General features: G+C 68.3%; 52 protein-coding genes and 1 tRNA gene (2 of these 53 only partly in view). 27 read left to right on the plus strand and 26 right to left on the minus strand.

What is annotated here, in order from left to right; translation table 11 throughout:
- The 3 genes in view from H6900_05240 to H6900_05250 are tightly spaced (each overlapping or abutting the next) and all read right to left on the minus strand, a layout consistent with a single transcriptional unit that may run on beyond the window.
- On the minus strand, positions 1–411 hold the beginning of the coding sequence (locus tag H6900_05240) for an SDR family oxidoreductase (protein MCC0072675.1). The gene continues 480 nt to the left of window position 1, outside the view; 411 of the gene's 891 nt are visible here — the first part of the coding sequence; its start codon is at positions 409–411; the stop codon falls past the left edge of the window.
- Positions 411–1220 (minus strand): enoyl-CoA hydratase/isomerase family protein, encoded by an 810-nt coding sequence (locus H6900_05245; protein MCC0072676.1) that lies wholly within the window; start codon positions 1218–1220, stop codon positions 411–413. Before H6900_05245 ends, H6900_05240 begins: the two co-directional genes overlap by 1 nt.
- Positions 1217–2929 (minus strand): AMP-binding protein, encoded by a 1713-nt coding sequence (locus H6900_05250; protein ID MCC0072677.1) that lies wholly within the window; start codon positions 2927–2929, stop codon positions 1217–1219. Before H6900_05250 ends, H6900_05245 begins: the two co-directional genes overlap by 4 nt.
- Before the next feature lie 109 nt (positions 2930–3038).
- Here H6900_05250 and H6900_05255 point away from each other — a divergent pair, with 109 nt between their 5' ends.
- The 8 genes from H6900_05255 (at position 3039) to H6900_05290 (ending at position 13391) form a co-directional block, all read left to right on the plus strand.
- Positions 3039–3527: a MarR family transcriptional regulator gene (locus H6900_05255; protein MCC0072678.1), complete on the plus strand. Its 489-nt coding sequence runs from the start codon at positions 3039–3041 to the stop codon at positions 3525–3527.
- 85 nt (positions 3528–3612) lie between these two features.
- The gene (locus H6900_05260) at positions 3613–4650 is read left to right on the plus strand and encodes a TRAP transporter substrate-binding protein (protein ID MCC0072679.1); all 1038 of its coding nucleotides are present in this window, start codon (positions 3613–3615) and stop codon (positions 4648–4650) included.
- A 59-nt stretch (positions 4651–4709) separates the two neighbouring features.
- Entirely contained in the window at positions 4710–5237 is a 528-nt protein-coding gene (locus tag H6900_05265; protein MCC0072680.1) for a TRAP transporter small permease, read from the plus strand.
- Positions 5224–6516, plus strand: coding sequence for a TRAP transporter large permease (locus H6900_05270; GenBank protein MCC0072681.1), 1293 nt, complete (start codon positions 5224–5226; stop codon positions 6514–6516). Before H6900_05265 ends, H6900_05270 begins: the two co-directional genes overlap by 14 nt.
- A gap of 398 nt (positions 6517–6914) precedes the next feature.
- Complete coding sequence (locus H6900_05275) at positions 6915–10367, plus strand: indolepyruvate ferredoxin oxidoreductase family protein (GenBank protein MCC0072682.1); 3453 nt, start codon at positions 6915–6917, stop codon at positions 10365–10367.
- 182 nt (positions 10368–10549) lie between these two features.
- Positions 10550–11560, plus strand: a complete 1011-nt coding sequence (locus H6900_05280; GenBank protein ID MCC0072683.1) for a TRAP transporter substrate-binding protein — start codon at positions 10550–10552, stop codon at positions 11558–11560.
- A gap of 68 nt (positions 11561–11628) precedes the next feature.
- Positions 11629–12138 (plus strand): TRAP transporter small permease, encoded by a 510-nt coding sequence (locus H6900_05285; protein ID MCC0072684.1) that lies wholly within the window; start codon positions 11629–11631, stop codon positions 12136–12138.
- On the plus strand, positions 12135–13391 hold the full coding sequence (locus tag H6900_05290) for a TRAP transporter large permease (GenBank protein MCC0072685.1): 1257 nt from the start codon (positions 12135–12137) through the stop codon (positions 13389–13391). The genes H6900_05285 and H6900_05290 overlap by 4 nt, the downstream gene beginning before the upstream one ends.
- A gap of 42 nt (positions 13392–13433) precedes the next feature.
- On the opposite strand, the gene H6900_05295 is transcribed toward H6900_05290, so the two are convergent.
- Positions 13434–14435: an NADPH:quinone oxidoreductase family protein gene (locus H6900_05295; GenBank protein MCC0072686.1), complete on the minus strand. Its 1002-nt coding sequence runs from the start codon at positions 14433–14435 to the stop codon at positions 13434–13436.
- Positions 14436–14542: 107 nt separating this feature from the next.
- Here H6900_05295 and H6900_05300 point away from each other — a divergent pair, with 107 nt between their 5' ends.
- The gene (locus tag H6900_05300; GenBank protein MCC0072687.1) at positions 14543–15442 is read left to right on the plus strand and encodes an amidohydrolase family protein; all 900 of its coding nucleotides are present in this window, start codon (positions 14543–14545) and stop codon (positions 15440–15442) included.
- Positions 15443–15462: 20 nt separating this feature from the next.
- Here H6900_05300 and H6900_05305 read toward each other — a convergent pair whose 3' ends face one another.
- Both H6900_05305 and H6900_05310 read right to left on the minus strand, forming a co-directional pair.
- Positions 15463–16161, minus strand: a complete 699-nt coding sequence (locus tag H6900_05305; protein MCC0072688.1) for a GntR family transcriptional regulator — start codon at positions 16159–16161, stop codon at positions 15463–15465.
- Positions 16162–16231: 70 nt separating this feature from the next.
- Positions 16232–16459, minus strand: coding sequence for an acetyl-CoA carboxylase biotin carboxyl carrier protein subunit (locus tag H6900_05310; GenBank protein MCC0072689.1), 228 nt, complete (start codon positions 16457–16459; stop codon positions 16232–16234).
- Positions 16460–16572: 113 nt separating this feature from the next.
- Between H6900_05310 and H6900_05315 the strand changes: the two genes are divergently transcribed.
- The 3 genes from H6900_05315 to H6900_05325 are packed head-to-tail and all read left to right on the plus strand — an operon-like array spanning position 16573 to position 21102.
- Positions 16573–18129: a propionyl-CoA carboxylase gene (locus H6900_05315; GenBank protein ID MCC0072690.1), complete on the plus strand. Its 1557-nt coding sequence runs from the start codon at positions 16573–16575 to the stop codon at positions 18127–18129.
- A 7-nt stretch (positions 18130–18136) separates the two neighbouring features.
- A complete protein-coding gene (locus H6900_05320) occupies positions 18137–19528 on the plus strand; it encodes an ATP-grasp domain-containing protein (protein ID MCC0072691.1) in 1392 nt (463 codons plus the stop codon).
- Entirely contained in the window at positions 19525–21102 is a 1578-nt protein-coding gene (locus H6900_05325; protein MCC0072692.1) for an AMP-binding protein, read from the plus strand. The genes H6900_05320 and H6900_05325 overlap by 4 nt, the downstream gene beginning before the upstream one ends.
- Before the next feature lie 13 nt (positions 21103–21115).
- Here the strand turns inward: H6900_05325 and H6900_05330 are convergent, their stop codons facing one another.
- Genes H6900_05330 through H6900_05345 form a run of 4 tightly spaced genes read right to left on the minus strand, consistent with a single transcriptional unit; the run spans position 21116 to position 25213 of the window.
- Entirely contained in the window at positions 21116–22684 is a 1569-nt protein-coding gene (locus H6900_05330) for an ABC transporter permease subunit (protein ID MCC0072693.1), read from the minus strand.
- A complete protein-coding gene (locus H6900_05335) occupies positions 22674–23456 on the minus strand; it encodes an ABC transporter ATP-binding protein (GenBank protein MCC0072694.1) in 783 nt (260 codons plus the stop codon). The genes H6900_05330 and H6900_05335 overlap by 11 nt, the downstream gene beginning before the upstream one ends.
- 2 nt (positions 23457–23458) lie before the next feature.
- Entirely contained in the window at positions 23459–24430 is a 972-nt protein-coding gene (locus tag H6900_05340; GenBank protein MCC0072695.1) for an ABC transporter substrate-binding protein, read from the minus strand.
- A gap of 45 nt (positions 24431–24475) precedes the next feature.
- The gene (locus H6900_05345; GenBank protein ID MCC0072696.1) at positions 24476–25213 is read right to left on the minus strand and encodes a 5-formyltetrahydrofolate cyclo-ligase; all 738 of its coding nucleotides are present in this window, start codon (positions 25211–25213) and stop codon (positions 24476–24478) included.
- An 87-nt stretch (positions 25214–25300) separates the two neighbouring features.
- Here H6900_05345 and H6900_05350 point away from each other — a divergent pair, with 87 nt between their 5' ends.
- Positions 25301–26149, plus strand: a complete 849-nt coding sequence (locus H6900_05350; protein MCC0072697.1) for a MurR/RpiR family transcriptional regulator — start codon at positions 25301–25303, stop codon at positions 26147–26149.
- 607 nt (positions 26150–26756) lie between these two features.
- Here the strand turns inward: H6900_05350 and H6900_05355 are convergent.
- Positions 26757–26831: transfer RNA gene (locus tag H6900_05355), tRNA-Phe, on the minus strand.
- Between the two features lie 143 nt (positions 26832–26974).
- Here H6900_05355 and H6900_05360 point away from each other — a divergent pair.
- A complete protein-coding gene (locus tag H6900_05360; GenBank protein MCC0072698.1) occupies positions 26975–27892 on the plus strand; it encodes a DMT family transporter in 918 nt (305 codons plus the stop codon).
- A 16-nt stretch (positions 27893–27908) separates the two neighbouring features.
- Here the strand turns inward: H6900_05360 and H6900_05365 are convergent, their stop codons facing one another.
- The 3 genes from H6900_05365 to serB all read right to left on the minus strand — a co-directional run bounded on the left by H6900_05365 (position 27909) and on the right by serB (position 31436).
- Positions 27909–28868 carry a nitronate monooxygenase gene (locus H6900_05365; protein MCC0072699.1) on the minus strand — a complete coding sequence of 320 codons (960 nt, stop codon included), beginning with the start codon at positions 28866–28868 and terminating at the stop codon, positions 27909–27911.
- Positions 28865–30448: a DUF853 family protein gene (locus tag H6900_05370; GenBank protein ID MCC0072700.1), complete on the minus strand. Its 1584-nt coding sequence runs from the start codon at positions 30446–30448 to the stop codon at positions 28865–28867. The genes H6900_05365 and H6900_05370 overlap by 4 nt, the downstream gene beginning before the upstream one ends.
- Before the next feature lie 109 nt (positions 30449–30557).
- Positions 30558–31436, minus strand: a complete 879-nt coding sequence (gene serB, locus H6900_05375; protein MCC0072701.1) for a phosphoserine phosphatase SerB — start codon at positions 31434–31436, stop codon at positions 30558–30560.
- A gap of 153 nt (positions 31437–31589) precedes the next feature.
- Between serB and H6900_05380 the strand changes: the two genes are divergently transcribed.
- Both H6900_05380 and H6900_05385 read left to right on the plus strand, forming a co-directional pair.
- Positions 31590–32747, plus strand: coding sequence for a phosphoserine transaminase (locus H6900_05380; protein ID MCC0072702.1), 1158 nt, complete (start codon positions 31590–31592; stop codon positions 32745–32747).
- Positions 32748–32840: 93 nt separating this feature from the next.
- A complete protein-coding gene (locus tag H6900_05385; GenBank protein ID MCC0072703.1) occupies positions 32841–34448 on the plus strand; it encodes a phosphoglycerate dehydrogenase in 1608 nt (535 codons plus the stop codon).
- 490 nt (positions 34449–34938) lie between these two features.
- Here H6900_05385 and H6900_05390 read toward each other — a convergent pair whose 3' ends face one another.
- The 5 genes from H6900_05390 to H6900_05410 form a co-directional block, all read right to left on the minus strand.
- Positions 34939–35886: a formylglycine-generating enzyme family protein gene (locus H6900_05390; GenBank protein MCC0072704.1), complete on the minus strand. Its 948-nt coding sequence runs from the start codon at positions 35884–35886 to the stop codon at positions 34939–34941.
- A gap of 70 nt (positions 35887–35956) precedes the next feature.
- Entirely contained in the window at positions 35957–36331 is a 375-nt protein-coding gene (locus H6900_05395) for a curlin (protein MCC0072705.1), read from the minus strand.
- 50 nt (positions 36332–36381) lie between these two features.
- Complete coding sequence (locus H6900_05400) at positions 36382–36789, minus strand: hypothetical protein (GenBank protein MCC0072706.1); 408 nt, start codon at positions 36787–36789, stop codon at positions 36382–36384.
- A 307-nt stretch (positions 36790–37096) separates the two neighbouring features.
- A complete protein-coding gene (locus H6900_05405; GenBank protein MCC0072707.1) occupies positions 37097–37546 on the minus strand; it encodes a curlin in 450 nt (149 codons plus the stop codon).
- Between the two features lie 618 nt (positions 37547–38164).
- Entirely contained in the window at positions 38165–39055 is an 891-nt protein-coding gene (locus H6900_05410) for a LysR family transcriptional regulator (protein ID MCC0072708.1), read from the minus strand.
- Positions 39056–39160: 105 nt separating this feature from the next.
- Here H6900_05410 and H6900_05415 point away from each other — a divergent pair, with 105 nt between their 5' ends.
- On the plus strand, positions 39161–40441 hold the full coding sequence (locus tag H6900_05415; GenBank protein MCC0072709.1) for a gallate dioxygenase: 1281 nt from the start codon (positions 39161–39163) through the stop codon (positions 40439–40441).
- Positions 40442–40453: 12 nt separating this feature from the next.
- Here the strand turns inward: H6900_05415 and H6900_05420 are convergent, their stop codons facing one another.
- Together H6900_05420 and H6900_05425 are read right to left on the minus strand one after the other, a co-directional pair.
- Positions 40454–41788, minus strand: a complete 1335-nt coding sequence (locus H6900_05420) for a sensor histidine kinase N-terminal domain-containing protein (protein ID MCC0072710.1) — start codon at positions 41786–41788, stop codon at positions 40454–40456.
- The gene (locus tag H6900_05425) at positions 41785–42444 is read right to left on the minus strand and encodes a response regulator transcription factor (protein ID MCC0072711.1); all 660 of its coding nucleotides are present in this window, start codon (positions 42442–42444) and stop codon (positions 41785–41787) included. The genes H6900_05420 and H6900_05425 overlap by 4 nt, the downstream gene beginning before the upstream one ends.
- A 145-nt stretch (positions 42445–42589) precedes the next feature.
- Between H6900_05425 and H6900_05430 the strand changes: the two genes are divergently transcribed.
- From H6900_05430 to H6900_05470, 9 genes are all read left to right on the plus strand, one after another.
- Positions 42590–42856, plus strand: a complete 267-nt coding sequence (locus tag H6900_05430) for a PepSY domain-containing protein (GenBank protein MCC0072712.1) — start codon at positions 42590–42592, stop codon at positions 42854–42856.
- Between the two features lie 239 nt (positions 42857–43095).
- Complete coding sequence (locus tag H6900_05435; protein ID MCC0072713.1) at positions 43096–43443, plus strand: hypothetical protein; 348 nt, start codon at positions 43096–43098, stop codon at positions 43441–43443.
- 81 nt (positions 43444–43524) lie between these two features.
- The gene (locus H6900_05440) at positions 43525–43995 is read left to right on the plus strand and encodes a DUF2271 domain-containing protein (protein ID MCC0072714.1); all 471 of its coding nucleotides are present in this window, start codon (positions 43525–43527) and stop codon (positions 43993–43995) included.
- 16 nt (positions 43996–44011) lie between these two features.
- The gene (locus H6900_05445) at positions 44012–46204 is read left to right on the plus strand and encodes a PepSY domain-containing protein (GenBank protein ID MCC0072715.1); all 2193 of its coding nucleotides are present in this window, start codon (positions 44012–44014) and stop codon (positions 46202–46204) included.
- The gene (locus H6900_05450; GenBank protein MCC0072716.1) at positions 46185–47141 is read left to right on the plus strand and encodes an FAD:protein FMN transferase; all 957 of its coding nucleotides are present in this window, start codon (positions 46185–46187) and stop codon (positions 47139–47141) included. The genes H6900_05445 and H6900_05450 overlap by 20 nt, the downstream gene beginning before the upstream one ends.
- Before the next feature lie 85 nt (positions 47142–47226).
- Positions 47227–48069, plus strand: coding sequence for a UDP-2,3-diacylglucosamine diphosphatase (locus tag H6900_05455; protein ID MCC0072717.1), 843 nt, complete (start codon positions 47227–47229; stop codon positions 48067–48069).
- The gene (locus H6900_05460) at positions 48066–49169 is read left to right on the plus strand and encodes a glycosyltransferase (protein ID MCC0072718.1); all 1104 of its coding nucleotides are present in this window, start codon (positions 48066–48068) and stop codon (positions 49167–49169) included. The genes H6900_05455 and H6900_05460 overlap by 4 nt, the downstream gene beginning before the upstream one ends.
- Positions 49166–49702, plus strand: a complete 537-nt coding sequence (locus H6900_05465) for a VTT domain-containing protein (GenBank protein ID MCC0072719.1) — start codon at positions 49166–49168, stop codon at positions 49700–49702. Before H6900_05460 ends, H6900_05465 begins: the two co-directional genes overlap by 4 nt.
- On the plus strand, positions 49699–50424 hold the full coding sequence (locus H6900_05470; protein ID MCC0072720.1) for a glycosyltransferase: 726 nt from the start codon (positions 49699–49701) through the stop codon (positions 50422–50424). The genes H6900_05465 and H6900_05470 overlap by 4 nt, the downstream gene beginning before the upstream one ends.
- A 21-nt stretch (positions 50425–50445) precedes the next feature.
- Here the strand turns inward: H6900_05470 and H6900_05475 are convergent, their stop codons facing one another.
- Genes H6900_05475 through H6900_05495 form a run of 5 tightly spaced genes read right to left on the minus strand, consistent with a single transcriptional unit; the run spans position 50446 to position 55149 of the window.
- Positions 50446–50847, minus strand: a complete 402-nt coding sequence (locus H6900_05475; GenBank protein ID MCC0072721.1) for an acyl-CoA thioesterase — start codon at positions 50845–50847, stop codon at positions 50446–50448.
- Between the two features lie 4 nt (positions 50848–50851).
- Positions 50852–52909 (minus strand): glycine--tRNA ligase subunit beta, encoded by a 2058-nt coding sequence (locus H6900_05480; protein MCC0072722.1) that lies wholly within the window; start codon positions 52907–52909, stop codon positions 50852–50854.
- 8 nt (positions 52910–52917) lie between these two features.
- On the minus strand, positions 52918–53712 hold the full coding sequence (locus H6900_05485) for an FkbM family methyltransferase (GenBank protein ID MCC0072723.1): 795 nt from the start codon (positions 53710–53712) through the stop codon (positions 52918–52920).
- A gap of 4 nt (positions 53713–53716) precedes the next feature.
- Positions 53717–54232 carry a histidine kinase gene (locus H6900_05490; protein ID MCC0072724.1) on the minus strand — a complete coding sequence of 172 codons (516 nt, stop codon included), beginning with the start codon at positions 54230–54232 and terminating at the stop codon, positions 53717–53719.
- Positions 54220–55149 (minus strand): glycine--tRNA ligase subunit alpha, encoded by a 930-nt coding sequence (locus tag H6900_05495; protein MCC0072725.1) that lies wholly within the window; start codon positions 55147–55149, stop codon positions 54220–54222. The genes H6900_05490 and H6900_05495 overlap by 13 nt, the downstream gene beginning before the upstream one ends.
- Positions 55150–55387: 238 nt before the next feature.
- Between H6900_05495 and H6900_05500 the strand changes: the two genes are divergently transcribed.
- On the plus strand, positions 55388–56669 hold the 5' portion of the coding sequence (locus H6900_05500) for a trypsin-like peptidase domain-containing protein (GenBank protein MCC0072726.1). 566 nt of this gene lie beyond the right edge of the window; only the first 1282 of its 1848 coding nucleotides appear in the window; its start codon is at positions 55388–55390; the stop codon falls past the right edge of the window.

Below are 56669 nucleotides of genomic sequence, written 5' to 3' on the forward strand. Positions count from 1 at the left end.
GATCAGGCTGCCGCCCCCGCCCTGGGCGCGAAACTGCCGCGCGGCGGCGCGGGCACACTGGAAGCTTCCGCGCAGATGCGTTCCGACCACCAGGTCAAAGGCCGCATCCTCGGTCTTCCACAGCACGGAATCGCGCAGGACCCCGGCGCAGGCGAACAGCGCGTCCAGCCGGCCGAACGATTCGATCGCGGCGCCGACACAGGCCTCGGCCGAGCCGTCCACGCCGATCGCGGCGGCGACGGCGACCGCCCGGCCGCCCTGCGCGCGGATCTCGGCGACCGCCGCCTGGGCGAGGTCGCCGTCGATATCGTTCACCACGACCGCGGCGCCGGCGCGTGCCAACGCCAGCGCGCTGGCCCGCCCGATGCCCAGACCCGCGCCCGTCACCACCGCCACCTTTCCCGCCAGCATCAGCACCCCCGGTAGACCGCGGGGCGCTTTTCCATGAACGCGCGCGGCCCCTCGCGGGCGTCTTCGGTGGACATGACGACCCGCTTGGCGCGGTCCTCCATCTCGTAGCCCTCGGCCAGGGTGACGCCGCTGGCGGCGATCACGGTGCGCTTGATCTGCTGCACGGCGACCGGGGCATTGGCGGCGACCTTGCGCGCCATGGCCATGGCGGTCTCCATCAGCGCGCCGGGTTCGACGATGCGCCCGATCAGGCCCGCGTTCAGCGCCGTCGGGGCGTCGATGGCGGTGCCGGTCAGCATCATCTCCATCGCCAGCGCATAGGGGATCTGTCGCGGCAGGCGGACCAGCGCGCCGGCAAAGGGGATCACGCCGCGCACGGCCTCGGGCAGGGCAAACGTCGCGTGCGGCACCGCGATCCGGATATCGGTGCCCAGAAGCGTCTCCATGCCGCCAGCCATGCAGGCGCCGTTCACCGCGGCGATCACCGGCTTGGGCAGATCGAAGCCCCGCTGCGCGATGCGCGCGTTCACGCCGTCGTCGGCCAGAAAGCGGCGGTCCCATTCGTCCTGCGGCTGGCGCGCGCCCGACAGCAGCGGCAGCGACAGCGCCAGGTCGCCCCCGGCGCAGAACGCCTTGTCGCCGGCGCCGGTCAGCACGACGGCGCGGATCGCGTCATCGGCGGCGATCTCGTCCATGGCATCGGCCAGCCGGCAGGCAAGCTCGGGGCTGAGGGCATTGCGGGCCTCGGGGCGGTTCAGGGTCAGGACCGCGACCGCCCCGTCGCGGGTGAACAGCAGCGGAGGGCTCATGCGCGGACCGCCTTGACCCGGCCGTCGCGCAGGGCGGCGACGGCGGCCTCGCGCAGGGCGAATTTCTGGACCTTTCCGTTCGCCGTCATCGGCAGCTCCTTCACGATTTCCACATATTTCGGCATCTTGTGGCGGGCCATACGGGACCGGCAATGCGCCTGCAACGCGGCTGGAGTGGCCTGCGCGCCCTCGATCAGCACCACGACCGCGTAGCTTTCCTCGCCAAGGTCGGGGTCGGGCACGCCGACGACCTGCGCCTGGCTGACGTTGGGGTGGCTCAGCAGGCAATCCTCGATCTCGACGGGATAGACGTTCTCGCCGCCCCGGATGATCATGTCCTTCAACCGCCCCACGATGCGCAGATGGCCGGTTGCGTCCAGCACCGCCAGATCGCCCGAGTGCAGCCAGCCCTCGGCGTCGATCGTCTCGGCGGTCTTTTCGGGCATGTCGAAATAGCCCTTCATCACCAGATAGCCGCGGATGCACAACTCGCCCGAGGCGCCGAACGCGAGGGTCTGGCCGCTCTCGACATCGGCGATGCGGATTTCGGTGTGGGGCAAGGGCACGCCGGCGGTCGAAACGCGGGTTTCCAGCGGGTCGCTGTCACGCGTCTGGGTGATGATCGGGCTGCATTCGGTCATGCCCATGATGATCAGCGGCTCACCGCCCGTCGCCTCGCGCAGCTTCAGCATCAGGCTGGGCGGGATCGAGGTTCCCCCGGTGATGATACGCCGCAGTCTGCGCGACGCTTGCGGCCCATAGTCGGGATGTTCGAGCATCCGCACCATCATTGTCGGCACCGCGTTGATCAGCGAGGGGGCGAACTCGGCCCACAGCGCCAACATGCGTGCCGGGTCGAAACTGTCCATCGTCACCAGCGTGCCACCGCACGCCGCCATCGCCATCACGTTGCAAACGCAGCCGGCGGTGTGAAACAGCGGCATCGCCGACAGCAGGATGTCCTGGGGCAGATAGCCCCCGCGATCGGCCATCAGCCGGGCATTGTTGACGGTCGAATGATGGGTCAGCATCGCGCCTTTGGGCTTGCCCGTGGTGCCGCTGGTATACTGGATCTGCGCCACGTCGAGCGCGCGCACCGCCGCCTGGCGTGCCGCCCGCGCCGAATCGTCCAGCCCGCGCCCGGTGGCCAGAATGTCGTCGAATCGCCGCGCAAAGGGCGCGCCCGCACCGATCACCGCCAGCCGGCGCAGGGCGGGAAAGGGGCCGCCAGACGGGCGCATCCCCTCGGACACGCTGGCGAGGTCCGGTAAGAGCGCGCGCAGGTCGCCGGCAATGTCGCTGCCCCGGAAGCCTGGGGCGAAGACCAGCGCCGCGACTTGCCCCTGGTCCAGCAGATAGGCCAGCTCGGCCGGTTTCAGCGCCGGATTCACCGTGACCAGAACCGCGCCCACCTTGGCCAGCGCATATTCCAGCAGCACCCAGGCCGGGCAATTCTGCGCCATGACGGCCACGCGGTCGCCGGCGCCGATTCCCCAGTCGATCAAGCCGCGGGCCAGCGCGTCGGCGTCGGACTTGAGTTCAGCATAGGTCCAGCGGGTCGAGACCGCGCCGCCTTGTTCATCCACCACCACCGCCAGCCGGTGGGGCAGGGCCTGCGCCTGGCGATCCAGCAGATCGCCCAGCGTGATGTCCCACAATTCGGGGCCGTCCGTGTCGGCGGGCCAATAGGCCAAGGTCGGATCGCTCATGTGTTTCGCTCCCATGCTGGACAACGACGGACTGGACAGGCATCAAACAGAGTGTTATCGAATTGTTCGACATCAATCAATAAGACGTTGACCAGTTCGAGGACGACATATGCAAGGCGCCGCCGCCCCCGTGACCGAAGACACCGACGCCGATCTGCCGCTGGCCTTGCAGCCGGCGCTGGCGGACAGCATCAACTTCCGTCTGCGGATGGCGCAGATCCTGGCCTACAAATCCTTTGAGGCGACGACGCCGGATCATGGCGGCGCGGCGCGGTATCTGGGACTGTTGTCGATCATCTGCCAGAACCCGGGCCAACCGCAGCACCGCCTGGCCGAGGCCGTGGGCCTGCAACGTTCCAGCCTGGTGCCGATCCTGGACCGGATGGAACGCAACGGCGTGCTGGAACGGCGCGCCGTCGATGGCGACCGGCGCGCCAACGCGGTCTGGGTGACCCCCCTGGGCGAAGAGATCGTCGCGGATCTGAGCGCGCGCGCGAATGCCGTCGAACAGCAGACACTGGACGGCTTCACCGAGGCCGAGATCGCGCAGCTACGCGCCATGCTGGACCGGGTCATCAGCAATTTCCGGCGCCTGTAGCATCGCCGGATACGGCCGCCCGTCGTGGTGACGGCGCGGCCTGGCGCGGGCCAGAGGCCGCGCGCCTTGTCAGGGAGGGAAGACCATGAAAGCCGTTCACTGGACGGCCGGCAGCGCGCTTGCGCTTTCGGTCGCCGCCAGCGCCATCACCGCCGCGTCCGCGCAAGAGGTCACCTGGGCCTTCTCGCATTGGGTGCCGCCGCAGTCCGAGGTGCAGGTCTCGGGGTTCGAGCCCTGGGCCCGGTCGATCAACGAGGCCTCGAACGGCCGCATCCAGATCGACATCTACCCTGCCCAGCAGTTGGGCGCCGCCGCCGATCACTATGACATGGCCCGCGACGGGGTCGTCGATATCGGCTTTGTGAACCCGGGCTACCAGGCCGGCCGGTTTCCGATCATCGCCGCCGCCGAGTTGCCGTTCCTGGCATCGAACGCCACCGGCGCCAGCCGCGCGCTGGATGAATGGTATGCGCAATACGCCGCGCAAGAGATGCCCGATGTGCATTTCTGCATGGTGCACCTGCACCACCCGGGCACGTTGCATGCCACGCGCGGGCCGGTCGCTGCGCCGTCGGATTTCGCCGGCATGAACATCCGTCCTCCGCAGGCCACCATCGCCCGCATGATCAGCCTGATGGGGGCAAGCCCCGTGCAGGTTCCGGCGCCGGAAATGCGCGCGATCCTGTCGTCGGGCGGGGCCGATGCGACAGTGTCGCCGTGGGACAGCCTGCGCCTGTTCGGGGTCGAGGACGTGGTGACCCATCACCTGGACCTGCCGCTCTACAGCGTGGCGTTCGTCTATGCCGTCAACCAGGCCAGCTATGACGCGCTCTCGCCGGAAAACCGTGCGGTGATCGACGATCACTGCACGCCGGACTGGGCCGAACGCATCGCGACCGGCTGGGATCATGTCGATGTCGCCGCCTATGAGCGCATGAAACAGGACCCGGCGCAGACCTTCGACACGCCGAACGCCGAACAACTGGCGGCGTGGATGGCGGTCGCCGATCAGGTGCGCGCGGAATGGGCCGACAACGCCCGCGCCGCCGGGCTGGCCGACCCCGAGGGGGCGCTGGCCGATCTGCAAGCGCGCCTGCGGGCCGCCGGCGGCGCCTACGAGTGAGCGACCCGCGCCCCGGTCCGACCACACGGGCCGGGGTCCATCACGCCCGGGGGGAACGTATGTCCCGCTACTTCGATTTGTTCTGCCGTGGCGTCGAATGGGTCGCGGCGATCCTGCTGGGGTCGGTGACGGTGCTGGTCGTCGTCTCGACCTTGGGGCGCTACCTGTTCGCCAGCCCGGTGCCCGACAGTTTCGACATTTCGCGCCTGGCGCTGGGCGCCTGTCTGGCCTGGGGTTTTGCGGTGATCGGGTTGAAGGGCGGGCATATCCAGGTCGATCTGGTGGCCGAGGCCCTGGGCCCGCGCATGCGGCGCGCGGTGGACGCGCTGGCCTGGGCCGCGCTCCTGTTCTTTGCGATTCTGCTGGTGTGGAAGACCTGGGGCCGCGTGCTGTCGGCGCGCGCCTCGGGCGAGACCACCTTTGATCTGCGCCTGCCGCTGTGGCCCTTCCTGGCACTGATCTGGGCGGGGCTGGCCGCCAGTTGCGTGACCATCGGCGCCAAGCTGCTGCGCATTCTGACCGGGGCCGAAATCGTCGCATCGGCCGACAACCAGGAACTGGACGAGGCAAAGCGTGGCCTACGCTGATCTGATCGCCGTCTCGGGCTTTGTGGCCCTGTTCGCCATGCTGCTGCTGCGCGTGCCGATCGGCGTCGCGCTGGGGCTGGTGGGGGTCTTCGGCTATGGCGCGATCCGGGGCATGACGCCCGCGCTGAACCTGCTGGCGACCTCGCCCATCCGGGTGCTGACCGATTTCAACCTGTCGCTGGTGGTGTTCTTCATCCTGATGGGCTCGTTCGCCACGAATTCGGGTATGAGCCGCGAGATGTTCCGCGCCGCCAACGCATGGTTCGGTGCGTTCCGGGGCGGTGTGGCGATGTCCACCATCGCCGCCTGCGCCGGTTTTGCGGCGATCTGCGGCTCATCGGTGGCGACGGCCGCCACCATGACCCGCATCGCCCTGCCCGAGATGCGCCGCTTTGGCTACCGCGAGGAAACCGCGACCGGCGTGATCGCGGCGGGCGGCACGCTGGGGATCATGATCCCGCCGTCGGTGGTGATGGTGGTCTATGCCTACATCACCGAAACCGATGTCAGCAAACTGTTCATCGCCGGGATCATTCCGGGCATCCTGGCGGTGGCGCTCTACATGGGCACCGTGCTGATCGCGCATCGCCGCGGTCTGCCGCCCGGGCAGCCCTTTTCCCTGTCCGAGGGCCTGCGCGCGCTTTCGGGCATCTGGGCGGTGGCGCTGCTGTTCGCGGCGGTCATCGGGTCGATCTATCTGGGCGTCGCCACCCCGACCGAGGCCTCGGCCATCGGCGCGGGCGCGACGCTGCTCATCGGCCTGATCCGCGGCCAACTGGACGGGCCAAAGATCATGGCCTGCCTGGTGGAATCGCTGCGCACCTCGGTATCGGTGTTCTCGGTGCTGATTGGTGCGGTGCTGTTCGGCTATTTCCTGGCCATCACCCGCTCACCGCAAAAGCTGACCGAATGGCTGGTCGGGCTGGATCTGTCGGCGCATGGCACGCTGGCGTTGATCCTGATCGCCTTTATCCTGGCGGGCTGCATCCTGGACACGATGGCGATGATCCTGCTGCTGGTGCCGATCGTCTTTCCCGTGGTCATGCAACTGGGATTTGACGCGGTCTGGTTTGGGGTCATCATCGTCATGGTGGCGGAACTGGGCATGATCACGCCGCCCGTCGGGATCAACGTCTTCGTCATCAACATGATCGCGAAAGAGGTCCCCCTGACGACGATCTTCAAGGGCGTGCTGCCCTTTGTGGTGACCGATATCCTGCGGCTGATCCTGCTGGTGGCCTTTCCGGCGCTGGTGCTGTTCCTGCCCTCGACGATGTAGGGCGCAACCGCGGGGCCCGGCGGCAAGGGCGCGAGAGGTGCCGATCCGTCGCCCCGCCGGGCCGCGAACGCTCGCGTCGTCACGAAATCCATGACCTGCCGCGGGGTGGTTCAACCCTGTCGTGACGTCACGTCGGCGGGCCGGGTTGTCCTCAGCGCCGTTGCCTGCCCGTCGCCTGCGCTGCTATTGCGGAAGGGACATATCCGCACTCGCCGGTCCGGTGCCGAACGCGCGCCGGGACGGCACCGTCCCGAAACGGAGGTCGCCGTGACCCGATGCGCCGTCGAACCGCCCCCATGCCGCCTGGCCGAACTCTCGGGTCGTGCGGCGGCCGCGGGTTTGGCGTTCGTGGGGTCGCGCCGACCTTTTGGCCCGACAGTCCGTCCAAGGAGCCCCCAATGACCCGCCCCGTGCCCGCGCAACGACTTGACATGACGCTCGCGGATCGCCTGGAGCAAAAAGAAGGCTGGGTCTACATGACCGGAATGCAGGCACTGGTGCGCCTGCCGATCCAGCAGCGTCTGCGCGACGCGGCGGCGGGTCTGAACACGGGGGGCTATATCTCGGGCTATCGCGGGTCGCCCGTCGGCACCTATGACATGGCGCTGTGGCAGGCCGAGGCCCAGCTCAAGGCGCACAACATCCATTTCCAGCCCGGCCTGAACGAGGACCTGGCGGCAACCGCGACCTGGGGCGCGCAACAGGTCGGCCTGTTCCCCGGCGCCCGGGTCGATGGCGTGTTTTCCATCTGGTATGGCAAGGCGCCCGGCATGGACCGGTCCATGGATTCGTTGCGCCACGCCAACCTGGCCGGCACCAACGCCAGGGGCGGCACCCTGTTGCTGGTGGGCGACGATCACGGCGCGAAATCCTCGACGCTGGCGTGCTATTCGGACCTCAACTTTGCCTCGTTGGGGGCGCCTCTGCTGGCGCCGGCCCACGCCCAGGACGTGCTGGACATGGGCCTGCACGGCATCGCGATGAGCCGTTACAGCGGCTCGCTGGTGGGCATGAAACTGGTGACCGATGTGGTCGAGGGCGGCGGTTCGGTGCAGGTCGGTCCGGACAGCCCGGCAATCGTCATGCCCCCGGCGACGGGTCCCGATACCACGATCAAGCCCTTCACCCCGATCCCCGAGCAAGAGCGCCTGCTGTGGGAGGTGAAGCTGCGCAAGTCACTGGATTATGCCCGCGCCAACGGACTGAACCGGGTCGAGGGGGCCGCGGACGCGCGCATCGGCATCGTCGCCGCCGGAAAGGCCTGGCAGGACCTGCACCAGGCGCTGGCCGGACTGCAATACCGAAACGGCAGGATCGGCGATCTGCCCGTGCGCCTGCTCAAGGTCGGCATGGTCTGGCCGATGGACCCGCTGGCGATCCGTGACTTTGCCCGGGGGCTGGAAACGATCCTGGTGATCGAGGAAAAGCGCCCCCTGCTGGAGGACCAGATCCGCAACGCGCTCTACGGTTCGGACGCCGCGCCGCGCATCGTCGGCAAAAGCTTTGACGGTCAGGCGCTGGCGGCGGGACCCGACAGCAACGCCTTTCCCGGCTACGGCGAGATCGACCCTGGCCAGATCACCCGGGTGCTGGTGCGCGTCGCCACCGAAACCGAGCCCGCCTGCGGTCTGTCCCTGCCCAACGCGCCGGCCGCGCCGCCCGCGTTGGGGCGCGGCGCGGTGCGGATGCCGTCGTTCTGCGCAGGCTGCCCGCACGGCCGCTCGACCCAGGTGATCGACGGCAGCCGGGCGCTGGCCGGGATCGGTTGCCACACGATGGCGATGCTGCGCGATCCGGCAAGGACCAATTCGGTCAGCCAGATGGGCGGCGAGGGGGTGATGTGGCTGGGCCAGTTTCCGTTCACCGACGAACAGCACGTCTTTGCCAACATGGGCGACGGGACCTATTTCCATTCAGGCCTGATGGCGATCCGCGCCGCCGTCGCCGCCAAGGCGACGATCACCTACAAGCTGTTGCACAACGGTTTCGTGTCGATGACCGGCGGGCAGCCGCATGACGGGGACCTCAGCCCGCTGAAGATGATCGCGCAATTGCGCGCCGAAGGGGTCGCGCGAATCGCACTGGTCACCGACGAGCCCGAAAAATACGCGGGCGCGTCCCTGGGCGCCGGCGCCACCCTGCACCCGCGCACCGAAATGGAGACGGTGCAACGGGACATGCGCACGGTGCCGGGCGTTACCGTCATCTTGTATGACCAGCCCTGTGCGACCGAACGGCGGCGGCTCAGAAAGCGCGGCAAATGGGTCGATCCCGACAAGCGCGTGTTCATCAATCCCGAAGTCTGCGAAGGCTGTGGCGATTGTTCGACCGTCTCGGCTTGCATGGCGATCGAACCGCTGGAAACCGAGTTCGGCCGCAAGCGCAAGATCAACCAATCCTCGTGCAACAAGGATTTCTCATGCGTCGAGGGGTTCTGCCCGTCCTTTGTCACGCTCAGCGGCGCCGCGCCGCGCAAGGCGGTGCGGGGCGCGGTGGCGGTTGATGTCTCGCATCTGCCCGCGCCGGTTCTGCCGGAAGTCGATGGTTCGTGGTCGGTGCTGGTGTCCGGCATCGGGGGCGCGGGGGTGGTGACGCTGGGCCAGACGCTGGCGGTCGCCGCCCATGCCGACGGCTATTTCGCATCGAACCTGGACATCACCGGGCTGGCGCAGAAATACGGCGCGGTGCATTCGCATATCAAGTTCGCGGCCAGCACGGACCAGATGCGCGCCACACGCATCGCGGTCGGCGAGGCGAACGCCCTGATCGGCTGCGACCTGATCGTCGCCGCCGGGGACGAGGCGCTGTCCAGGCTGACCCCGGGCAAATCGCTGGCGGTGGTCGATACGACCGTGGTGCCGACCTCGGATTTCGCCAGGAACCCGGATTGGCTGCTGTCCGGCGCGGACCAGATCGAACGCCTGACCGGCATTCTGGATGGCAATGCGCGGGCGCTCGATGCGCAGGACCTGGCGGAACGGGTGATGGGGGACCGGCTGTTCGCCAACATGCTGCTTCTGGGCGCGGCCTGGCAGCAGGGGGGAATCCCGCTGTCGCTGGCCGCGATCCACCGGGCGATCGACCTGAACGGCGTGTCGGTCGCGGCGAATCGGCAGGCCTTTGACCTGGGGCGGCTGGCCTTTGCCGACCCCGAGGGCGCGCGGCGTCTCGCCGGCGGCGATGCCCCCGCCGATCTGACGGCGCGGCGGGTGCTGACCCTGGACGAGGTCGTCGCGCGCCGCGTGGCCGAACTGACCGAATACAAGGACGCGGCCTATGCCCGGCGCTACGCCGACCGCGTGGCCCAGGTCCGCCAGTCGCTGCCCGAACAGGCGGCGATGGCCGTGGCGCGCGGCCTCTACAAGCTGATGGCGGTCAAGGACGAATGGGAGGTCGCGCGCCTTTACGCCAAGCCGACCTTTGCGCAGGCGCTGCGCGACAGCTTCGACGGCGAACCCGAACTGACCTTCTACTTTGGCGCCTGGCCGTATGGCGGCACCGATCCAAAGACCGGCAGGCCCGTAAAGGGGGCGGTCAAAGGCCGCAAGGCGCTGCGCTTCTTCCGCTGGATGAACCGCTTGCGCGGGTTGCGCGGCACCGTGCTGGACCCCTTCCGCAACAGCGCCGAGGCAAAGCTCGCGTCCCGTCTGCTTGCCGAGTATCAGGCCGATATCGACCTGGCGCTGGCGCAATGGTCGCCGGCCCGGGACGCGGACCTGACCGCGTTGCTGGACCTGCCCGAACACATCCGCGGCTATGGCCATGTCCGCGAGCGCCACGCCGAGGCGACCGGGAAACAGCGCGCGGCGCTGCGCAGCGCCATCGCCGCCGGGCTGGAGCACGCGGCATGAGGGGCACAACGACCGGGCGGCGCGACCCGCCATCACGCGCAAATTGGTGACGATCCCGGAGTAGCATCGCGAGATTGCCAAAAGGAAGATTGTCAACAATCTTATTGACCAATGCTTCGTCCTCTGCCTAGGGTATGACGCGGGGCGTGCGCCGCCTCGCCCGTGGACCAGGGAGGACAGCAATGACCACGAAGCAGAGCATCGCCGGCATCGCCATGGGGGCCGCGCTGTCGCTGGCGGCCGGGCAAGCCCTGGCGCAGCAGGACCTGAAATTCGCCACGGTCGTCCCCGAGGGGTCGGTCTGGTATCGCATGGCCGAAAATTACGCCAATCTCGTGTCGCAGTATTCGAACGGCGATCTCAGCGTCACGATCTACCCCGGCGGGCAGCTCGGCGCGCAGGACGCGACCCTGTCGCAGGCGGTGCGCGGCCGGATCGAGATCTGGGCCGGCGGCATCGTCGCGCTGGCCGCGATCGAGCCGGACCTGTCGCCGCTGCTGTTCCCCGGCGTGTTCGAATCGACCGAACAGGCCAACTGCATGTTCCCGCTGCTGGTCGAACCCACGCGGGCGGCGCTGGCCGATGTCGGCCAGTTCGTCGGGTTCGTCCCGCTGGGCTGGAACAACCTCGCCTCGGTCCATGCGCTCGATTCGATCTCGGGCATTGCGGGCCAGAACATCCGCTCGCTGCCGATTCCGATCGCGGTGCAGCTCTGGCAGCAGCTCGGCGCGACGGCGGTGCCGCTGGACACCGCGGAAACGGCCTCGGCGCTGTCCACCGGGATGGTGACGCTGGTCGATACCGCGATGGCGTTCTGGGTGGCGACGGGCCACGCCGAACTGGCGCCGCATTATTATCTGACGCAACACAACTACAACGTCGCCGCCGCCCTGATCGGCAACCGCACCTGGGACGCGCTGAGCGCCGAGGATCAGGCCGCGCTGCGTCGCGCCAATGACGAGGCCTGGGACTGGCAAACCGTCAACGCGATGTATTCCGGCTTTGAAAACCGCCTGACCGAGATCGCCCAGGGGCAGGGCGCCACCATCCACGAGCTCAGCCCCGAAGACCGCGCCATCGTGCAGGCCGCCGGCGAAGCGGTCTGGGAGCCGGCGCTGGCCGAACTGGGCGACGGCGCGCGCGCCTATCTGGACACGATGCTGCGCATCCGCGAACAATGCCCCGCCGGCTGACCACCCGGCCCGGACAAGCGGGCGCGCGCGACCACGCGCGCCCGACCCCCTGAGCAAAGGCAGCCGCGATGGAGCGTCAGATCAATCGACTCCTTGGTTGGGTCACCAGGGCGGAAATCGCCGTGATCGTTCTCAGTTTCGTGGCCATGACGGCCCTGTTGCTGGCGGATATCGTCGGGCGCGAGATCGTCCGGCAGGGCCTGTTCGGGGCCAGTTCCTATGCGCTGTATTTCCTGATCCTGTCGGCGATGCTGTCGTTCGACGTCGCTGTCGCGAAGGGCGTGCATTTGCGGCCCACGGCCTTTGACGGGTTGGTCCCGCAAGCCTGGGCGCCGACCATGGAGAGGCTCGGCCATGTGCTGAGCGCCGCGATTGCCGTGCTGGTGGTCTGGGGGGCGTGGGTTTTCATCGCCGAAACCCGGTTCTTCCACGAGACGAACGCCACCATCCGCCTGCCGCTGTGGCCGATGCAGACCCCCCTGGTGATCGGCTTCGGATTGAGCGGCCTGCGGCATTGTCTCTATGCGCTGTATCCGGGGCTCGCGCCGCAAAAACCCGCCGCCGAGGCCGAGGCATGATTGCCCTCGCCATCCTGATCGCCGTGCTGGCGCTGATCGCGCTGCGGGTCAATCTGGTCTGGGCGCTGATGGCCGGGGCGCTGATGGTGCAGTTCACCTATGGCGCCGGCGAGTTGAGCTATTTCTCGCAAGACATCTGGGCGGCGATGGACCGGCAGGTGCTGCTGGCGATTCCGCTCTTTGTTCTGGTCGGCCAGATCATGAGCCGCGGTTCGATTGCCGCGCGGCTGATCCGGGTGATCGTGGCTTTGACCGGGCACTTGCCCGGCGGTCTGGCGATGGCGACGATCCTCAGTTGTGCGGCGTTCTCGGCCATTTCGGGGTCGTCGATCATCACCATGCTGGCGGTCGGATCGGTCCTGTATCCGGCGCTGACGGACAACGGCTATTCGCGCCGCTTTGCCATCGGTGCGCTTTGCGCCGGCGGCACGCTGGGGATCGTGATCCCGCCATCGGTGCCGATGATCCTGTATGGCATCATGACCGAAACCTCGATCGTGTCGCTGTTTCGCGCCGGGATCGGTCCCGGCATCCTGCTGACGGTCGCCTTCACGCTCTATGCCGTGATCGCAAACTGGAACCGGCCGCGACTGGCCTTCAGCGGGGCGGAACTGGTCACCGCGCTGAAGCAGGGGGCGCTGGCGATCCTGATGCCGGTGATCTTGCTGGGTGGCATCTATTCGGGCCATTTCAGCCCGACCGAGGCCGCCGCCGTCGCCATCGGCTATGCCCTGCTGGTCGAGGTTCTGATCTACCGCGAGATGAAGATCGCCGATTACATCGGCACCGTGTCCCAATCCGGCATCCTGGTCGGCACGCTGTTTCCGCTGCTGGCCGTGGCGATGTCGATCAACAAGCTGCTGGCCGAGAAACAGGTGCCGGGCCATCTGGTGGACATGGCGCTGCACAATGTCGAAAGCCCCATGGCCTTTATCCTGATCGTCAACGGCCTGCTGCTGCTGGTGGGGGCGGTGATGGACACCGGGTCGGCCATCGTTATCACCGCGCCCGTTCTCAGCCATATCGCCGAGGCCTATGGCTATTCCCCGATCCAGTTGGGGATCATCATGATCCTGAACCTGGAGATCGGCATCCTGACGCCGCCGATGGGCATGAACCTCATTGTCGCCATGACCGCGTTCCACGAACGGTTCGGCCTGATCGTGCGATCGGTCATCCCCTGGATCGTGGTGATGCTGCTGTGCCTGCTGCTGGTCACGCTGGTGCCCTGGATCGCGCTGGCCCTGGTCTGATCGCCCGCCCGCCCGTTGGAAGGGCGGGGCGGGCGGGGGCGGTCAATCCGCCAGCGTCACCACCAGTTTGCCCTTGACCTGGCGGGCCGCCAGCCGTTCCAGCGCCCCCGGCGCGGCGTCGAGGCCGGGCACGGTTTCAACGAGCGGCTTGATCTTGCCGGCCTGATACAGCGCGAACAGTTCCTGCACCGACTGGACGTGCCTGGCGGGATTGCGCTGGGTTGCCGCGCCCCAGAACACGCCGATCACGCTGCACGCCTTCAGCAACGGCAGGTTCATCGGCAGTTTCGCGATACCGGCCGGGAATCCGACGACCAGATAGCGCCCCTCCCAGGCAATGGCGCGCAGCGCGGGTTCCACATAGCCGCCGCCCACGGGATCATAGATCACCTGGGCGCCGTGCTTTCCGCACAGGGTCTTGAACCGTTCGGCCAGCGCGCGGCTGGCGTCCTTGTCGTCCAGGCTGGCCGGATAGACCAGCCCGTCATCGGCCCCCGCCGCCAGCGCGACATCCAGCTTTTCCTGCGAGGAACACGCGGCCAGCACCCGCGCACCGAGCGCCTTGCCCAGCTCGACCGCCGCCAGCCCGACCCCGCCCGAGGCGCCAAGGACCAGCAGCGTCTCGCCGGGTTTCAGCTGCGCGCGGTCGGTCAGCGCGTGATACGAGGTGCCGTAGGTCATCAGAAAGGCCGCCGCGTCGGCAAAAGGCATCGCGTCGGGGATCGGCGTGACCAGCGCCCGGCCCAGGGCCACCTGTTCGGCCAGCCCACCCCAGCCGGGAAACCCCAGCACCCGCGTGCCCGGCGCCAGATCGGCGACGCCCTCGCCAACGGCGGTCACGGTTCCGGCGATCTCGGCGCCCGGCGCAAAGGGGCGTTGGGGTTTGAACTGATACTGGTCCCGGATGATCAGCAGGTCGGGAAAGTTCAGTCCCACCGCCGCGACCGTGACCACGACCTCGCCCTTGGCGGGCGCCGGGCTTGGCAGGTCCTCGACCCGCAGGGTTTCGGGGCCTCCGGCGGTGCGGCTGAGCAGGGCTTTCATCGGTTTCCTCCTTGGGCTTTGTCGGGGTAGTATCCGGGATCAGCAGATTGTTGACAATCTTAATTGTGACGGAATAGGCTGACCTGAACAGGACAAGGACAGCTTTCGTGCAGATCATCGACGCGCATCATCACCTTTGGGACCTGGAGCGGAACGCCTATCCCTGGAACCGCCCCGACGATCACGATAGGGGCTGGGGTGACACGCAGTCGCTCAGGCGCAGTTTTCTGCCGCATCACCTGCAAGCCGAGGCCCGGGCCGCCGGCGTCACCCTTGCCGGATCGGTGCATGTGCAGGCGAACTGGGACCCGGCGGACCCGGTGGGCGAAACCCGCTGGTTGGCCGAGGTGGCGGCCGAGCCCGGCGCGAACGGATTGCCGCAGGCCATCGTCGCCTTTGCCGATCTCTCGGCCGACACGGCGCCCCGGGTGCTGGCCGATCATGCCGCCTTTGCGGCGGTGCGGGGCATCCGGCAGGTGCTGAACCGTCACCCCGATCCGCGCCTGAACCGCGCGCCGCGCGATTTCCTGGCCGACCCCGACTGGCGGCGCGGCTTCGCGCGGCTGGCCGATCACGGGTTCAGCTTTGACGCGCAGATCTATTATCAGCAGGCCCCGGCGCTGGCCGATCTGGCCCGCGCGCATCCCGAAACGACGATCGTTCTGGATCACGCGCTGATGCCGGCCGAACGGGGCGAGGCGCATCTCGCCGGGTGGCGCGACGCGGTCAGCCGTCTGGCCGATTGCCCCAACACGGTGATGAAAATCAGTGGCTTCGGCATGGTGGACAACCAGTGGACCGTCGAAACGATCCGTCCCTTCGTGGCGCATTGCCTGGCTGCGTTCGGCCCTGACCGCGCGATGTTCGGCTCGAACTTTCCGGTGGACCGGCTGATGGCGTCCTATGCAAAGGTCTGGGGCGCGTTCGACACCCTGACCGCATCGCTGCCGGCCTCGGCGCGGGACGCGCTGTTCGTGGGCACCGCAGCGCAGACCTATCGGATCTGAGCAGAGAGGCGCGCGCGCGGCTATTGCCGTTCGCCCGCTTCCAGCAGCTTGATCGCAAACGCGCGCGAGCGGCGGACAATGCTGCGGGCGGTGGACTCGGCCGGCTCCGAGCGGCCGTGCTGGATGTGATCGACGAGCTGTTCCCATAGCATGACCGAATCCTGGCGACGTTCGTGCGTGGAGACCCCCAGCCGCGAATAGCGTAGCGTCTGGTGGAACAGCATCGTCACGAACGAGGTCAGCCGCTCGCTTCCGGCGGATTCACTCATGGTCAGGCCGAATTCCTGCACCGCCTCGACGAAATCGGCGGTCGCGGTGTCATCCTGGCGCGCGGCGATGCCGCGCAGCCGGTCCAGGCGGGTGCGAAATGCCTCGAGATCGGCGTCGGAATGGTGCTGTGCGACGCGGGTCGCCACCAGCCCGAACAGGACGCTGCGGATCTCGAACAGGTCGGCCACCTCGTCGGGCGACAGCTTGGTCACCACCGCGCCGCGCCGCGGCAGGATCTGCACCAGCCCCGAGGTTTCAAGAATGCGCAACGCTTCGCGCACCGGCCCGCGCGAGACCTTGAACCGGGTCGCGACCCCGATCTCCTGGATGCGGGTGTCGGGCGGCAGCCGGTCGTTGACGATTTCCTCGGCCAGTTGCATCGCGATCTGTTCCGCGATCGACAGCGCCTCGCCGCTATCGCCGCGCGAGGGTCGCAAGGAGGCCAGCATCGCGCGTTGAAGGAGAGAGGTTTGCCACATGGCGGGACTGTCCGCGTGTCGGTAAGACGATTGTCTACCTTTAGACGTCCGCAGTCAGAGAGACAAGCGGCTGCCCCTCGGCCACGGCGTCGCCTTCGGCCACCAGGATCGCGACCACGGTGCAATCCCCGGGGGCCAGGACCGGGATTTCCATCTTCATGGATTCCAGGATGACAAGCACATCGTCTTCCTCGACCGTGGCTCCGGGCGCGACCTCGATCTTCCAGACGGTCCCGGCAATCTCGCTTTCGATGATCTCTGTGGCCACGGTGGTTCCCCCTTGGACATGACGGTGCGTTCTGCCCATCATTATCAAAACATGCTTATTGTCAACAATCTTACTTTCTGTAAACTGGGCCCATTGCCGAAGGGAGGCCAACGATGAGCTGGCAGAAGGAAGTTGACGAGATCCACCGCCGCCGCGCGATCGCGCGCGAACTGGGTGGGCCCGAGGCCGTGGCCAAGCAGCACGCCCAGGGCCGGCTGACCGTGCGGGAAAGGATCGACCGACTGGTGGATCCCGGCAGTTTCCGCGAACTGGGTGCGATGACGGGCAAGGCGGTCTACGACGACCAGCACAATCTGGTCAGCGTGACCCCGGCCAACGCGGTGATCGGCAGCGCCCGGATCGACGGGCGGCGCGTGTCCATCGACGGCGACGACTGGACGATCCGCGGCGGTTCGTCCGAGGCGACGGTGTCCGACAAGTGGATCTATTCCGAGATCTACGCCGAAGAAATGAAGATCCCGCTGATCCGGCTGGTCGAAAGCGCCGGCGGCAGCGTCAGGATCCTGGACCAGAACGCGGCGACCAAGCTTCCGGCCTATCCGACCTGGACGCTGGCGCGGATGATGGGCAAGATTCCGATCGTCGGCATCGCGCTGGGCCCCTGCGCGGGCCTGGGTGCGATCAAGGCGGCGACGGCGCATTATTCGATCATGGTCAAGGGAACCTCGCAGGTGTTTGCGGGCGGTCCGCCGGTGGTCGAACGCGGCATGGGCATCAAGGTCAGCAAGGAGGATCTGGGCGGCTCGAAGATCCACACCCGCGAATCCGGTGTCATGGGCAACGAGGCCGCGACCGAGGACGAGGCCTTTGCCATGGCCCGCCGCTTTCTGTCCTACCTGCCGTCGTCGGTCTATGAACTGCCCCCGGTGATCGACTGCGACGACCCCCGGGACCGCGCCGACGAGGCCCTGATCGAGATCATCCCCCGCGACCAGCGCAAGGTCTACAAGTCGCGCAAGATCCTGGAGATGGTGTTCGACAAGGGCTCGGTCTTTGAGCTGACCAAGGGGTATGGCCGGTCGGTCGTCACCTGTTTTGCGCGTCTTGGCGGGCGGCCGGTCGGCGTCATCACCACCGATCCGATGCAATACGGCGGCGGCATGACCAAGGCCTCGGCCGCCAAGATGGAGGGGTTCATCGACCTGTGCGACACCTTTCATCTGCCGATCGTGCATCTGGTCGATCAGCCCGGCACCATCGTCGGCCCCGAGGCCGAGAAATCCGGCGCGGTCAAGGGATCGGTGCGGGTCTGCATGGCGATCGAGCAAAGCCAGGTGCCCTGGTGCGCGATCATCACCCGGCGGTGCTATGGGTTGGCCGGCAGCACCTTTGGCCGGGTTCAGGGGCTGAACCTGCATTATGCCTGGCCCTCGGGGCGTTGGGGGTCGATCCCGGTCGTCGGCGGGGCCGAGGCCGCCTTCAAGAAAGAGCTCGACCAACTGGATCCCGTGGCCCGCAAAGCCCGCCTGGATGCGATCGAATCCCATTTCCACCACCTGGAATCGCCCTTTCTGACCGCCGAGAAGTTCCGCATCCCCGACATCATCGACCCGCGCGAGACACGGGCGATCCTGAACGACTGGCTGGATGACGCCTGGCGCCTGCTGCCCGAGCAGCTGGGCGTCAAGGGGCGCACCTTCCGGATGTGAGGCCGACATGAGGAAACTTCTGATCGCCAATCGCGGCGAGATCGCCTGCCGCATCCTCCGTGCCGCCCGGTCGCTGGACATCGCCACCGTCGCGGTCTTTTCCGATGCCGACGCCGGCGCTTTGCATGTGGCGCTGGCGGACGAGGCTGTCGCCATCGGCCCGGCGCAGGCCGCGCAAAGCTACCTGCGCCACGGCGCGGTGATCGACGCCGCCCTGCGAACCGGCGCCGACGCGGTGCATCCAGGCTATGGCTTTCTGGCCGAAAGCGCCGCTTTTGCCCGGGCGGTGCGCGCGGCGGGGCTGATCTGGGTGGGCCCCGATCCGCATACCATCGATGACATGGGCGACAAGCAACGCGCCCGGGACCTGGCGATCGCCGCCGGCGTGCCCGTGCTGCCCGGCTCGGACCGGTTCACCGAGGGCGCGCTGGACGGGCTGGAAACGGCGGGCGCGGCGGTCGGCTATCCGCTGCTGGTCAAGGCCTCGGCCGGAGGTGGCGGAATCGGGATGCAGCGGGTGGACGGCCCCGAAAAGCTGCGCAAGACCGTCGAACGCACGCAGGCCGCCGCCGCGCGCAGTTTCGGTGACGGGTCGGTGTTTCTGGAGCGATTCATCCCCCGCGCGCGACACGTCGAAATTCAGGTCTTCGGTTTTGGCGACGGCCGGGCAGTCCATCTGTTCGAGCGCGACTGCTCGTTGCAGCGCCGTTTTCAGAAGATCGTCGAGGAAAGCCCGGCCCCGGGCCTGCCGCGCGAGACCGTGAACCGCATGGCCGAGACCGCCTGCGCGCTGGCGCGGGCCGAACGCTATGCCGGGGCGGGGACCGTGGAATTCATCGTCGATGCCGACACGGGCGCGTTCTACTTTCTCGAAATGAACACAAGGATTCAGGTCGAACACCCGGTGTCCGAAATGGTCACCGGCACCGACCTGGTCGCCGCGCAGTTGCGGCTGGCGGCGGGCGAGGACCTGCACGAGGCCATGGCTGGCTTGTCGCTGCACGGCCACGCGGTCGAGGTCCGGCTCTATGCCGAAAACCCGGCGCGCAAGTTCCTGCCGTCGCCCGGGACGCTGACCCGGTTCGACCTGCCGCGGAACATGGACGGCGTGCGGATCGAGACCGGCTTTCGGGCCGGGGACGCGGTGACGCCCTATTACGATCCGCTGATCGCCAAGATCATCGCCCACGGCCCGGATCGGGCCACGGCCATCGCCCGGCTGGCCGCCGCGCTGTCGGAAACCGTGGTCGAGGGGCTGGTCACCAACCGCGATTTCCTGCTGGCGGTGCTGCACGACGCGGCGTTCCAGCGCGGCGCGATCTGGACCGGCTATGTCGAGGCCGGGCTCGATCGCCTGTTGCAAGACGCGCCCCCCCTTGCCGAAGGACCCTCGACATGAGCGACGCGCCGCTTTCCCTTCTCCATGCGGTGCGCGCATGGCTGGACGCCGACACCGATTGCGAGGCCGTGGTGCATGGCGACCAGCGCCTGAGCTATCGCGCGCTCGCCGCCCGTGCCCTGGCGCTGGCCGAGACGCTGCGCGCGCGCGGCATCCGGCCCGGCGACCGGGTGGCCGTGCTGCTCACCCCGCGGCCCGAGGCCCTGGTCACCTTGTTGGCGACCTGGCTGGCCGGGGCGACCTGGCTGGGCATCAATCCGCGTTTCAAGCGGCCCGAACAGCGCCAGAACCTGCTCGACAGCGGCGCGAAGCTGCTGATCGCGCTGTCGTGCGTCGGCAAGACCGACCTGAGCCCCGATCTGGACGCCCACACGGCCGAGCTGGGTCTGGACGTGATGCGCGTCGGCGCGGGTCTGTGGGACGGCGCCCTGCCGCCCCCCGTGGCCGAGGATACCGTGCCCGCCCTCTGGGATGCGGCGCTGGCTGGTTTCGATGCCGCGGTGCCGGCGGTCATCATCTTCACCTCGGGTTCGACAGGGCGGCCCAAGGGCGCACTGATTACCCATCGGGGGCTGGCGTTCCGCAGCGCCACCCTTCAGCGCGGCCGGTTCGCGGTGCCGCATGTGCGTCAGGTCCTGGATCTGCCGGTCAACCACATCGGCGCCCTGGCCAGCGGGATCGGCGTGGCCTTTGTCGCGGGCGGGGCCCTGGTGATGCACGAGCAGTTCGACCCCGGGTTCACCTTGCGCGCCATCGGCACCGAGGGGTTGCACGTTCTCAGCGGCGTTCCCGCGATGCTGGACCGGATCGTCGCGCACCCCGATTTCGCCACCGCCGACCTGGCCAGCCTGCGTTACGTCAGTTGGGGCGCGGGGCCGATCAATCCGCGCGTTCTGGCCGCTTTGATGGAGCGCACCGGCGCGGAATTCTCGCAACAATACGGGCAGACGGAGTCGAACGGGCCGATCTGCTACACGCCCCCGACCCGCGATGTCGATATCCTGCTGACGACCACCGGCAAACCGGACCCGGACCTGCGGCTGCGCATCGCCTCGGACGACGGCATCGCAGTGCCGGCGGGCGACGAGGGCGAGGTCCAGGTGCTGCACCCGCATCCCTTTGCCGGCTATCTGGGCAACCCCGCCGCCAGCGCCCAGGCCTTTACCGCCGACGGCTGGCTGCGCACCGGCGACCGCGCGCGGCTGCGCGATGACGGGTATCTGGTGTTCTGCGGCCGCTCGAAGGAGATGTTCAAATCCGGCGGCTTCAACGTCTATCCGCGCGAAGTCGAGATCGTGCTCGAGGAACACCCCGCGATCCGCGCTGCGGCGGTGATCGGCGTCGAGGATGCCGACTGGGGCCAGGTCGGCCACGCCTTTGTCGAGGCCGACCCGGTCGCGCCCGACGCGGTGCTCGACTGGTGCCGCGCGCGTCTGGCGAACTACAAGATGCCCAAGCATCTGACGGTTCTGGACCGCCTGCCCAGAACCCCGGTGGACAAGGTAGACCGCATGACCCTTGCCGCGCGTGCCCAGGCCGCCGCCGCGGCACGGGCCGAGGAGGGTCCGGCCTGAGGGGCGTGGCCCCTCAACCGCCCCCCATGCGGCGCAGGACGCGCCGTTCGAACCCGAGCGCAAGCTGGTAGAACGCGACCGACAGCAGGACGCTGACCAGGGCGACGGCCCAGATCATGCTGAAGTCCATGTAACCGCGCGACTGGTTCAGCAGATTGCCCAGCCCGCGCCCGGTCGCCAGCCATTCCGCGATCATCACCCCCAGCAGCGCGCGCGGCGCCGTCAGGCGCACCGCCGCCAGCGCCCAGGGGGCGGCGGCCGGAATGGCCACCAGTCGCAACTCGCGCCATGCCGTCGCGCCATAGGCGCGGGGCAATTCCAGCGCCGCGCGCGGCACCTGTGCCAGGCCCTGGGCGATCATGACATAGGCCGGAAAGAACGTGACCGAAACGGTGATCCACAAGGTCACCGCCGTTCCGCGCCCCAGGATCAGCACCAGTAGCGGCGTCAGGGCAACCAGCGGCATCGTCTGGGTCACCAGGGCGACGGGCAGGAACGCGCGGGTGAAACCGGGCGTCAACCGCGAGGACACGGCCAGCGCAAAGGCAAAGCCCAGCCCCGCCGCCATGCCGATCAGCGTGATCGGAAGGGTTTGCAGCAGCGCGCCCAGCAACCTTTGCTGTGCCTGCGCCGATTGCGCGGACAGGAACAGATAGTCGATCACGTCCCACGGCGTCTTGCCGATCATGCGCGGCACCTGCAACGCCCACAGGACGCCCCACCACAGCGCAAAAGGCAGCAGGATCGACGCGGCCATGACGGGCAGGTTGACGGACTCGCGCGGTTCGCTGGGCGGGGCGGCGGGGTTCAGGGTCACCGCGCGCGTCCGCCCCAGCATCCGCGCCGAGAGGACGGCGAAAAGCGCATAGCTGAGCCCGGCGATCGCCGTCGCCGTCAGGCCGATGCCCCACAGCCGTGACGGATCCCCGCGGCCCAGCGATCCCAGCAGATACGTGCCCAGGCCCCAGCGCCCTCCGCCGCCGAATTCGGCCAGGATCGCGCCCAGAACGGCGTTCGGCGCGGCCACGCGAAACCCCGACAGGATCGCCGGAATGGCGCCCCGGATCTGCACGAAGCGCATCACCGCGGCCTTGCCGCCGCCATAGGCGCGGACCAGGTCGCCGGCGCGGCTGTCGAATTGCTGCAATCCGGTGACGGTGGCCTGCATCGTCACGAAATAGACGCCCAGGGCGGCCAGCACGATGCGCGGGGTCATGCCGTCCAGCGTCAGCGCCAGGATCGGTGCGATGGCGATCGGCGGCAGGGCAAAGATCGCGACGTTCAGCCCCCGCGCGATCCGGCCGGTGACCGGGGCCAGCACGAACAGCAGGCCGGCGGCGACGGCGACCGCGTTGCCGATCACGAACCCCACGCCCGAGGCGATCAGCGTCGCCCGGATGTGGGGCGGGTAATCGGCGCGATCCAGCCAATAGCGGTGCAGGATCTGCGACGGCGCCGGCAGGGCGCCGCCCGCGACCCAGCGCATCTGGCCGGCCAGTTCCCACAACGCCAGGACCGCCAGCAGCGGCCAGAGCGCGCGCAGCAAGGCCCCGAGGCGCCGGGCCCGGGTCTCAGTCGGCATGCTCGCCCCCGTGCAGAACGCCGGCGATCTGGTCGCACAGGTGGTGGAAGCGATCGTCCGAGAACAGCTCGGGCCCGCGGGGACGGCCAAAGGGCACGTCGATCAGCGCAACGATGCGGCCCGGCGCCGCGTGCATGACCGCGACACGGTCGGCCAGGAACACCGCCTCGTCGATCCCGTGCGTGACCAGCAGCGTCGTAACCCCGGTTTCCGCCCAGATGCGTTGCAATTCGATGTTCATCTGCCGGCGCAGGATCTGGTCCAGCGCGCCAAAAGGTTCGTCCAGGAACAGGATGCGCGGCTCCGTCACCAGCGACCGCGCGATGGCGACCCGCTGCCGCATCCCGCCGGACAGCTCGCCCGGCAGCGCATTCTCGCGGCCCTTCAGTCCCACCAGGTCGATCAACTCGCGGATCCGCCCGGCCTCGGGGCCCAGGGGGCGGCCCAGCACCTCGAGGGGCAACGCGACGTTCTGCGCCACCGTTCGCCAGGGCAACAGCGCCGCGTCCTGAAAGGCAACGCCCGTCAGGCCGGCGCGTGTCGCCTTTTCCGGCCCCATGTCGGCCATGCGGACGGTGCCCGAATCCAGCGACTCAAGCCCCAGCGCGGTGCGCAACACCGTCGATTTCCCGCACCCGGAAGGGCCGATCAGCGCGGTGAAACTGCCGAGCGGGCAGTCCAGGCTGACATCCCGCAGGGCCTCGACCGCCTTGCCGCGTCCGCGAAAGGTCTTGGACAGTTGGTCGAGGGTTATCCCCGCGGGTGCACTCATGGTCAGATTTCCTCGAGCAAGGTGGTGTCGAACATGTCGCGCGTGCCGTTGATGCCGACGGCGGCCAAGGCCCTGAGGTTGCCCTCGATCCCTTCTTCGGTCATCGCGAAAACGCCCGCCGGGCTTTCGATCAGCGGTTTCTGCGCGGTGTTGAAGAACACCTCGTTGTCGATCTCGCGGCCGGTTCCGGCGAAATGCGTTTGCGCCCATTGCGGCGGATAGCGCGCGGGATCGACCAGGTTCTCGGTCCAGCCGCGACGGCTGGCGCGCAACCAGGCGACCAGTTCGGCGCGTTTGGTGGCCAGCGTTTCCTCGGTCACCACGACGGTGTCGTTGTAGGTGGTGAAGCCAAAGTCATAGAGCAGGAAGGACACCGCCTCGTGGCCCATCATCGAGATCGTGTAAGGCACGTTTGTCGTGAAATCGAGGCTGGCGTCGATCTCGCCGTTGACCAGGGGTGTCGGATCATAGGCGTAGGGCACGATATTGACCGATCCGCGGTCGATCCCGTTCATGGCCAGCACCGCCTCGACGCTGACAGTGTTGACCGGCGGCACCGCGATCGTCTTGCCGACCATATCGGCGGGCGACAGGATCGGGTTCGACGCCAGCGAGACGATGCCAATGGGGTTCTTCTGGTATTGCGTGCCGATGATCTTGAACGGCGCGCCCTGTTCGGCGATCGCCTTGATGGTGGTGTCGGGGGTGGTGAGCGTCAGATCGGCACGGCCGGCGATGATGGTCGATTCCGGGATCACGTCGGGGCCGCCCGACAGATAGGTCAGATCCAGCCCCTCGTCGGTGTAATAGCCCTGGTCGATGGCCAGGAAATAGCCCGAGAATTCGGCGTCGTTGATCCACGAGGCCTGCATCGTGAAGGGGGTCGTCGCCCGGGCGCGACGCGGCAGAAAGGGCAGGGCGCCCGCGGCGGCCCCGGTGGCCAGGAAAGAACGGCGGTTGAGAGCAAGTCGCATGTCAGATCCTTTGTGTTTCGGCGTTGGACGATGGGCGGACAGCGATCAGGCGATTCCCTGGATGCGCTGAAGTTCCTGAAGCGGCGGCGTTTGCTCGATCTGCTTGGGATCGAGCAGCGCCCATTTCACGCCCCGGGGCCGGCGGGCGGTGCGTTCGACCGTGTGCAGGCCGCTGGGGGTGGCGATGTAATCGACCAGAATGTCGGTTTCCGAGGGGATCAGCTTTTCCTCGACCACCTGAACGTCATGCACCACCGCGACGACCGGCGTGTCCTCGTCCGCCAGGCCCAGATCGGTGAACATCCCCCATTCCAGATCGAAGAACCCGTGCCCCTTGCCGAACCGCACCCCGTCGCGCGAGACCGCCGACGCGCCCGTCACCATGAAGTCGAACCGCCCGCGCGCGGCGATTTCCTCCAGCGTGATCGGGCGGCCGAAATGCTCCATCCCGTCCAGCCAGGCGGCATAGAGTTCGGCCCCCGGCGGCACCATGCCCGGTTCCATCAGCAGAAAGCCGCGATAGATGCCATAGGTGGACATCACAAAGGTCTTGCCCTCGGCGATCATGCGCCGGCGCAGGTCCACCAGGCAGTTGTCCGGCGTGATGAAGCTGTAGCCGGCCGATTGGTAGCGCGGCATCTGCACCAGGTGTTCGGTTGCGGTCTCGGACCCTTCGAAATCCGGGATCACTTCGGCAAAGTTCATGTGGAAGCGCGTGTCGGGGCGCGCGACATCATGAAGCTTTCCCCAAATTTGCTGGCGGATGATCTTGGATTTCGACATTATCGAGGAGCTCCGTTTCGTTGTTTCATAACGATGAAACAGGTGTTTCATTTAATCAAGCCATCTCGAAGGCCCGGCGACAGTTTTATGGCAACACGTCTAACCCTCAGAATTCAGGAGAAAATCTCGCGCCTGACCGCCGCAGAGCAGAAACTTGCGGCGGTGCTGCTCGAGAATCAGGCGATGATTGAAACGCATACCGCGACCGAGCTGTCGGCCATGGCGGGGGTTTCAAAGGCGACGACGGCGCGGTTTTTCCGCAACCTCGGCTACACCGATTTCGAAGAGGCACGCACCCAGGCCCGCGAGGAACGCAACAGGACCCAGCCCTATGTCTATGCCGCCACCCAGCCCGAAGGGGTCGCGCTGGGCCGGTCGATCGGCGACCACCTGAATCTGGAACTGGTCAATCTGACGCGCACCTTCGAGGAAATGCGCCCCGACCTGCTGTCCGACGCCGCCCGGCTGCTGATCGACGCGCCCCGCGTCTGGATCCTGGGCCATGGACTCGAGGCCGGTATCGCCCGCTACGCGCGCACCCTGTTCGCCCGCCTGCGTCCGAATGTGCACCTGCTTGGGCAGGAACCGGGCGCCTGGGCCGAGGAACTGGCGATGACCGGCCCCCGCGACGTGCTGATCTTGCTGACGCTGGAACCGCGCCCGCGCTTTCTGGCCGCGCTGACCGCCTACGCCCGCACGACCCGCATGAACGTCATCACCTTCAGCGATCATCGCTATTACGCGCGCGCAAGGCGGTTCTCGACGCTGGTGATCGGCTGCCACGTCGCCAATTACGGCTTGGTGCCCAGCCACACGACCTTCACCAGTCTGATGCGGCTGCTGGCCATCGCATTCGTCGCCGAGGCCGGCACCAGTGCCTTGCAGCGATTGTCGGTGATCGACGAGATCAACGAGGAAATCGACCTGTTCGATTGACCGCGGCACGGCCGAATCCCGGGCGATCACCGTCCCGCGGGGGCGAACGGCGTGTCGCTTTGCGGAGGGTGCGCGGGATACGGCCCATCCACCGGAAAACCGCCTCGGACGCCGATTTTCGGGCGTGTTCTCGCGACCGCGGGCAAAGCACGCTTGGTCGATCCGCGCCATCCAGGACAAGGCCACGAAAAAGACCGGCTGTTCCCGGCAAGACCGGCGCGCAGGTGGCGATTCCCGTCAGCCCGACCTTGCAAGCCGCGCGCGACAGCATCCCCCTGCATGACGCCGCTCGCGTGCTGGCCAATGCGCAGGGTGCGGCATAGTCCTGGAATGAGGTTCCGACCGCCTGGAACCGCCTCAAGACGGCGACGGAAGGTCGAGGGCTGATCGCGCCGGGCCTCGACAAACGGCGCATCGCGGACCTGTTGGAGCAGAAGTCGCCCTCCTTGGCGCGGCACTATTCGCGGTCAGAGAACGGTGCCGACAAGAACCGCGAGACGATGGCGAGGCTGGAAAATGCGAATGCGAGACGCGCGAGGACTGTCAAACCCGACCCGACCTAGGATCAGAAACGACCTCAACTCCCAAACCATCCTGGCTTGTCAAATGGTGCCCGGGGGCGGAATCGAACCACCGACACGAGGATTTTCAATCCACTGCTCTACCCCTGAGCTACCCGGGCACGGGTGAAAGCGAGGCTTTCGGGTGGGCGTGTCTTAGGCGAGCGCGCGGGCGGTGTCCAGAGGGAAATTCGCCCCCGCGATCAGGTTGCGGGGGTGTTCCAGACCTGCGATATTGCACAGGTTCACCGTCACGGGGCACCCCATGCGTCCGATCCGCGGAATCCTGTACAAACTGATCGCGGTGACGGCCTTCATCGTGATGTCGAGCATGGTCAAGGCCGTGTCGGGAACCATCCCGCCGGGCGAGGCGGTGTTCTTCCGTTCGGCCTTTGCCCTGCCGGTCATCCTGGGCTGGCTGCTCTATCAGGGGGACCTGCGCACGGGGCTGAAGACCCGTCGCCCGATCAGTCATTTCTGGCGCGGTTTCATCGGCACCTGCGCGATGGGCATGGGCTTTGCCGCGCTGGCGTTCCTGCCGCTGCCCGAGGTCACGGCGATCGGCTACGCAGCGCCCCTGCTGGTGGTGGTGTTCGCCGCGATCTTTCTGGGCGAAGAGGTGCGGATGTTCCGTTTCACCGCGGTCCTGGTCGGGTTGGCGGGGGTGACGATCGTGCTGGCGCCCAGCCTGACCATCGGCGCCAGCCTGGACCACGCGCAGGCACTGGGGGCCATGCTGGCACTGATGGGTGCGGTCTGCGCGGCGCTGGCCCAGGTGACGGTGCGCCGGCTCATCGCCACGGAAAAGACCGCGACCATCGTGTTCTGGTTTTCGGTGACGGCGACCGGGCTGTCGCTGTTCACCATCCCCTATGGCTGGGTGCTGCCATCGGCGCCCCAATTGGCGATCCTGGTGCTGACGGGCCTGGTCGGCGGCGTTGGCCAGATCTTCCTGACATCGAGTTACCGCGAGGCCGACGCCTCGCTGGTGGCGCCGTTCGACTATGCCTCGATCCTGTTGGCGTTGGCGATCGGCTACTGGGTGTTCGACGAGGTGCCCAGCCTGACGATGCTGACGGGCGCCAGCATCGTTGTCGCGGCGGGGATCCTGATCATCTGGCGCGAGCGGCAACTGGGGCTGGAACGCTCGCGCCAGCGCAAGGCGATGACGCCGCAGGGCTAGGTGGCGCGCGCGCCGTTCAGACCGGCCGCGCCAGCAAAGCCCGGGCCTCGGCGGTGATCCGCGCGACGATCTGGCCGGCGGGTTCGATGGCGTCGATCAAGCCCGCCGCCTCGCCGAACCAGACGCCGGTGTTCTGCGCATCGCCCGCGGCAAAGGCCTGACGGTATTTCGGCCCCTCGGTGGCGACGGCGGCGCGCAGGGCGGCTTCGTGGCCATGCCAGCGGTCGGTAAACGCGTTCTGGCGGATGCGCGCCGTGAACCCCGGGGGCCAGGCGATCTGGCGCGCGATATCGGCCACCTCGGTGCGCAGGGTGCCGTCGCCCGGGGTCTCCAGGATGGCGGCGTGATGCGCGGGCGCGACCAGCGCCTCGGTCGAGGCCCAAAGGCGCGTGCCCAGCATCACCCCGTCCGCCCCCAGCAGGATCGATGCGGCCAGCCCGCGCCCGTCGGCGATGCCGCCCGCCGCGACCAGCGGCGTGTCAGGGGCGTGCGCGGCCAGATGGTCCGCGACCTCGGGGACCAGGCTGAGCGTGCCGCGCGTGCGGCCGTGGCCGCCGGCCTCGGCGCCCTGGGCAACGATGACATCCGCGCCGACCTCGACCGCGTCCATGACATGGCCCAGGTCCTGGCATTGGCAGATCAGGCGTGCGCCGGATGCGCGAATCTCGTCGGCAAAGGGGCGCGGGTCACCAAAGGACAGCATCACGGCGGCGGGTTTCCGGCGCAACGATTCGGTCAGCAGGTGCGGCGACTTGCGCAGGGCCCAGGTGATGAACCCGACGCCGACGCGCGCATCGCCCGCCTGCGTGAACTGCTCGGCCAGCCATGTGTCGTCGCCATAGCCCCCGCCGATCAGCCCCAGCCCGCCCGCGCGGCTGACCGCCGCCGCCAGCGCCCCTCCCGCGGCAAAGGCCATGGGCGCCGACAGCACGGGAAGGCGCAGCGACAGCGCCCGGGTCAGCCGGGTGTCCATCACCGGCCCCGGAACAGACCGCCCAGGACGCCCCGCACCAGCGCGCTGCCGGCGCGGGTGCCCAGCGATCGCGCCATCGACTTGGTGAACGCATCGACCACGGAATCACTGCGCGAAGACCGGCTGGCGCTGCGCGTGGTGCGGGTCTTGCGCGGGGCGTCGTCGTCCTCGCGGGTGGTGCGGATTGACCCGGGCGGCTGATAGCGGCGCGCCCGGGAATAGCGTTCGGCGGTCTCGGTGTCGCGGCCGGGTTCCGCGGCCTCGTCATGGCGCTGCGCCTCGCGCGCGGCCTTGTCGGCACGCCGGGCCAGCATCTCTTGCGCGGAATCGCGATCGACCGGCGTGTCGTATTTGCGCCCCATGGGCGAGGCGGCGATCACCTGTCGCCGCGTCGCCTCGTCGCAGGGGCCCATGGCGCTGGCCGGCGGGCGGATCAGCGTGCGTTCGACCACGCCGGGCACGCCCTTGGCCTCCAGAAACGAGGTGACGGCCTCACCCACGCCGACCTCGCGGATTGCCACCTCGGTGTCGAATCGCGGGTTCGGTCGATAGGTCTGTGCGGCACGGCGCAGCGCCTGCTGATCGCGCGCGGTAAAGGCCCTGAGCGCGTGCTGCACCCGGTTGCCCAGCTGTGACAGGATGGTGTCCGGCACGTCGTCAGGGTTCTGGGTGATGAAATAGACCCCCACCCCCTTGGAGCGGATCAGCCGCGCCACCTGTTCGACCTTTTCGATCAGGGCGCGCGGTGCGCCGTTGAACAGCAGATGCGCCTCGTCGAAGAAGAACACCAGCTTCGGCTTGTCGGGGTCGCCGACCTCGGGCAGATCCTCGAACAGTTCGGACAGAAGCCACAGCATGAAGGTGGCATACAGGCGGGGCGTGGTCATCAGCCGTTCGGCGTGCAGGATGTTGACGCGGCCCTGCCCCTCGGGGGTCAGGCGCATCAGGTCCTGAATGTCCAGCGCCGGTTCGCCGAAGAACTGCGTGGCGCCCTGGTTCTCAAGCACCAGAAGGCGGCGCTGGATGGCGCCGATGCTGGCCGTGGTGACATTGCCATACCGCGCCGACATCTCGCGCTGGTTGTCGGACAGGAACTGCAACATCGCGCGCAGGTCGTCGAGGTCCAGGATCGGCCAGCCTTCCTCGTCCGCCAGACGGAAGGCAATGTTGATGACGCCTTCCTGGGCCTCGGTCAGTTCCAGGATGCGCGACAGCAGCAGGGGGCCCATGTCGGCAACGGTGGTGCGCACGGGATGGCCAAAGGCGCCGAACAGGTCCCAGAAGGTCACCGGCATCGCGCCATAGCTCAGCGGGCCCAGCCCGATCGTATCGGCGCGCCGCTGGAAACTGTCGCGCGGCGTGCCGGGCATCGCCATGCCGCTCACGTCGCCCTTGATGTCGGTCAGAAAGACGGGGACGCCGGCGCGGCTGAATTCCTCGGCCATGACCTGCATGGTGATGGTCTTGCCGGTGCCGGTGGCGCCCGCGATCAGCCCGTGGCGGTTGCCGTATTTCAGCAACAGGGTCTCCGCCACCCCGTAGCCCTCGCCGCCGCCACCGATAAAGATGCTGTCCTGCGTCATGCCGTCCCTCCGAAAGAGGCGCCTTCGCCCCTTCACCTTGTCCCAAATACGCTGCGGGGGTGTGGGGGTGCAAAACCCCCACGTCCGGCGCCACCCCGGGGGCGCGCGCTCAGACTGCCGCGAAATCGTCGGCGGTGTAACCCTGCAAATACAACAGCGCCGTCAGGTCGCCGTGATTGACCCGCAGATCGCATTGCGCCGCGACCGACGGCTTGGCGTGCAACGCCACACCCGAGCCCGCCAGATGCAGCATCCCCAGGTCGTTGGCGCCGTCGCCCACCGCGATGACCTCGGCGGGGGTCAGCCCCAGCCGGGCGGTGATCTGGGTCAGCGCGTCGATTTTGGCCTGTTTGCCCAGGATCGGCTGGCCGACCGCACCGGTCAGCCGGCCGCCCTCGGCCAGCAGGGTGTTGGCGCGGTGCTCGTCAAAGCCCAGGGCGGCGGCGACCCGGCCGGTAAAGGCCGTGAACCCGCCCGAGACCAGCGCCGCGTGCCCGCCGTGCGCCTTCATCGTCGCGATCAGTACGCGCCCGCCCGGCATGTAGGTGATGCGCTCGGCCAGCACCTGGTCGATGACGGTTTCGGGCAGGCCCTTCAGCAGGCCGACGCGCTCGTTCAGCGCCGCCTCGAAATCGAGTTCGCCGTTCATGGCGCGGGCGGTGATGGCGGCGACATGCGCGCCGACGCCGGCCATGTCTGCCAGCTCGTCGATGCATTCCTGCCGGATCATGGTCGAATCCATATCCGCCAACAGCATCGCCTTGCGCCGGCCCTGGGCCGGTTGCAGGCACAGGTCCACACCCAGCGCCTGAACCTCGGTCCAGACCGCCCAGCGATTCGCGGGCATCGCGGCCAGGTCGAATTCGGCCGCGATCCCGGGGTTCAGCCAACGCGCCGCGCCGCCACCCCAGGCGTTGCGCAACGAGTCGACCAGCGCGGGGTCCAGAACCGGTGTGTCGGGATTGCAAAGCAGGGTGGCAACGAACATGGGTGTGTTTCCGATGGTGAACGCGGGTGTCGCTTTCGCGGGCTCAAACGCCGCATTAGGCTAATAATCCCGCTTGCGCCAGCCATCGCGCCGGAATATCAGCGTCGGCGGGACACCCCTCCCCAACGAGGGGCGTTTATCTGGAAGGATACCATGACTGCTCTCGCTACCCCGGCCACGCGGCCGGCCAATCCGCGTTTCTCGTCTGGCCCCTGCGCCAAGATCCCCCATTTTTCGCTGGACATGCTCGCCGACGCCCCGCTGGGCCGGTCGCATCGCGCGGCTGTCGGCAAGGCCAAGCTGGCCGAAGCCATCGACCTGACCCGCGCGGTCCTGGGCGTGCCGGCCGACTATCGCATCGGCATCGTGCCCGGCTCGGACACCGGCGCCGTCGAGATGGCGCTGTGGTCACTGCTGGGCGCCCGCCCGGTCGAGATGCTGGCCTGGGAAAGCTTTGGCGAGGGCTGGGTCACCGATGTGGTGAAACAGCTCAAGCTGGATGCCGTGGTCCGCAAAGCCCCCTATGGTCAGATCGTGGACCTGGCGACGGTCGATTTCGACAAGGACGTGGTCTTCACCTGGAACGGCACGACCTCGGGCGTGCGGGTGCCGAACGGCGACGCGATCCCGGCGACCCGCGCCGGCCTGACGATCTGCGACGCGACCTCGGCGGCCTTTGCGATGGACCTGCCGTTCGACAAGCTCGATGTGGTGACCTTTTCGTGGCAGAAGGTGCTGGGCGGCGAGGGCGCGCACGGCGTGCTGATCCTCAGCCCGCGCGCGGTCGAACGGCTGGAAAGCCATACCCCGGCCTGGCCGCTGCCCAAGATCTTCCGCATGACCAAGGGCGGCAAGCTGATCGAGGGCATCTTCAAGGGCGAGACGATCAACACGCCTTCGATGCTGGCGGTCGAGGATTATCTGGTGGCGCTGAAATGGGCGCAGTCGCTGGGCGGCAAGGACGGGCTGATCGCCCGGGCCGAGGCGAACGCCCGGCTGGTGTGGGACTTCGTGGCGACGAAACCCTGGATCGCGAACCTGGCCGCGGCGCCGGAGACGGCCTCGACGACCTCGGTGTGCCTGACGTTCACCGATCCACGCATCGCCGATGGCGCCACCTTCGCCAAGGCCGTCGCCAAGCGGCTCGAGAAAGAGGGCGTGGCGCTCGATGTGGGCGCGTATCGCGACGCGCCTGCGGGGCTCAGGATCTGGTGCGGATCGACGGTCGAGGCCGCCGACGTTGCGGCGCTGATGCCCTGGATCGAATGGGCGTTCGAAACCGAGATCGCCGCGCTGGCGCAGGCCGCCTGACCGCGCAATCAGAGGGTGCGTGCAAGCACGCACCTTACCCCCTTTTCGTAGGGTGCGTGCTTGCACGCACCGCCTCATTCAAGGATTCCCGCCATGGCCCCTCAGACGAAACCGCGCGTTCTCGTTTCCGATGCGCTGTCCGAAACCGCCGTCCAGATCTTCCGCGATCGTGGTGTCGATGTCGATTACCTGCCGACACTGGGCAAGGACAAGGAAAAGCTGGCCGAGATCATCGGCCAGTATGACGGCCTCGCCATCCGCTCGGCGACCAAGGTGACCGATAAGATCCTCGCCGCCGCGACCAATCTCAAGGTGATTGGCCGCGCGGGGATCGGCGTGGACAACGTGGACATTCCGGCCGCCTCGAAAAAGGGCGTGATCGTCATGAACACGCCTTTCGGCAACTCGGTCACCACAGCCGAGCACGCCATCGCGATGATGTTCGCCGTCGCCCGTCAACTGCCCGAGGCCAATGCCTCGACCCACGCCGGCAAGTGGGAAAAGTCGAAATTCATGGGCGTCGAGTTGTTCAACAAGACGCTGGGCGTGATCGGCGCGGGCAACATCGGCGGCATCGTCTGCGACCGCGCGGTCGGCCTCAGGATGAAGGTCATCGCCTATGACCCCTTCCTGTCGGAAGAGCGCGCCAGGCAACTGGGTGTGACCAAGGTCGACCTGGACGAGTTGCTGGCGCGCGCCGATTTCATCACGCTGCACGTGCCGATGACCGACAAGACACGCAACATCCTGAGCCGCGAGAACCTGGCCCGGACCAAGAAGGGCGTGCGCATCATCAACTGCGCCCGGGGCGGACTGATCGACGAGGAGGCCCTGGCCGAGATGTTGAAGACGGGCCATGTCGCTGGCGCCGCGCTCGATGTCTTTGCCGTCGAACCGGCCAACGAGAACGTGCTGTTCAACTTGCCGAACGTGGTCTGCACGCCGCATCTGGGCGCCTCGACCACCGAGGCGCAGGAGAACGTCGCCCTGCAGGTCGCCGAGCAGATGTCGGACTACCTGCTGACCGGCGCCGTGCAGAACGCGCTCAACATGCCCTCGGTCACCGCCGAGGAAGCCGCGGTCATGGGCCCCTGGATCGATCTGGCCAAGCATCTGGGCACCTTTGCCGGGCAACTGACCGACGAGCCGATCCGCGCGATCAATGTGCTCTATGACGGCACCGCGGCCGAGATGAACCTCAAGGCCCTGGATTGCGCCGTCATTGCCGGGGTGATGAAGTCGGCCAATCCCGACGTGAACATGGTGTCCGCCCCGATCGTGGCCAAAGAGCGCGGCATCCAGATGTCCACCACGCATCAGGACAAGTCGGGCACCTTTGACGGCTACATCAAGCTGACCGTGGTGACCGACAAGCGCGAGCGCTCGATCGCCGGCACCGTGTTTTCGGACGGCAAGCCGCGCTTCATCCAGATCAAGGGCATCAACATAGACGCCGAGATCGGCGAGCACATGCTTTACACCACGAACGAGGACGTGCCGGGCATCATCGGTCTGCTGGGCATGACCATGGGCAAGAACGGGGTCAACATCGCGAACTTCACCCTGGGGCGGTCGGGCGTGGGGCAGGATGCGATCGCGCTGCTGTATCTCGATCAGGCGATCGACCCCAAGGTGGTCGAGACGCTGGAGGCCACGGGCATGTTCCGCCAGGTGCGTCCGTTGCAATTCGACATGGCCTGAGCGCCCGTCGATCGGTCGGCGTGGGGGTTTCACACCCCCACACCCCCGTGGCGTATTTCGGACAAGATGATGGGCGGGGCGCGGGGAACCGGGCCCCGTTTCCCGTATCGCGCGCCGGTCCTGTTTCGGGGCATGGACAGGATCGCCGCGGGGTTTGACGGGGTTTGCGAACCGCATCCGGCGGTGCGCGACCCCGTGCCGATTTTTCGCGATCGGGTGGGGTTGGAGCCGGTGCGCAGCTTGCTCGGGCGCGGCCACGCCCTTTCGGGGGCGCGGGCGTTGTCGGGCGTGCAGGACCCGTGGGGGGGCGACATCACGCCCCTGGGGTTTTCACGAAGAGCCGCTCGAAGGCTCCGTGGTGCTGCCTGGCTGGATGCCCCGGTCTGGGTGTATGTCGAGGCCCCGACGGCCATTCGCCGGAAATCCTGCACCGACTGGGCGCGCCCACCAAACCCGGTTTCGGCCTCTGGTCCGCCTGAGAGGCGCGCGCCTAGGCGGCCGCCAGGCGCAACCCGCAATGGCCGGTGGTCGAATCGGGCGTGTTATGGGTGCGTGAATGCACCTGGTAACGCTCGCAATAGCTGACATGGCACAGATGCGACCCGCCGCGGATCACCTTGTGCTGGCCGTCGCCGCGTCGCACCGGGTCGCGCGGGGGCAGGCCGTTGGCCTCGGGCAGGGGGCCGAAGTCGTCCTCGACCCATTCCCAGACATTGCCGGTCATGTTGTGCAGACCGTAACCGTTTGGTGCGTAATGATCGGCCGGGCAGGTGCCGACGAACCCGTCCTCGGCGGTGTTCGCCCCGGGGAAGTGGCCCTGCCAGGTGTTGTGGCGATGGCCGCTTGCGGGGACCAGATCATTGCCCCAGGGGAACCGCCGGCCCTTCAGCCCGCCCCGCGCAGCGAATTCCCACTCGGCCTCGGTCGGCAGGCGGGTGCCGGTGAAATCGGCCAGCGCCTGGGCGTCGAACCAGCTGAGATGCGTGGCGGGGTGGTCCTCGCGGTTCCGGATACTGCTGCCGGGCCCCTCGGGCGCGGACCAGCACGAGCCATCGACCTTGCGCCACCATGGGGTCTGGATCGGGTGGTCGGGCCATGCGGTCCAGTCCTCCAGGAACAGATGGAAGACATAGGACCAGCCCTCGACCTCGGCGGTGGTGCGATAGCCCGATTCCGCAACGAACCGGGCGAAGATCCGGTTGGTGACACTGGTGCGCGCGATCCGGAACGGGGACACGAACACCCGTCGCGGCGGGCTGTCCAGGTCGTCGGGATAGCGGCTGCTGGCGGCGCCCATCGTGAAAAACCCGCCCTTGAGGGGGACCAGCGTCGCCAGCAACGCCGCCTTCAGGTCGTCCGAGGCGCGGGTGGCCAGGGATGGCGCGGTGGGTGTCCGGCCTGGGCCTTGGGGTGCGCAGCAGCTCTTGGGGGTGTCCATCGCGACCTCCGTTTGCGGTTCGACATGCCCCGAAACCGGGCGGAACGCAACGGTTGGCCGCGACAGGACGTTACCATCCGAACTGGAGGGTGAGTCCGGTCTGGCCTCCGGTCTGGACGATGTCGGCGTTGGTGTTCTGTCCGAACTGGAAGAGGCCGTAGGCGTTGTTTCCGCCGGTCTGCTGGATGGCGCCGGAGTGGCCGGTGCCCTCCTGGTGGATGATGGCGTGGTCGGTCGCGCCCTGGGCGATGGCGGCGGCGTTATGGGCGCCGGATTGGGTGACGTGGCCGTTGGCGTCGATGTCGTTGTGCAGCGCATAGAGCGCCAGGCCGAGTCGCAGGGCCTGGGCCTCTTGCGCCGAGGCGGGGGTCAGGCTGATCGAGACGGTGTTGGCGACGGCCGGGGTCGAGAGCGCGAGAGCGGCGGCAAAAGCGAGCGTTTTCATGGGTTTGGTCCTGTTAACAAAGTGTTGGGAAAATTGCGTTTGGATGACATTCAGAGGTCGGGATCGGCGCAGGTCAGGCGGCGGCCACCGATTCGCACCTCGAGGGCGACGCTGTGGCGGGCGGGCGCCCCGTAGAGTTCGGTCTCGCCCAGCAGGGCGGGCTCACCCGGGCGCGCGTTGAAGGCGCCCGACTGGTGGATCGTGGTCTGGCCCCCGCCGGAGCGGCTGGTGATGGCCATGTCATAGGTGCCGGCGGCGGGCGTCGCGCTGGTCACGCGGCCGGCGATGCGGGTGCCGCCGGGCACGGCGTCGAGCGCGACCTCGCAGCGTTGCGGGGCATTGCTGGCGCCCTGGGGCGCGTCGGTGTCGGCGCTGGCGACGGTGCAGGCGGCGGCAAAGCCGGCGAGGGCGAGGCCCAGGAACAGCATCGGGGCCTTGGTGTGGAAACGGGGGCGCATGGCGGTCTCCTGTGGCGAAAGGGAACGGACAAGGGGCGAGACGGAGGGCAAGGCGGAGGGCGAGACGGAGGGCAAGGCGGAGGGCGAGTCGGATCTGGCCCGGGCCGCGGGGTCGGAGGGGGGACACCCCGCGGCCCGGTCGCGACCCCGAGGGGAGCGGGGGCGCGAAACGGGTCGGCGGTCGGGCGCGCGGTGCGTCTCATCCGTGGGGCGATCCCCAAGGCGATCCCCAAGGCGATCCCCGTGGCGATCGGTGGGGGGTTCCCCCGGGGCCCACGTCGCCGGATGGCGCGGTGCGCCGGCCGCGTCAGTCCTGCACGATGGCGACGACGTTGTGCGACCCGCTCTGCTGGACGCTGGCGGTGTCGTTGTTGCCCATCTGCACCACGGCGGCGACGTTGCGGTTGCCGGACTGGCCGACCGTGGCGTCGTTGTTGTGGCCCATCTGGGCGACGCCGACGGCGTTGCGCTGGCCTTGCTGGTCGGTATCGACGCTGTTGTTCCAGCCCGACTGCCCGATCGAGGCGCGATTGCGATAGCCGTCCTGGGTGTTGATCGACAGGTTCGAGCCGCCGTCCTGGATGACCGTCAGGCGCTGGCCATACCCGGACTGCCCGCCGCCGACCTGGTTGTTCCAGCCGTATTGTTCGATGCGGATGCGGTGCCCCGAGGCCAGGGCCGGCAGCGCGGCGGTGGCAACGATCAGGGCGACGCTGCCCGAGGTGAGGGCGATCTTGAAGGATTTGGCGAAAAACATGGGGATCTCCGAATGTGGTTGGCCTGAGAACGGGGCGGCCGGTTGGAACGAGTCGTTTCAGTCTGCGTTTCAGTCTGCGTTTCAGTCTGTGGCCCCCCGGGTTGGCCCCCGGGGAACGGGGTCGGTCGTCAACGGTCGGCCCCCGATCGCGCCGACCTGTGGCCCGGCGGCGGGGTGGGCCCCCCGCCACCCCCGAGGGGGCGGCCAGGACCCGCGCCTTCGGTCCCGGCGATCCGAACCGGGAAAGGCCCCGGCGAACCGCCAACCCGGGGCGCTTCCGATGCCCTCAACCTGCCAAACCCCCCGCCGTCACACAAAATCACCCGACCGTTCCCCGATAACACCCAACCCGATATCCGATAACAACCGGGCGGGGGCGCTGTAGGCCATTGAAAAACGGCATGAAAATCGCCCCGCCACCGCGCATCAACGCGTGGCCCCCACCAGCCGCCCCGCCAGCCCCGAGACCCGCGCACGGCGCCGACGCCTCCGGTTGTCGACTATCTTGCAAAAGGGATCGCGCCGGGCCCCGCACTGGCCCGGCACCGGGCGCGCCCTCGGGCCAGCGAATCGCCGCGCCCCGCCGGCGCCTCGAATCAGCCGCGGCGCGGCGTCGTTTCAGCGGCAGGCTTCGCTGAGGAAATCCAGGAACACCCGCAAACGCGGCGACATCAGCCGCCGGCTGAGATACACCGCCGTCAGGGTCGATGCGGCGATGTCGAAGGTGATCTGCGTAAAGACCTGAATCAGCCGCCCGTTGGCGATCTGGCTGCGGCAGTAATGCTGCGGCAACGGGGCGACGCCCGCCCCGGCCAGCACGGCCTCGCGCACCGCCAGCGGGCTGTTCACGTGCCAGACCCCCTGCGCCAGGTCGATTTGCGCGGGATCGCCCGCCACACGCACCGGCAGCCGCGCCAGCCCGTAGCGATGCTCGCAGATTTGCACATGGTTGCGCAGGGCCTCGAGGCCTTCGGCCAGGGGATTGCGGGCCAGGTAGGCGGGGCTCGCGACCCAGATCAGGGGGCCCGCCAGAAGCGTGCGCGACACCAGATCCGAATCCTCCAGCGGGCCGACGACCACCGCCAGATCCACCTGATCGCGCAGCAGGCCCGCGCCCCGGCTGGTGACGATCAGCTCCAGCGCGATGCGGGGGTAGCGCGCGCGAAAGGCGGCAAGCCTGGGCGCGACGATCTCCTGGCAAAAGGCGGGCGGCAGGGCGACGGCCAACCGGCCGGTCGGCTCGGCGCGCATCCCGGCCATGGTGGTGTCGGCCTCGCGCGCCTGCTCCAGGATAGCCTGGGCGTGGCGCAGAAAGGTCCCCCCCTCGGCCGTCAGGCGCAGGTTGCGCGAGGTCCGCGCCATCAGGCGCACCCCCAGGTCCCGTTCCAGGCGTGCCAGCACGGTCGAGACCGTGGATTTCGGCACCGCCAGAACATCCGCCGCGGCGGTGATCGACCCCTGTTCGGCGATCGCGACAAAGATCGGCAGGTCGTCCAGCTTCCAGCCCATCGCGCCCATCGTTCAGATTTTCGAACCTTGGGTCCATTTTGGCATGATTGTTCAGAATCGCAAAGAACCTAAGCTGCGCCGACCCATTATCTCGGAGGACCCGACATGGCCCGCATCATCGGCGGCATCGGCGCATCGCATTCGCCCACGATCGGCTTTGCCAAGGACACCGGCAAGCAGAACGACCCCGCGTGGAAGCCCATCTTCGACGGGTTCGACGTGGTGCGCGGCTGGGTGCAGGACAAGAAGATCGACGTGCTGTTCATGATCTACAACGATCACATCACCTCGTTCTTCTTCGATCACTATTCGGCCTTTGCGCTGGGGATCGACGACGTCTACGCCCCGGCCGACGAAGGCGGCGGCCCGCGCGACGTGGCGCCCGCGGCCGGGCATCTGGGGCTGGCGCAGCATATCGCGATGGCCTTGGTGGCCGACGAATTCGACATGTCCTTTTTCCAGGGCAAGCCGGTGGATCACGGGTTCCTGTCGCCCTTGTCGATGATGGGCGACGCGAACGGTCCCTGGCCGGGCAAGGTGGTGCCGTTGCAGGTCGGGGTTCTGCAACTGCCGATTCCCAACGCGAAACGCATGTGGCGGCTGGGCAAGTCGCTGCGCAAGGCGGTGGAAAGCTACCCCGAGGATCTGCGGGTCGCGATCTTTGCCACCGGGGGGTTGTCGCACCAGGTCCATGGCGAGCGCGCCGGTTTCCTGAACGAGGCCTGGGACGACGAATTCCTGGACCTTCTGGAAAAGGACCCGCAGGCGCTGCTGAGCCTGCGAATCGCGGATTACGCGGTCAAGGGCGGCATGGAGGGGGCCGAGGTCATCATGTGGCTGATCATGCGCGGCGCCCTGTCGGACCGCGTGCGGCTGGTGCACAAGCAGACCTATGCGCCCTCGGTCACCAACATCGCGACCCTGATCCTCGAGGATCTGGGCGATGCGCCGGACCCGGCCGCCGTCGAAGCCTACCGCGCGCATATTGGATACGAGCTGGATGGCGCGGGAACGCTGAGCGGCACCTATCCGTTCACCCATGCCCGCAGCCATGCGAATTTCCGCATCAATGCTTTCCTGCACGATCTGGTCAAACCCGAGCATCGCGCCCGTTTCGTCGCGGATTTCGACGCGCTGGCCAGCGAGCGCGGCCTGACCGAGGACGAGCAGGACCTGATCCGCAATCGTCGCTGGATCGAGATGGTGCGCCGCGGCGTCAGTTTCTTCGTGCTGGAAAAGATGGCGGCGGTTCTGGGGGTCTCAAACCCTGAGGTCTACGCGGCCTTTCGCGGCGAAACGCTGGCGCAGTTCCTGGCAACCCGCAAGGTGCCGATGACCTATTCCGTCGCGGGCGGGGACAAGGTGAAGGCGATGGACAAGGGCTGAGGCAGGCCCCGCTCAGGACCCGGCCACCGGCAGGCGCAGCGCGACCTCGAACCCGTCCGCGTGATCGGGACGGGGTGAGCGCAGATCGATCGCGGTGCCGATGCGATCGGCGATGGCGCTGGCGATGGCCAGCCCCAGGCCCGACCCGTCGGCCTGGGCGTCGCCGCGTTCAAACCGCGCGGTCAGCGCCTGAAGCCGTTCTGGCGCCACCACCGGACCCGCGTTCGACACGCGGAACCAGCCGTCCGACGACAGCGAGACGCGCACCGGGGCGGTGTCGTCGCCGTGGCGCAGCGCGTTTTCCACCAGGTTGCGGCACAGGATGCCGAACGCATCGGGATCGAGGTCCGACACCACCGGCGTGTCGGGCAGGGTGGTCGCGATCCGGCCGGGACCGGCGGCGCGGGACAGGTCGTCCAGCACCACGCGCGCGGCGGTGCGCAGATCGGCGGGGGCGTCCAACCTGAGGCGCCCGCCCTCGGCCCGGGCCAGTTGCAGCAGGCGCTCGGACATGCGGGTCAGGCGCTTCAACGCGGTCTCGATGTCGGCGGCACGGGCCTGCGCGGCGGGGTCCTGGGTTTCAGCCCGCAGGCGCTGGGCCTGGGCGATGGCGCCGGCCAGCGGCGTGCGCAGTTCATGCGCGGCATTGGCGGCAAAGCTGCGCTCGGCCTCGAATGCGCCGCGCAGCCGGTCCAGCAGCGCGTTCTGCGCGGCGGCCAGCGGTGCCAGTTCGGCGGGAAGATCGTCGGCCGGAACCGGCGCCATGTCGCGTTCGTTGCGGCGTTCGAGGGTTTCGCGAAACCGTCTGAGCGGCGCCAGACTGGCCCGCACCGCCAGCACGATGGCCAGCAGCGTCAGCGGGATCACAATCAGGATCGGCAGGCCCAGACCCATCTGCACCTCGCGCGCGACGCCGGCGCGATGGTCCAGAGGTTCCGCCACGGTGATGCGGATCGAATCGCGCAGCGCGGCATCGCTGAAGGTCCGGTGGGTCGCGGAATCGGCAAAACCGACCCCCTGCCAGGGGGGGAAATCGGCGGGGTTGGCGTCATGCGATTGCAGCAGGATCCGGCCCTGCGCGTCTGTCACCAGATAGGTGAAATGCTCGACATGATCGCGATTCGCGCTCAGATGCTGGGTCACGCCCTCTTCGTCGCGGTCGATGACGTCCATCACCGCCAGCGGCAGCAGGCGCTGTGCGGTCTCCTCGAGCGCCGAATCGAACACCTCGTCGATTTCCTGGCGCAGCATCACGGCGGTGACCGTGGCCGTGGCCACCCACAGCACGCTGAGCAGCAGGCCGATGGTCAGGCCCAGGCGCAGTTGCAGGCTGCGCGGCGCCGTCATGGCGTGCCCAGCCGGTAACCCAGTCCCCGTTCGGTCACGATGATGCCCGCGCCCAGTTTCTTGCGCAGGCGGCTGACGTGGACTTCGATGGTGTTGCTCTCGACCTCGGCATCAAAGGCGTAAAGCTTGTCCTCGAGCTGGGCCTTGGACATCAGCTGATCGGGGCGGGTCAGCAGGGCCTCGAACAGGGCCCATTCGCGCGCCGTCAGCGTGACGGGCCGCCCGTCTCGGCGGATCGACCGGGCGCTGAGGTCGATTTCCAGCGCGCCGTGGGCGATGATCGGATTGGGATTGCCGCTGTAGCGCCGCGCCACCGACCCGATGCGCGCGCTGAGTTCGGCCAGATCGAAGGGCTTTACCAGATAGTCGTCGGCGCCGGCGTTCAGCCCTTCGATCCGGTCGCTGACCTGGTCCAGCGCGGTCAGGATGATGACCGGGGTCACATCGCCGCGCCCGCGCAGGGTCTTCAGAAAGCCGATCCCGCGTCCGTCGGGCAACATCAGGTCCAGCAGGACCAGGTCATAGGCTGCGCCCGCCATCGCATCGCGCGCGGCATCGAGCCGCGTCACCCAGTCCGGCGAATGGCCGTCGCCCGCGATCTGGTCGCGCACGGCGGCGCCCAGAACGGTGTCGTCCTCGATCAGCAGGATTCGCATGGGCTCTCCGGTCGTTCCGTTTTCTGGCTCTTGCTCCCATTCCCGCCTGACACCAGGCTGACGCGACCCGTGCGTGCGCTTCAGGCTGGCGTCAGCTTGGGGGTGCACAACGGGCCTCGGGAAAGGCCGGTATGGAGTTTGGCCCATGACGAAGACACTGACAATCGCCGCCGTTCTGGCGCTGTCACCCCTCAACGCATGGGCCGACGCCAATTGCTTCGTGCCCATGGCTGACTGGCAACCGCGCGAGGCCGTCGCCCGCCTGGCCGAGGAAAACGGCTGGCAGGTCCGGCGCATCAAGATCGACGATGGCTGCTACCAGATTCGCGCCACCGACGCGCAGGGCCGCCGAATCGAGGTGACGGTGCAGCCCGCCACGCTCGAGGTGCTGGAGTTCGAGATCGACGACTGATCCCGGCGCCCTCGCCCCCCCCCATATTTTTCGCCCCAACCCGATCCCACGGACCGACCGTTCCCCGGTCCCGACTGGCCCCGCCCCGCAACCTCAGGGCGGGGCCTTTTTCGTCTGCCGTGGGGCCCGGGTTTCTGACGCCAAGCTGAAGCAGAAAATCACCGCGTGTCAGGAAACCCTCAGGCAGGGACGGCAGGTTGGGGACATCGAAACGGATCGACCAACCAAGGAGATGACCGATGAAAAAGACCTTTGCCCTTCTCGCCGTGACCACCGCCCTCAGCGCGGCGCTGGCCGTTCCGGCCCTGGCGGACCGGATGAATGCCACCCACGGCCAGCCCGACAACGAAATGCCCGCAGCCCGGGCGAACGGCGACCGCGATGAGGGCGGCTTCTCGCTGTTCCGCATCTTTGGGCGGCATCACGACGACGACGACCACGGCCGCGGCCATCGCAGCCACCACGACGACGATGACGACGACGACGGTTATGGCCGCGCCGGCTCGAACGCGGCGCCTGCGGGCACCGTGCCGCCCCCTTCGAACGGCTTGATCGGTGGCGGCGCCCCGACCGTGCGCGTGAACTGACGGCGCCCAGGACGCAAGCGTGCGCGTGACCCGATCGCGCGCACAGCCCCCTATTTTCAAGAAATGACGAGGCCTATCGTGATGAAATCCCTTCTGGCCGCTCTGGCCCTGACCACCGCCCTGACCGTTCCGGGGCTGGCCGCGGCCCGGCCCGTGACCTTGCGCACGACCATGGCGAATTATGGCGGTGCGGGCGCCTATCTGGCGATCTACGTCACCGACGCCAACGGCCGCTATGTCGGCAGCCTGTGGATGGCTGGCGGGCATTCGCGCTATTACCAGCACCTGAGCGAATGGTATCGCGCCACCGGCGGCGATCTGGCGCAGATCAACGGCATCACCGGCGCCAGCGTCGGGGCCGGGCGCACGCTGGAGATCAGCTTCGACCTGGCGGATTCGTTGTTCGATGCCGGCTATACGCTGCACATCGACGCCGCCGCCGAGGACATGCGCGAAAGCCCCAATGACGTGTCGGTGCCGCTGACCACCCAGGGCGCCGGGCAGACGGTGCGCGGCCGGCGCTACGTCGCGGGCTTCACCTACAGCATGTAAGACAGGAGACACGGCGATGATCCGCGCGATTCACCGTTGGCCGGGGCTGCTGGCACTGGCTCTCATCACCCTGCTGGCGCTGTCGGGCGCGGTTCTGTCGGTGTTTCCGGCGGCCGATGCCCTGTCCTCGCCCCAGGCCGAGGCCGGGCTCAGCGCCGCGACGCTGGTGCAGCGCGTCGAGCAGGCGATTCCGACGGTCGAACAGATCCGCCGGGCGCCCTCGGGGCGGATCACCGCCTACTGGTTCGACAACGGAACGCCCCACGCCGCGGTCATCGACCCGGCGACGGGGCAGGCCGCGGGCTCGGCCGATCCGAATGCGTTCGAGCGCTGGATGGTGGATCTGCACCGCTCGCTGTTCCTGGGGGACGGCGGGCGCTGGGCCATGGCCGCGGGCGCGCTGGCGATGCTGGTGCTGACGCTGTCGGGCGCGATGATGGTGGCGCGGCGCACGGGCGGCTGGCGGCGCTGGCTGGCGCCCCTGCGCGGGCCGCTGGCCGGTCGGCTGCATGTCGAACTGGCGCGGGTGGCCGTGCCCGGGCTGATGCTGTCCTCGGCCACGGCGCTGTGGATGACGGCCTCGACCTTTGGCTATCTGCCGGACGAGGGGATGGACCCGCCCTTTCCCGCGACCGTCAGTGGCCAGACGGGCTTTGACCCGGCGACCGCGCCGCTCCTTGCGCAAACGCCGGTCAGCGACTTCCGGCAACTGTCCTGGCCCTATCCCGGCGACGCGACCGACGTGTTTGCCGTCAAGACCGCCCAGGGCAGCGGCTATCTGGACCAGGGCAACGGGTCCGCGCTGGGTTGGGCCGACCGCACCGGCTGGCAGCGCGTGTCCGACACCATTGTCATGCTGCACACCGGGCAGGGCGCGGCGCTGATCGGTCTGGCGCTGGGGCTGATGGCGCTGGCGGTGCCGCTGATGGGGGTGACCGGGTTCATCGTCTGGCTGACCGGGCGGCGCGGGCGCCCGCGCATCAAGCACAACCTCGCGGCGGGCAAGGCCGGCACGGTGTTGCTGGTCGGCAGCGAGGGGGGCAGCACCTGGGGCTTCGCCGCCACGCTGCACCGCGCCCTGACCGAGGCCGGCCACGGCGTCCACACCGGCGCGCTGTCCAGCTTCGATCCGGCGCGCTATCCCCACGCCGAACGCTTCGTGATCCTGGCCGCGACCTATGGCGACGGCGACGCGCCGAGTTCCGCCAAGGGGTTCCTGAGCGCGCTGGACCGCGCGCCGCACGCCCCGGTCGCTGTGCTGGGCTTCGGCGACCGCAGCTTTCCGGCCTATTGCGCCTTTGCCCGCGCGATCGAGACCCGCGCCCAGACCCTGGGATGGCAGGCGCTGATCCCCTTCGACACCGTGGATCGCCAGTCGCCGCAGGACTTTGCCCGCTGGGGCCGCGCGCTGGGCGAGGCCCTGGGCCATCCCCTGGAACTGGCGCACCACCCGGTCCGACCGGTCACGCAGGACCTGGTGCTGGTCAGCCGCCGCGACTATGGCGCCGAGGTTCAGGCCCCCACCGCGATCCTGCGCTTTGCCCTGCCGCGGATGTCGCTGTGGCAACGTCTGGCGCGGCGCGGCCTGGCGGGCTTTGCCGCCGGCGATCTGATCGGCATCCTGCCCCGGGGGTCCGAGGTGCCGCGCTTCTATTCCCTGGCGTCCTCGCGCCACGACGGCTTTGTCGAGATCGTGGTGCGCAAGCACAGCGGCGGTCTGTGCTCGGGCCAGTTGATGGCGCTGGAGCCGGGTCAGAGCATCGCCGCCTTCCTGCGCCCGAACCCGGGGTTCCGGCCCGCCGGCAAGCCGCTGATCCTGATCGGCGCGGGCACCGGGATCGGCCCTCTGGCCGGGTTCATCCGCGGCAATGGCAAGCGCCGGCCGGTGCACCTGTTCTTTGGCATGCGCCACGCCGACAGCGACTTTCTCTATGCCGAGGATCTGGCCACCTGGCACGCCGATGGCCGCCTGTCCGCGCTGACCACCGCGGCCTCGCGCGGGGACCGGCCGCACTATGTGCAGGACGCGCTGCGCAACGAGGCCGGGCAGGTCGCGCGGATGATCCGCGACGGTGCGCGGGTCATGGTCTGCGGCGGGCGTGGCATGGCGGCCGGCGTGACCGAGGCCCTTGCCGAGATCCTGGAACCCTGGGGCCTGACGCCGGCCATGCTGAAAGCCGAGGGGCGCTATGTCGAAGACACCTACTGACCGCCTGGCGCTGAATGGCGCGACGATGGGAACGCGCTGGTCGGCGCTGGTCCAGGTCCCGCCTGGGTTCGATGACGCGCCTTTGCGCCTGGCGATGCAGGCCGCCGTCGCCGAGGTGGACGCGCAGATGTCCACCTGGAAGCCCGACAGCGACCTGATGCGCCTGAACCGTGCGCCCGTCGGCGAATGGGTCGAATTGCCCGCGCGGCTGATGGCGGTGCTGGACCTGGCGCTGGCGATCGGCGGGGCCTCGAACGGGGCGTTCGACATCGCCACGGGCGACGCGGTTGCCGCCTGGGGCTTTGGCCCCGACACCGCCGACGAGGGCCGTATTCGCGCGGCCGCCACAGCCGTGCGCCCCGGTGCCGGTGCGATGCTGGACCTGGATCCGGCCGGGTTGAGGGCGCGTAAACGCGCGCCGGTGACGCTGGATCTGAACGGGATCGCAAAGGGTTATGGCGTCGATCGCCTGGCCGAGGTGGCGCTGGGCTTTGGCCTTTCGGGCGCGCTGGTGGGAATTGATGGCGAACTCAGGGCGCTGGGCGGTCCCTGGTCGGTTGCGGTGGAACGCCCCGATCCCGACCGCCGCGCCCCGCATTCGGTGCTGGCGCTGAAGGACGCGGCGGTGGCGACCTCAGGCGATTACCGCCACCGGGTGATGGTGCGCGGACGGGCGTTGTCGCATACCATGGATCCCTTGCGCGGCCTGCCGCTCATGGATGGCCCGGCCTCGGTCACGGTCGTTGCCGGCACCTGCGCCGAGGCCGACGCCTGGGCGACCGCGCTGATGGTCCTGGGCCCCGAGGCCGGCGCAGACGTGGCCCGGAAGCGCGGTCTCGATGCCCTGTTCCTGATGCACGCGCCTCTGGACGAGGGGCTGCGCCCGGTCGCGGTCGGGCCGCTGTTCGGGGCAGGGGACGGCGGCGCGGGCGCGTGATTCTTACAAAACTGTAATGGTGGCGTCATGAAACTGTGGGTTGAGGGGGCCACGCTGACAGGGCTGACCGACGACGGAGTCCACCGTGTCACCGCCCCGCAACCGAACCGTGTTCCTGTCTGACTTGCATCTCGGTGCGATCGGGTCACGCCCGGACCTTGTGCTTGCCTTTCTGCGCGCCAACCCGGCCGCGACCTATGTTCTGGCTGGCGACGTGCTGGACCTGTGGCAACCCCTGTTGCCCCATTGGCGGACCGAGGATCAGGCCGTCATCGACCACCTGAACCGGCGTCAGGCGCAGGGCGCGGCCCTGGTCTGGCTGCGCGGCAACCATGACCCCGATCCCGCGCGGGCCCCCGCCCATGTTCGCCTGAACGCAACCCCCGTGGCCCGCCATGTCCACACCGCCGCCAACGGCGCGCGCTATCTGGTCGTGCATGGCGACGAGGCCGACTCGCGCCTGGTGCGCGCCCATGTGATGACCCGTCTGGGCAGTCGCATCGACCACGCGTTGAGACGCCTGGACCACGGCCTCAGGCGCCTGCGGCGCGGCACGCGCGGCGAGGCCCGCGGCCTGGTCGAGGGGGTGCTCATCACGCTGAACCGTCTGGCCTATGCCCGGCGCTCGCACGAACGCCGCCTGGTCGCCATGGCGCGGGCCGAGGGGCTGGACGGCGTGATCTGCGGGCATTTCCACATCGCCGGCCTGAATGCCGATCACGGCCTGCTCTATGCCAATTGCGGCGACTGGATGGACAGCTTCACCGGTCTGGTCGAACGCCGCGACGGGGCGCTGCACCTGGCCGGGGGCCGCCCGGCACCGGCCGCCGCCCCCGTTTCCCTTGCGACCCCTGCGCTTGGCAACGTGCCGTCCCCGGGCGGGCCGTCGCCCGAACCGGTGCCGGTGCTGACGATGGTGCGGTCATGAGCGCGACCCTGGCAATCCTGGTGCTGGCGTCGGGGGTGCTGGCGGTGCATCTGGCCACGGTTCTGTTGGCGCTGCGGCGCCTGCGCCCGCACCAGGGCACGGCGGGCGTGATCGGCACCCCGCGCGTGACGCTGTTGCGGCCCGTCTGCGGTCTGGACCCCTTCGACGCCGAGACCCTGACCTCGAGCTTTCGGCAGGATTACCCGGGATTCGAGGTGATCTTCTGCGCCCAGCGGCCTGACGATCCGGTGATTGCGCTGATCGAACGGTTGATCGCGGCGCATCCGCAGGTGCCCGCGCGGCTGATGATCGGCGACGATCCGGTGTCGCGCAATCCCAAGCTGAACAACGTCTGGAAAGGGTGGCACGCCGCCCGGCACGACTGGATTTGCATGACCGACAGCAACCTGCTGTTGCCGCCCGACTATCTGGCGACCGTGGTTTCGGCCTGGCGCGAGGGCACCGGGCTGGTGTCCTCGCCCGCGGTGGGCATCCGTCCGCAGGGCTGGGGCGGGCATCTGGAATGCGCCGTTCTCAACGGCAATCAGGCGCGCTGGCAGCTGGCGGCGGACAGCCTGGGCGACGGTTTCGCACAGGGCAAGACGCTGTTCTTCAACCGGCCGCTGCTGGAGCGGGCGGGCGGGTTGCGCGCCCTGGGGCGTCTGATCGCCGAAGACGCGGCCGCAACCCATGTCGTGCGCGGCCTGGGGCTGAAAGTGCGCCTGACGCCAATGCCGTTTGCGCAGCCGGTGGGTCGGCGCAGCCTGCGGCAGGTCTGGGACCGCCAACTGCGCTGGAGCCGCGTGCGCCGCGACGGGTTCCCGGGCCTTTTCGCGCTTGAGGGGCTGAACTCGGCGCTGCCTTTGGCGCTGGTGCTGGCGGGGCTCGGCAATCTCGGGGTTGCGCTGGCGTTTCTGGCGCTTTGGTATGCCGCCGAATGGCACCTGACACGCCGCGCGGGCTGGCCCGCGACCTGGCGCGACGCGCTGGCCCTGCCGCTGCGCGACGCGATGCTGCCGGCACTGTGGCTGGCGACGTGGCGCAGGCGCGGGTTCACCTGGCGCGGCACCCCGATGGACGAGGCACCGGCCCGCCCATGACCGCCACCGCCGAGTTGCTGGGCCTGGTGCGCAGTCACGGAACGCTGATCCTGGCGCCATTGGCGGTGCTCGAAGGGCCCATCGTCTCGATCGTCGCGGGCTATCTGGCCAGCCGGGGCCTGCTGCTGTTGAAGGCCGTGATCCCGGTGGTGATCCTGGCGGACCTGGTGGGGGATGTCGCGCTCTATGCGCTGGGCCGTTGGGGACGGCGCTTTCTGCCACCCCGGCCGTCGCTGGCGCGGATGGCCCGGCGCCTGCGCGCCGATGGCACCCGGATTCTGGTGGTCGGAAAGCTGACGCATACGGCCGGTTTCGCGGTGCTGATCGCCGCCGGGATCGCCCGCATGCCGCTGGCACGTTTCCTGGTGGTCAACCTGCTGGCGACGATCCCCAAAAGCCTGTTCTTCCTGGCCCTGGGCTGGATCTTTGGCGCGGCCTGGGCGCAAGAAGGCGGGCCCTGGGTCTATGTCGCGGCCTTGACAACGCTGGTCCTGTTTGCCCTGTTCCTGTGGCAACCATGGAGGCGCCGATGATTACCGCGATCGTGCCCGCCTGGAACGAATCCGCCCGGATTGGCGCGGTGCTGTCGGCGCTGGTCGGCCACCCGATGCTGTCGCGCGTGCTGGTGGTCGATGACGGATCGACCGACGGCACGGCCCGGGCCGCCCGTCTGGCCGGGGCCGAGGTTCTGGCCCTGCCGGTCAACGGCGGCAAGACCGCCGCGCTGGCCGCCGGGATCGCCGCGTCACGCACGCCCTTTCTGATGCTGATCGATGCCGATCTTCTGGGCCTCGGGCCTGAGGATATCGCCCGTCTGGCCCTGCCGGTGCTCACCGGACGGTCGGCGGTGACGCTGTCCTTGCGGGGCAACGCCCCCAGGCCCTGGCATTGGCTGGGGGTCGATTACATCTCGGGCGAGCGGGTGCTGCCACGTTCGCTGATCGAGCCGGTGCTGGACCGTCTGCCGGGCCTGCCGCGCTTTGGATTCGAGGTGTTCCTGAACGCGCTTATCCTCGACGCGGGCCTGCAACCCGAAATCATCGCCTGGCCGGGCGTCGCCAGCCCGCCCAAGGTCCGCAAGCAAGGGATCTGGCCGGGGCTGCGCGCCGACGCGCGGATGCTGCGCGACATGATGCGCACGGTTCCCCCGCTGGGTCTGATGCGCCAGATCGCGGCGTTCAGCCCACGCCTGAACGGCGCGGCGCGGGACGCGCCGACCTATGGCGCAAGCACGGCGCTTCATCATCGCCCTTGAGGCGCGCGCGCCGGCGACCGTTCAGTCCAGCAGGGCCCGCAGTTCGGCCATCTCTCCCGCGGTGATCCCGGTTTCGGTGGGTTTGAACAGGCCGCGCAGCTCGGTGCCGGTGGCGGCGAGCGTGTCGCCGTTCATCACCGTATAGGTCAGACGCAGGGTCCTTTGCCCCCATTCCGCGCCCGTCATGTGCACCGTGATCCGGTCGTTGGGCCGCATCGGACGGCGAAAGCGGGCGTCCGATTCCATCAGCCCCGCGCCCACCGCGCCGACCTGCCGGCACAAGGCCGCGTGCCCGCCAAAGCGCGCCAGCCAATCGTGAAAGCAGCGATCGAACCAGCCGTAGATGTTCGGGTAGAACACGATCCCCGCCGGATCGCAGTCGCCGAAGGTCACGGTATAGTCGATGCTGTGGAGGTCGCTCATGCGCTCAGCCTTCCAGTCGGGCCAGATCGGCCACGCCGCCAATGGTGGCGCGGATGCGGTGCAGCAAGTTCAGCCGGTTGCGGCGCAGGACCTGGTTGTCGGTGTTGATCTGCACGGCGGTGAAAAACGCGTCGATGGGCGCGCGCAGCGCGGCCATGGCGGCCATGGCGGCGGCGAAATCCTCGGTCTGCATGGCGGGGGCGATCCGCGCTTCCGCCGTGTCGAGGGCGGCGAACAGCGCCGTTTCCTCGGGCGTTTCCGCGAATTTGGGATCGGCGCCATAGGAATATTCGACGCCATCCTTGGCCTCGGCCTGGGTCAGGATGTTGTTCGCGCGCTTGAAGCCCTGCACCAGGTTTTCGCCGTCTTCGGTTTTCAGCGTGTCCGAAAGCGCCCGCGCCCGGTTGACCAGCAGCGTCAGGTCGTCATTGCCGGGCATCGCCAGACAGGCGTCGATGACGTCGTGGCGAATGCCCTCGTCGCGCAGGAAGACCTTCAGGCGGTCGTGGAAGAAGGCCAGCAGATCAGGGCCCGCGCCGCCCGGGTAGCCCTTGGCAAAGACGCCGTTCAGGGGTGCGCGCACACCATTCCCCAACACCAGCCGGATCACCCCCAGCGCGGCGCGGCGCAGGGCGAAGGGGTCCTTTGAGCCGGTGGGTTTCTCGTCGATCGCCCAGAAGCCGGTCAGCGTGTCGATCTTGTCGGCCAGCGCGACGGCGACCGAGACGGGTTCGGATGGAACGTCGTCGGACGGCCCGAGCGGCTGGTAATGCGCCTTGCAGGCGTTCGCCACGGCATCCGGCAGGCCGGCGGCCTTGGCGTAATAGACGCCCATCGTGCCCTGCAACTCGGGGAATTCGCCGACCATGGCGGATTGCAGGTCGGCCTTGGCGATCCGCGCGGCTTCCTCGGCCAGATCGGGCGAGGCGCCGACCAGGGGCGCGATCTCGCGCGCCAGCGCCGCGATGCGGTCGATGCGGGCTTTCTGGCTGCCGAGCTTGTTGTGGAAGGTGACGTTGGCCAGCCCCTCGGCCATGCCGGTCAACCCCTGGGTCCGAACCACCCGCAGGTCGTTCTCCCAGAAGAACTTTGCATCCGACAGGCGCGCGCGCAGCACCTTCTGGTTGCCCTTGAGGATCGTTTCGCCGTGGTCCGCGGTTTCCCGGTTGGCGACGGTGACAAAGCGGACGATCCGCCCGTCGGCACCCTTCAGCGAAAAGAACTTCTGATGTTCGCGCATCGAGGTTTGCAGAACCTCGGGTGGCAGGCTCAGGAATTCGGTGCCGATCTCGCCGACCAGCACGACGGGCCATTCGACCAGCCCGGCGACCTCGGCCAGCAGGCCCTTGTCCTCGACCAGCGAGAGCCCCAGCGCAAAGGCGCGGTTGCGGGTCTCGTTCTCGATCATGGCGGCGCGTTCGGTGGCGTCCAGCACGACAAAGGCGCGCTTCAGCCGGGCGGCATAATCGTCGAACGAGGTGACGGCAAAGGCATCGGGCGCCATGAAGCGGTGGCCGCGCGTGGTGTTGCCGGCGACGAGGCCGTCGATGTCCAGGGGCACGACCTCGGCCCCGGCCTCGGTCACCATCAGCGCAAGGATGGAATGCAGCGGACGCACCCAGCGCAGCGCGCCCGAGCCCCAGCGCATCGCCTTGGGCCAGGGGAAATTGCGGATCGTCCTTTCCAGCACCTCAGCCAGGATGGCCGAGGCTGGGCGGCCCGGGCGGGTCAGATGGGCGACGTAGAACGCGCCCTTCTTGTCCTCATGCGTATGAAGCTGGTCCATCGTCAGCCCGGTGGAACGCAGGAACCCGTCCAGCGCCTGTTGCGGCGCGCCGACCTTGGGGCCCTTGCGGTCCTCATGCTGGGTCGGGCTTTCGGCGCTGAGGCCCTCGATCGCAAGCACCAGGCGGCGCGGCGTGGAATAGGCGCGGGCATGGGCATAGGTCAGGCCCGCCTCGACCAGGCCGTCCGTCACCAGGCCGCGCAGATCCTCGGCGGCGCGAGTCTGCATCCGGGCGGGGATCTCTTCCGAGAAGAGTTCGATCAGGATATCGGGCATCGGAAACCTCAGTCGGCGCGGGTCGCCAGGGTCATGCGGCGTTTGGTGGCGGGGGGCGGCAACAGGGTGAACCCGGCGGCGCGCAGGATCGCCGCGCAGGCCTCGCCGGTTTCCTCGCCGTTGCGTTCGGGGCCGGTGTCGATGGCGACATGGCGGGTGCGGGACAGAACCTCGGTCGCGCCTTCCAGCACTTCGGGCTCGGCGCCTTCCGCGTCCATCTTGAGCAGGGCAATCGGGCCCAGCCCATGCGCCGCCGCGACGCTGTCCAGCGTCGTCGCTTGCGCGGTAAACGCGGCCACACCGTCGCCCGGCGGCAGGAAAATGGAACTGTCGGCCCGGCCCGGCGCACTGTAGAAGGTCAGCGCGCAGGCTTCCTTCCACAAGATCGCGCATTCGGTGGTAACGCCCGCGTGCGGTGCGACATTGCGTTGCAGGCAGGCGACCACCGTCGGGTCGCCGTCGATGCACAGCACCCGCGCCCCCGATTGCACCGCCAGCAGGGCGAAATCGCCGACATTGGCACCGATGTCGATGACCAACTCGCCGGGCGCGATGGCAAAGGTGCCGTCCAGGCCGAACTCGGCCGCCAGGCGGGTCATCCGCGCGTCCCAGCCGCGCCGATAGGACCGCCACAGCAACGCCGACGGCACGCGCAGCTCGTGCCCGGTGGTGCTGAGCACGAAGGCATCGCCATCACGGCGCACGGCCACGGGTTTCAACCCGTCGGCGCCGGTGCGCGACAAAAGGTTGTGCAACGCCAGATGCCAGCGGTCGCGCGGTCTCAGATCGAGTGTGTCGGTCATCGGCTTAACCTTGGGGCGGGGGCGGGCAGTCGTCGGGGGCGGGCTGGCCGTCAAAGACCTTTTCGCCGCAATGATTGATCTGCGGCCAGACATAGGCGCGACCATCGGGATACAGCGCCATCACGTGGTCGAACCCGTAGCGCGTGTTCGATTCCACCAGCACCGCGCGGGCGGCCCCGGTTTCCAGATCCTCGCCGATGGTCTCGGCGCTGAAACAGTCGAACCAGCCGGGGGCGTTCAGGGGCGTCGGGTCGGCATATTCCACCATCGGCGGCAGGCTGCCGGTGATGGCAAAGCAGGCCCGGTAGCGCAGCGGCGACGAGTCGCTGTCGATGCCCCGGAAATCCGCAATGTCGAGCCGCGCCGTGCCCCCGTCGGGCGTGGCGACCTGATAGCCGATCTGCGGCTCCAGTTCGGTATAGTATCCGTATACCTGCAGGTAATACATCGCCCCGCCCGCGATCAGCGCGGGGACGACCAGCAGCAGCGCGGCGATCTTGCCCTTGGTCACGCGACCCACCCCCCGGCTTCGGTCTGCACAAAGGCGTCGGCGCACTTCTTGGCCAGCGCGCGGACGCGGCCGATATAGGCTTGGCGTTCCGTGACCGAGATCACGCCGCGCGCGTCCAGCAGGTTGAACAGGTGGCTGGCCTTGATGCACTGGTCATAGGCGGGGTGCGCCATGACGATGCGCTTGCCGCTGTTGGGGTCCTGGGGGTCAAAGGCCAGCAGCCGCTCGCATTCGGCCTCGGCGTCCTCGAAATGCCTGAGCAGCATGTCGGTGGTCGCCGCGTCGAAGTTGTGGCGCGAATATTCCTGTTCGGTCTGCCGGAAGATGTGGCCATAGGTCAGCGGGATCGGCGCCTCGGGGTCGTTGAAGGGCATGTCCATCACGTGATCGATGCCCAGCACATACATGGCCAACCGTTCCAGACCATAGGTCAGCTCGCCCGAAACCGGGCGGCAGTCATGACCGCCGACCTGCTGGAAATAGGTGAACTGCGACACTTCCATACCGTCGCACCACACCTCCCAGCCCAGACCCCAGGCGCCCAGGGTGGGGGATTCCCAGTCGTCTTCCACAAAGCGGACATCGTGCAGCGCGGTGTCGATGCCGATCGCATCGAGCGAACCGAGGTAAAGCTCTTGCAGGTTCGGCGGCGAGGGTTTGATGAGCACCTGGTATTGGTAATAGTGCTGCATCCGGTTCGGGTTCTCGCCGTAGCGGCCGTCGGTCGGACGGCGCGACGGCTGGACATAGGCCGCTGCCCAGGGTTGGCTGCCCAGGCTGCGCAGGGTGGTCGCCGGGTGAAAGGTGCCCGCGCCGACCTCCATGTCATAGGGTTGCAGGATCGCGCAGCCCTTCGCGGCCCAATAGGCCTGAAGGCGCAGGATGATCTCCTGAAAGCTGCGGGGCTTCGCCGTGGAAACGGACATGTCGGACCTCAGGCAGTCTCGGATGGGCGCGCGCGAGGGGCGCGAATTTTCCGCCTCAATAGGCGCGCCTTTGTCCGGGGTCAACGCCGCAGCCCGGGCCGGACCGCCAGCGCCCGGGGAAAAAAGGCCGCGTGAGCCTCCGTGCACCCGACCTAACCGTTTTTTTATCGGTAAATGCTTGACGACCCTGTTAGGGTCCGCAAGGGAATCATTGAAATCAACCAATCGTGGACTGACCGTGACCGACCGTATTGTGAAAGTTCTTTTCGCCGCGTGCCTTGCCCTGCTTCTGACCCCGTTCGCCGCCCTCGCGCAGGCGACCCACTGGGTCCAGGTCGAGGCTCACGCGACCCTTCGCACGGCCGAGGAATTCGCGGCCCGCTATCAGCAACGCATCGGCAACATCGCCGGCTTCCGCATCGCGGGTGGCTGGTATGCGCTGGCGGTCGGCCCCTTTGCCACCGCCGACGAGGCCGAGGCCCGGCGCCAGCAGCTTCTGGCGTCGCGGGACATCCGCGAGGACGCCTATGTCACCGACGACAGCATCTATGGTCAGCAGTTCTGGCCAGCGGGCGGCAACGCGCTGGCCCAGGCCCCGGTGACGGACGCGACGACGGACGCAACGACCGAGGCGACGACCGCGGCGACGGCGGGCGATACGCCTGCGGCCCCGGAGCCCGCCGCGCAAGAGCCGGTCGTGGCCGATGCCCCGGCGGCGGACCCCGTCCAGGCCGAACCTGCGCTGGCCGACCTGCCCGAGGAAACCGTGGACGAGGCCCGGCGCCTTGAATACACGCTCGAACGCGACGACCGCATGGCGATCCAGATCGCGTTGCAGTGGTTCGGCTTTTACCGCAGCACCATCGACGCCGATTTCGGCCCCGGCACCCGCGCCGCGATTCGCAACTGGCAAGAGGCGCAGGGCTTCGACGGTTCGGGCTATCTGACCACCCGCCAGCGCGCCAACCTGTTGCGCAGCTATGACAGCGCCGTCGCCCGCTATGCCTTTGGCCCCTTCCGCGACGAGGCCGCCGGCATCGAAATGACCCTGCCCCTGGGCATGGTCGCGTTTGACCGCCACGAGGCCCCCTTCAGCCACTTCTCCGAGATCAACAATTCGGGGATGCGGGTGCTGTTGATCAGCCAGGAAGGCTCGCAAAGCGCGTTCTACGGGCTCTATGAAATCCTGCAAACGCTGGAAGTGATTCCGCTGGACGGTCCGCGCGAACGCAACCGCAACAGCTTCACCATCGACGGACGCAGCGCCACCCAGCGCGCGCATGTCGAGGCGCGCTATCAGAACGGCCAGATCAAGGGCTGGGCCCTGCTGTGGACCCCCGCCGCCGATGCGGATGCCGAACTGATCATGAACACGATGCGCGACAGCTTCCGCATGATCGACGGCGTGCTGCCGTCGGACATGGGCGCGACGGCGTCAACCGTGGCGCGGCGCGATCTGGTGTCCGGGCTCGAGGTGCGCCGCCCCGAGCATTCGCGCACCGGCTTCTTCGTCGATTCCA

Origin of the sequence: Rhodobacter sp. (genome assembly GCA_020637515.1) — a bacterium.
In the GTDB taxonomy this organism is placed as follows: domain Bacteria; phylum Pseudomonadota; class Alphaproteobacteria; order Rhodobacterales; family Rhodobacteraceae; genus Pararhodobacter.

Bases quoted from the DNA above. Each gene is read 5' to 3' on its own strand.
- H6900_05410 (MCC0072708.1), bottom strand. From the start codon at position 39,055: ATGGGCTGGAAGCTGGACGACCTGCCGATCTTTGTCGCGATCGCCGAA.
- H6900_05435 (MCC0072713.1), top strand. From the start codon at position 43,096: ATGAAAAAGACCTTTGCCCTTCTCGCCGTGACCACCGCCCTCAGCGCG.
- H6900_05430 (MCC0072712.1), top strand. From the start codon at position 42,590: ATGACGAAGACACTGACAATCGCCGCCGTTCTGGCGCTGTCACCCCTC.
- H6900_05330 (MCC0072693.1), bottom strand. From the start codon at position 22,684: ATGCCGACTGAGACCCGGGCCCGGCGCCTCGGGGCCTTGCTGCGCGCG.
- H6900_05470 (MCC0072720.1), top strand. From the start codon at position 49,699: ATGATTACCGCGATCGTGCCCGCCTGGAACGAATCCGCCCGGATTGGC.
- H6900_05450 (MCC0072716.1), top strand. From the start codon at position 46,185: ATGTCGAAGACACCTACTGACCGCCTGGCGCTGAATGGCGCGACGATG.
- H6900_05380 (MCC0072702.1), top strand. From the start codon at position 31,590: ATGACTGCTCTCGCTACCCCGGCCACGCGGCCGGCCAATCCGCGTTTC.
- H6900_05295 (MCC0072686.1), bottom strand. From the start codon at position 14,435: ATGAAAGCCCTGCTCAGCCGCACCGCCGGAGGCCCCGAAACCCTGCGG.
- H6900_05320 (MCC0072691.1), top strand. From the start codon at position 18,137: ATGAGGAAACTTCTGATCGCCAATCGCGGCGAGATCGCCTGCCGCATC.
- H6900_05265 (MCC0072680.1), top strand. From the start codon at position 4,710: ATGTCCCGCTACTTCGATTTGTTCTGCCGTGGCGTCGAATGGGTCGCG.
- H6900_05390 (MCC0072704.1), bottom strand. From the start codon at position 35,886: ATGGACACCCCCAAGAGCTGCTGCGCACCCCAAGGCCCAGGCCGGACA.
- H6900_05260 (MCC0072679.1), top strand. From the start codon at position 3,613: ATGAAAGCCGTTCACTGGACGGCCGGCAGCGCGCTTGCGCTTTCGGTC.
- H6900_05475 (MCC0072721.1), bottom strand. From the start codon at position 50,847: ATGAGCGACCTCCACAGCATCGACTATACCGTGACCTTCGGCGACTGC.
- H6900_05495 (MCC0072725.1), bottom strand. From the start codon at position 55,149: ATGTCCGTTTCCACGGCGAAGCCCCGCAGCTTTCAGGAGATCATCCTG.
- H6900_05440 (MCC0072714.1), top strand. From the start codon at position 43,525: ATGAAATCCCTTCTGGCCGCTCTGGCCCTGACCACCGCCCTGACCGTT.
- H6900_05465 (MCC0072719.1), top strand. From the start codon at position 49,166: ATGACCGCCACCGCCGAGTTGCTGGGCCTGGTGCGCAGTCACGGAACG.
- H6900_05325 (MCC0072692.1), top strand. From the start codon at position 19,525: ATGAGCGACGCGCCGCTTTCCCTTCTCCATGCGGTGCGCGCATGGCTG.
- H6900_05245 (MCC0072676.1), bottom strand. From the start codon at position 1,220: ATGAGCCCTCCGCTGCTGTTCACCCGCGACGGGGCGGTCGCGGTCCTG.
- H6900_05395 (MCC0072705.1), bottom strand. From the start codon at position 36,331: ATGAAAACGCTCGCTTTTGCCGCCGCTCTCGCGCTCTCGACCCCGGCC.
- H6900_05350 (MCC0072697.1), top strand. From the start codon at position 25,301: ATGGCAACACGTCTAACCCTCAGAATTCAGGAGAAAATCTCGCGCCTG.
- H6900_05385 (MCC0072703.1), top strand. From the start codon at position 32,841: ATGGCCCCTCAGACGAAACCGCGCGTTCTCGTTTCCGATGCGCTGTCC.
- H6900_05290 (MCC0072685.1), top strand. From the start codon at position 12,135: ATGATTGCCCTCGCCATCCTGATCGCCGTGCTGGCGCTGATCGCGCTG.
- H6900_05445 (MCC0072715.1), top strand. From the start codon at position 44,012: ATGATCCGCGCGATTCACCGTTGGCCGGGGCTGCTGGCACTGGCTCTC.
- H6900_05275 (MCC0072682.1), top strand. From the start codon at position 6,915: ATGACCCGCCCCGTGCCCGCGCAACGACTTGACATGACGCTCGCGGAT.
- H6900_05405 (MCC0072707.1), bottom strand. From the start codon at position 37,546: ATGTTTTTCGCCAAATCCTTCAAGATCGCCCTCACCTCGGGCAGCGTC.
- H6900_05305 (MCC0072688.1), bottom strand. From the start codon at position 16,161: ATGCTGGCCTCCTTGCGACCCTCGCGCGGCGATAGCGGCGAGGCGCTG.
- H6900_05360 (MCC0072698.1), top strand. From the start codon at position 26,975: ATGCGTCCGATCCGCGGAATCCTGTACAAACTGATCGCGGTGACGGCC.
- H6900_05485 (MCC0072723.1), bottom strand. From the start codon at position 53,712: ATGACCGACACACTCGATCTGAGACCGCGCGACCGCTGGCATCTGGCG.
- H6900_05285 (MCC0072684.1), top strand. From the start codon at position 11,629: ATGGAGCGTCAGATCAATCGACTCCTTGGTTGGGTCACCAGGGCGGAA.
- H6900_05280 (MCC0072683.1), top strand. From the start codon at position 10,550: ATGACCACGAAGCAGAGCATCGCCGGCATCGCCATGGGGGCCGCGCTG.
- H6900_05420 (MCC0072710.1), bottom strand. From the start codon at position 41,788: ATGACGGCGCCGCGCAGCCTGCAACTGCGCCTGGGCCTGACCATCGGC.
- H6900_05255 (MCC0072678.1), top strand. From the start codon at position 3,039: ATGCAAGGCGCCGCCGCCCCCGTGACCGAAGACACCGACGCCGATCTG.
- H6900_05340 (MCC0072695.1), bottom strand. From the start codon at position 24,430: ATGCGACTTGCTCTCAACCGCCGTTCTTTCCTGGCCACCGGGGCCGCC.
- H6900_05480 (MCC0072722.1), bottom strand. From the start codon at position 52,909: ATGCCCGATATCCTGATCGAACTCTTCTCGGAAGAGATCCCCGCCCGG.
- serB (MCC0072701.1), bottom strand. From the start codon at position 31,436: ATGTTCGTTGCCACCCTGCTTTGCAATCCCGACACACCGGTTCTGGAC.
- H6900_05315 (MCC0072690.1), top strand. From the start codon at position 16,573: ATGAGCTGGCAGAAGGAAGTTGACGAGATCCACCGCCGCCGCGCGATC.
- H6900_05250 (MCC0072677.1), bottom strand. From the start codon at position 2,929: ATGAGCGATCCGACCTTGGCCTATTGGCCCGCCGACACGGACGGCCCC.
- H6900_05425 (MCC0072711.1), bottom strand. From the start codon at position 42,444: ATGCGAATCCTGCTGATCGAGGACGACACCGTTCTGGGCGCCGCCGTG.
- H6900_05400 (MCC0072706.1), bottom strand. From the start codon at position 36,789: ATGCGCCCCCGTTTCCACACCAAGGCCCCGATGCTGTTCCTGGGCCTC.
- H6900_05460 (MCC0072718.1), top strand. From the start codon at position 48,066: ATGAGCGCGACCCTGGCAATCCTGGTGCTGGCGTCGGGGGTGCTGGCG.
- H6900_05370 (MCC0072700.1), bottom strand. From the start codon at position 30,448: ATGACGCAGGACAGCATCTTTATCGGTGGCGGCGGCGAGGGCTACGGG.
- H6900_05345 (MCC0072696.1), bottom strand. From the start codon at position 25,213: ATGTCGAAATCCAAGATCATCCGCCAGCAAATTTGGGGAAAGCTTCAT.
- H6900_05335 (MCC0072694.1), bottom strand. From the start codon at position 23,456: ATGAGTGCACCCGCGGGGATAACCCTCGACCAACTGTCCAAGACCTTT.
- H6900_05415 (MCC0072709.1), top strand. From the start codon at position 39,161: ATGGCCCGCATCATCGGCGGCATCGGCGCATCGCATTCGCCCACGATC.